This window comes from Achromobacter sp. 413638 (genome assembly GCF_043119405.1).
Lineage (GTDB): Bacteria > Pseudomonadota > Gammaproteobacteria > Burkholderiales > Burkholderiaceae_B > Achromobacter.
On record NZ_JBICCO010000060.1, the window covers coordinates 1 to 42,000 of the forward strand.

40 protein-coding genes are annotated in these 42,000 nt (G+C 66.5%); 4 read left to right on the forward strand and 36 right to left on the reverse strand.

Going from position 1 to position 42,000, the window contains the following annotated elements:
* Window positions 1-66: 66 nt before the first annotated feature.
* The 15 genes from ACEU5R_RS21525 to ndk form a co-directional block, all read right to left on the reverse strand.
* A complete protein-coding gene (locus ACEU5R_RS21525) occupies window positions 67-1,362 on the reverse strand; it encodes an adenylosuccinate synthase (protein WP_199770891.1) in 1,296 nt (431 codons plus the stop codon).
* Window positions 1,363-1,438: 76 nt separating this feature from the next.
* Entirely contained in the window at window positions 1,439-2,596 is a 1,158-nt protein-coding gene (locus ACEU5R_RS21530; protein WP_103275323.1) for an ATP phosphoribosyltransferase regulatory subunit, read from the reverse strand.
* 255 nt (window positions 2,597-2,851) lie between these two features.
* Complete coding sequence (gene hflC, locus ACEU5R_RS21535; RefSeq protein WP_103275324.1) at window positions 2,852-3,751, reverse strand: protease modulator HflC; 900 nt, start codon at window positions 3,749-3,751, stop codon at window positions 2,852-2,854.
* An 18-nt stretch (window positions 3,752-3,769) separates the two neighbouring features.
* Entirely contained in the window at window positions 3,770-5,074 is a 1,305-nt protein-coding gene (gene hflK, locus ACEU5R_RS21540; protein ID WP_103275325.1) for an FtsH protease activity modulator HflK, read from the reverse strand.
* Complete coding sequence (hflX, locus tag ACEU5R_RS21545; protein WP_103275326.1) at window positions 5,040-6,146, reverse strand: GTPase HflX; 1,107 nt, start codon at window positions 6,144-6,146, stop codon at window positions 5,040-5,042. The genes hflK and hflX overlap by 35 nt, the downstream gene beginning before the upstream one ends.
* A 150-nt stretch (window positions 6,147-6,296) precedes the next feature.
* Window positions 6,297-6,533 carry an RNA chaperone Hfq gene (gene hfq, locus ACEU5R_RS21550; protein ID WP_006218585.1) on the reverse strand — a complete coding sequence of 79 codons (237 nt, stop codon included), beginning with the start codon at window positions 6,531-6,533 and terminating at the stop codon, window positions 6,297-6,299.
* A gap of 165 nt (window positions 6,534-6,698) precedes the next feature.
* Window positions 6,699-7,775 (reverse strand): histidinol-phosphate transaminase, encoded by a 1,077-nt coding sequence (gene hisC / locus ACEU5R_RS21555; RefSeq protein ID WP_392411542.1) that lies wholly within the window; start codon window positions 7,773-7,775, stop codon window positions 6,699-6,701.
* 4 nt (window positions 7,776-7,779) lie between these two features.
* The gene (der, locus tag ACEU5R_RS21560; RefSeq protein WP_103275328.1) at window positions 7,780-9,129 is read right to left on the reverse strand and encodes a ribosome biogenesis GTPase Der; all 1,350 of its coding nucleotides are present in this window, start codon (window positions 9,127-9,129) and stop codon (window positions 7,780-7,782) included.
* 25 nt (window positions 9,130-9,154) lie between these two features.
* On the reverse strand, window positions 9,155-10,315 hold the full coding sequence (gene bamB / locus ACEU5R_RS21565) for an outer membrane protein assembly factor BamB (RefSeq protein ID WP_103275329.1): 1,161 nt from the start codon (window positions 10,313-10,315) through the stop codon (window positions 9,155-9,157).
* Between the two features lie 5 nt (window positions 10,316-10,320).
* Complete coding sequence (locus ACEU5R_RS21570) at window positions 10,321-10,959, reverse strand: tetratricopeptide repeat protein (RefSeq protein ID WP_103275330.1); 639 nt, start codon at window positions 10,957-10,959, stop codon at window positions 10,321-10,323.
* A 3-nt stretch (window positions 10,960-10,962) separates the two neighbouring features.
* The gene (gene hisS / locus ACEU5R_RS21575; protein ID WP_392411543.1) at window positions 10,963-12,249 is read right to left on the reverse strand and encodes a histidine--tRNA ligase; all 1,287 of its coding nucleotides are present in this window, start codon (window positions 12,247-12,249) and stop codon (window positions 10,963-10,965) included.
* A gap of 56 nt (window positions 12,250-12,305) precedes the next feature.
* Window positions 12,306-13,592, reverse strand: a complete 1,287-nt coding sequence (ispG, locus tag ACEU5R_RS21580) for a flavodoxin-dependent (E)-4-hydroxy-3-methylbut-2-enyl-diphosphate synthase (protein ID WP_103275331.1) — start codon at window positions 13,590-13,592, stop codon at window positions 12,306-12,308.
* Window positions 13,593-13,606: 14 nt separating this feature from the next.
* Entirely contained in the window at window positions 13,607-14,104 is a 498-nt protein-coding gene (locus ACEU5R_RS21585; RefSeq protein WP_103275332.1) for a RodZ family helix-turn-helix domain-containing protein, read from the reverse strand.
* Entirely contained in the window at window positions 14,101-15,255 is a 1,155-nt protein-coding gene (rlmN, locus tag ACEU5R_RS21590; protein ID WP_212312488.1) for a 23S rRNA (adenine(2503)-C(2))-methyltransferase RlmN, read from the reverse strand. The genes ACEU5R_RS21585 and rlmN overlap by 4 nt, the downstream gene beginning before the upstream one ends.
* Window positions 15,256-15,298: 43 nt before the next feature.
* Window positions 15,299-15,724: a nucleoside-diphosphate kinase gene (ndk, locus tag ACEU5R_RS21595; protein WP_103275334.1), complete on the reverse strand. Its 426-nt coding sequence runs from the start codon at window positions 15,722-15,724 to the stop codon at window positions 15,299-15,301.
* A gap of 508 nt (window positions 15,725-16,232) precedes the next feature.
* Here ndk and ACEU5R_RS21600 point away from each other — a divergent pair.
* Entirely contained in the window at window positions 16,233-19,130 is a 2,898-nt protein-coding gene (locus ACEU5R_RS21600) for a valine--tRNA ligase (RefSeq protein WP_392411545.1), read from the forward strand.
* Between the two features lie 211 nt (window positions 19,131-19,341).
* Here the strand turns inward: ACEU5R_RS21600 and ACEU5R_RS21605 are convergent, their stop codons facing one another.
* From ACEU5R_RS21605 to panD, 15 genes are all read right to left on the reverse strand, one after another.
* The gene (locus tag ACEU5R_RS21605) at window positions 19,342-20,631 is read right to left on the reverse strand and encodes an NAD(P)/FAD-dependent oxidoreductase (protein WP_392411546.1); all 1,290 of its coding nucleotides are present in this window, start codon (window positions 20,629-20,631) and stop codon (window positions 19,342-19,344) included.
* A 9-nt stretch (window positions 20,632-20,640) separates the two neighbouring features.
* Window positions 20,641-21,372, reverse strand: a complete 732-nt coding sequence (locus ACEU5R_RS21610; RefSeq protein ID WP_392411547.1) for an amino acid ABC transporter ATP-binding protein — start codon at window positions 21,370-21,372, stop codon at window positions 20,641-20,643.
* Window positions 21,369-22,022 carry an amino acid ABC transporter permease gene (locus ACEU5R_RS21615; protein WP_392411549.1) on the reverse strand — a complete coding sequence of 218 codons (654 nt, stop codon included), beginning with the start codon at window positions 22,020-22,022 and terminating at the stop codon, window positions 21,369-21,371. Before ACEU5R_RS21615 ends, ACEU5R_RS21610 begins: the two co-directional genes overlap by 4 nt.
* A gap of 123 nt (window positions 22,023-22,145) precedes the next feature.
* Window positions 22,146-22,898: an ABC transporter substrate-binding protein gene (locus ACEU5R_RS21620; RefSeq protein ID WP_392411550.1), complete on the reverse strand. Its 753-nt coding sequence runs from the start codon at window positions 22,896-22,898 to the stop codon at window positions 22,146-22,148.
* Between the two features lie 90 nt (window positions 22,899-22,988).
* A complete protein-coding gene (locus ACEU5R_RS21625) occupies window positions 22,989-23,672 on the reverse strand; it encodes a helix-turn-helix domain-containing protein (RefSeq protein ID WP_392411552.1) in 684 nt (227 codons plus the stop codon).
* A gap of 258 nt (window positions 23,673-23,930) precedes the next feature.
* Window positions 23,931-24,749: a tRNA (guanosine(37)-N1)-methyltransferase TrmD gene (gene trmD, locus ACEU5R_RS21630; protein ID WP_392411553.1), complete on the reverse strand. Its 819-nt coding sequence runs from the start codon at window positions 24,747-24,749 to the stop codon at window positions 23,931-23,933.
* The gene (gene rimM, locus ACEU5R_RS21635) at window positions 24,749-25,366 is read right to left on the reverse strand and encodes a ribosome maturation factor RimM (protein WP_103275337.1); all 618 of its coding nucleotides are present in this window, start codon (window positions 25,364-25,366) and stop codon (window positions 24,749-24,751) included. The genes trmD and rimM overlap by 1 nt, the downstream gene beginning before the upstream one ends.
* 80 nt (window positions 25,367-25,446) lie before the next feature.
* Window positions 25,447-25,707 (reverse strand): 30S ribosomal protein S16, encoded by a 261-nt coding sequence (rpsP, locus tag ACEU5R_RS21640; RefSeq protein ID WP_103275338.1) that lies wholly within the window; start codon window positions 25,705-25,707, stop codon window positions 25,447-25,449.
* Between the two features lie 171 nt (window positions 25,708-25,878).
* The gene (locus ACEU5R_RS21645; protein WP_392411554.1) at window positions 25,879-26,148 is read right to left on the reverse strand and encodes a sulfurtransferase TusA family protein; all 270 of its coding nucleotides are present in this window, start codon (window positions 26,146-26,148) and stop codon (window positions 25,879-25,881) included.
* Complete coding sequence (gene alaS / locus ACEU5R_RS21650; protein WP_392411555.1) at window positions 26,148-28,769, reverse strand: alanine--tRNA ligase; 2,622 nt, start codon at window positions 28,767-28,769, stop codon at window positions 26,148-26,150. Before alaS ends, ACEU5R_RS21645 begins: the two co-directional genes overlap by 1 nt.
* 33 nt (window positions 28,770-28,802) lie before the next feature.
* A complete protein-coding gene (locus ACEU5R_RS21655; protein WP_392411556.1) occupies window positions 28,803-29,213 on the reverse strand; it encodes a TrbG/VirB9 family P-type conjugative transfer protein in 411 nt (136 codons plus the stop codon).
* Window positions 29,214-29,466: 253 nt separating this feature from the next.
* A complete protein-coding gene (locus ACEU5R_RS21660; protein ID WP_103275342.1) occupies window positions 29,467-30,807 on the reverse strand; it encodes an extracellular solute-binding protein in 1,341 nt (446 codons plus the stop codon).
* Window positions 30,808-30,811: 4 nt separating this feature from the next.
* Window positions 30,812-32,068, reverse strand: coding sequence for a D-amino acid dehydrogenase (locus tag ACEU5R_RS21665; protein WP_103275343.1), 1,257 nt, complete (start codon window positions 32,066-32,068; stop codon window positions 30,812-30,814).
* A gap of 207 nt (window positions 32,069-32,275) precedes the next feature.
* A complete protein-coding gene (locus ACEU5R_RS21670) occupies window positions 32,276-33,322 on the reverse strand; it encodes a CDP-6-deoxy-delta-3,4-glucoseen reductase (RefSeq protein WP_103276574.1) in 1,047 nt (348 codons plus the stop codon).
* Between the two features lie 61 nt (window positions 33,323-33,383).
* Entirely contained in the window at window positions 33,384-33,752 is a 369-nt protein-coding gene (panD, locus tag ACEU5R_RS21675) for an aspartate 1-decarboxylase (protein ID WP_103275344.1), read from the reverse strand.
* A gap of 286 nt (window positions 33,753-34,038) precedes the next feature.
* On the opposite strand from panD, the gene sugE reads away from it, so the two are divergent.
* Complete coding sequence (gene sugE, locus ACEU5R_RS21680) at window positions 34,039-34,356, forward strand: quaternary ammonium compound efflux SMR transporter SugE (RefSeq protein ID WP_212312470.1); 318 nt, start codon at window positions 34,039-34,041, stop codon at window positions 34,354-34,356.
* Window positions 34,357-34,402: 46 nt separating this feature from the next.
* On the opposite strand, the gene ACEU5R_RS21685 is transcribed toward sugE, so the two are convergent.
* The 6 genes from ACEU5R_RS21685 to ACEU5R_RS21710 form a co-directional block, all read right to left on the reverse strand.
* Entirely contained in the window at window positions 34,403-35,275 is an 873-nt protein-coding gene (locus tag ACEU5R_RS21685; protein WP_392411557.1) for an MOSC domain-containing protein, read from the reverse strand.
* 135 nt (window positions 35,276-35,410) lie between these two features.
* Window positions 35,411-36,337 carry an ectoine hydroxylase gene (gene thpD, locus ACEU5R_RS21690; RefSeq protein ID WP_103275347.1) on the reverse strand — a complete coding sequence of 309 codons (927 nt, stop codon included), beginning with the start codon at window positions 36,335-36,337 and terminating at the stop codon, window positions 35,411-35,413.
* 14 nt (window positions 36,338-36,351) lie between these two features.
* The gene (locus ACEU5R_RS21695; protein ID WP_103275348.1) at window positions 36,352-36,762 is read right to left on the reverse strand and encodes an ectoine synthase; all 411 of its coding nucleotides are present in this window, start codon (window positions 36,760-36,762) and stop codon (window positions 36,352-36,354) included.
* The gene (gene ectB, locus ACEU5R_RS21700; protein WP_392411558.1) at window positions 36,759-38,069 is read right to left on the reverse strand and encodes a diaminobutyrate--2-oxoglutarate transaminase; all 1,311 of its coding nucleotides are present in this window, start codon (window positions 38,067-38,069) and stop codon (window positions 36,759-36,761) included. Before ectB ends, ACEU5R_RS21695 begins: the two co-directional genes overlap by 4 nt.
* 121 nt (window positions 38,070-38,190) lie before the next feature.
* Complete coding sequence (ectA, locus tag ACEU5R_RS21705) at window positions 38,191-38,751, reverse strand: diaminobutyrate acetyltransferase (RefSeq protein ID WP_103275350.1); 561 nt, start codon at window positions 38,749-38,751, stop codon at window positions 38,191-38,193.
* A complete protein-coding gene (locus tag ACEU5R_RS21710; protein WP_103275351.1) occupies window positions 38,748-39,299 on the reverse strand; it encodes a MarR family winged helix-turn-helix transcriptional regulator in 552 nt (183 codons plus the stop codon). The genes ectA and ACEU5R_RS21710 overlap by 4 nt, the downstream gene beginning before the upstream one ends.
* Window positions 39,300-39,568: 269 nt before the next feature.
* Between ACEU5R_RS21710 and ACEU5R_RS21715 the strand changes: the two genes are divergently transcribed.
* Together ACEU5R_RS21715 and ACEU5R_RS21720 are read left to right on the forward strand one after the other, a co-directional pair.
* Entirely contained in the window at window positions 39,569-40,501 is a 933-nt protein-coding gene (locus tag ACEU5R_RS21715; protein WP_103275352.1) for a MurR/RpiR family transcriptional regulator, read from the forward strand.
* A 37-nt stretch (window positions 40,502-40,538) separates the two neighbouring features.
* Window positions 40,539-41,879, forward strand: a complete 1,341-nt coding sequence (locus tag ACEU5R_RS21720) for an aspartate aminotransferase family protein (protein ID WP_392411559.1) — start codon at window positions 40,539-40,541, stop codon at window positions 41,877-41,879.
* Window positions 41,880-42,000 lie beyond the last annotated feature (121 nt).

The window sequence follows — 42,000 nt, forward strand, 5'->3', positions numbered from 1 at the left end:
GATGAACGGGGGCTTTTCACATCAAGACCGGCGCGAAGCCGAGCCGCAGCGCGGCCCAGCCGGCGTTCAGCCCTTCAGCGGGTGACGCAGGACGATGGTCTCGTTGCGGTCCGGGCCGGTCGACACCAGGTCGATGGGCACGCCGCAGACTTCGGCCACGCGTTCCAGGTAGCGGCGGGCGGCGGCCGGCAGCTTGTCGTACTCGGTGATGCCGACGGTGGATTCGCTCCAGCCCGGCAGCTCTTCCAGCACCGGTTGCGCCTGGGCCACGGCATGCGCGCCGTAGGGCAGCACGTCGCGGAATTCGCCGTTGACGCGGTAGCCGACGCCCAGCTGGATGGTTTCCAGGCCGTCGAGCACGTCCAGCTTGGTGATGCACAGGCCGGAAATGCCGTTCAGGCGCACCGAGCGCTTGAGCGCGGCGCCGTCGAACCAGCCGCAGCGACGCGGACGGCCCGTGACGGAACCGAATTCCTTGCCGATGGTGGCCAGGCGGGTGCCGATCTCGTCGACCAGCTCGGTCGGGAACGGACCCGAGCCCACGCGGGTCGTGTAGGCCTTGGTGATGCCCAGCACGTAGTCGAGCGACTGCGGACCGACGCCGGCGCCGGCCGAGGCCGCGCCCGCCAGGCAGTTGCTGCTGGTGACGTAGGGGTAGGTGCCGTGGTCCACGTCCAACAGCGCGCCCTGCGCGCCTTCGAACAGCAGGCGCTTGCCTTCCTGTTGCATGGCGTACAGGTTGCTGGACACGTCCTTGACCATGGGGGCGATGGCCGGAGCCAGCGCCATGGCCTGATCGCGCACTTCGTTGGCCGAGACGGCTTCGGCGCCCAGGTACTTGGTCAGCACGAAGTTGTGGTAATCCAGCACCTCGGCGAGCTTCTCGTCGAACAGCGAGGGATTGAACAGGTCCTGCACGCGGATGGCGCGGCGGGCGACCTTGTCTTCGTAGGCTGGACCGATGCCGCGGCCGGTGGTGCCGATCTTGCCGTCACCCTTGCGCGCTTCGCGCGCCTTGTCCACGGCCACGTGGTACGGCAGGATCAGCGGGCAGACCTCGGAGATCTGCAGGCGCGAACGCACGTCCAGGCCGGCGGCCTCGAGCTCTTCGATTTCCTTGAGCAGGGCCTCGGGCGACAGCACCACGCCATTGCCGATGAAGCAGGTCACGCCGGGATGCATGATGCCCGACGGGATCAGGCGCAGAATCGTCTTCTGGCCGTTGATCCACAGCGTATGGCCGGCGTTGTGGCCGCCCTGGAAGCGGACCACGCCCTGGACGGACTCCGCCAGCCAATCGACGATCTTGCCCTTGCCCTCGTCACCCCACTGGGTGCCGATCACGACTACGTTCTTGCTCATGTTACGAATCAATATCGAGTTTCTCGGGAAATCCGGAAATCTCCCCGCGGCCCTCTTGTCGCCAAGAGGGGGTTAGTCACAGCGTTCTGACCGTCCAGGCGCCATCCTGCAGCGCCAGCTCGCGATCGCAAACGAATTCGTCCTGATCCTGCTCGTGACCGGGCAATACCTGAACGACGATTTCCCCCGACCGGCGCAGGCGGCGCACCGCCTCGGTCAGGGCGGGCTCCTGGCCCCAGGGCGCGCGCACCGCGCGAGCCCGTTCCGCCGGCGGCAGACCGGCCGCCAGCTTGCGTAAATCGAGGCTGAAGCCGGTGGCCGGACGCGCGCGGCCGAAAGCCCGGCTGACGTCGTCGTAACGGCCGCCGGAAACCAGCGCATCGCGCCAGCCTTCAGCGTAGAGCGCGAACTTCACGCCCGAGTGATAGCCATAGCCGCCAACATCGGCCAGGTCGATGCTGAATGCCGTGTCGGGCATCGCATCGGTCAGCGCCTGCAGCGCGTCCAGCGCCGCCGCCACGCCGGGCAACAGCGGCAGTTCGCGGCGCGCCTGCTTCAGCACCTCGGGCCCGCCGTACAGGTTGGGCAGCAGGCGCAGCGCGTTGAGCGTCTCGTCGCGCAGGCCGGGCGCCCGCCTGGCCAGTTCGACCAGGCCGGGCACGTCCTTCTCGCGCAGCAGCGGGAACAGCGCTTCCGACAGGCTCTCGGCCACCGGATCCGATTCCAGGATGGCCCGCAGCACGCCGGGATGACAGAGGTCCAGGCGCGGATTGCGCACGCCGGCGATGGCGACGGTCTCCAGGACCAGCTGGATGATTTCCAGGTCAGCCTCGAAGCCGGCATGGCCGTAGATCTCGGCGCCGATCTGCAGCAGCTCGCGGCTGGACAGCAGGTCCGCCGGGCGAGCGTGCAGCACGTTGCCGCAATAACACAGGCGGGTCACGCCGGCGCGGTTCAGCAGGTGGGCGTCGATGCGCGTCACTTGCGGGGTCATGTCCGCCCGCACGCCCAGCGTGCGGCCCGAAAGCTGGTCGATCAGCTTGCAGGTGCGCAGATCCAGATCGCTGCCGGTGCCCGACAGCAATGAATCGATGTATTCGACCAGGGGCGGCGCGACCAGCTCGAAACCGTAAGTGCGATACAGATCGAGAAGTTCGCGGCGCAGTTCCTCGATGCGCCGGGCCTCGGCCGGAAGTACGTCGGCGAGGCTCTCGGGCAGCAACCAGTTACCCATGAGTGTTTACCTGAAGAACGCCTAGTGATGCGTGGGCGTCGCCCAAACGAAAAGCGGCTGAGGGGCGTAAGCCCGCTCAGCCGCTGCGGAATGTTTTCTAGCTTACGCGGTATTGTACATGGTTCAGCGACGCGCGCCAGCCGCCCCGCACCGAGGCTCAAGCCGTCCCCTATTCCCGACCCGATCTGCGCGGGCCGCAAAGCAAAAGCCCCTTAGCGAGCCAAGGGGCTTTTGCCGGCCGGGGGCCGTGCGGGCTTACTTGGCCGGCACGGTCACCGGCGCCAGGGCCGCGCCCGGATCCTTCATGAACTGGAAGAAGCTGGAGCTGGGGTCGACCACCAGCACGTCGCCCGGCTTCGAGAACGAAGCGCGGTAGGCTTCCAGGCTCTTGTAGTACGTGTAGAACTGCGGGTTCTTGCCATAGGCCTGTGCATAGATCGATGCCGCCGCGGCATCGCCCTCGCCCATGACGCCCTGCGCCTTGGCATAGGCTTGGGCCACGATGACCTCGCGCTGGCGGTCGGCTTCGGCGCGGATCTTCTCGCCCTCGGCCGCGCCGATCGAGCGCAGCTCGTTGGCCACGCGGGTACGCTCGGCTTCCATGCGGCGGTACACCGACTCGGAGATCTCGGGGGCGAACTCGATGCGGCGCAGGCGCACGTCGACGACCTGCACGCCCAGCGGCTCGGCGCGCTTGGCCACGTTGGTCAGGATTTCGGCCATGACCTTGTCGCGCTCGGACGAAACGACGTCACGCACGGTGCGCACGTTGACCGAAGCGTTCAGCGCGTCGCGGATCTGCGCCTGCAGGCGTTCCTGCGCGGCGCGTTCGTTGCCGCCGAAGGTCACGTAGTACAGGCGGGGATCCGCGATGCGCCACTTGACGTAGGAGTCGATCAGCAGGTTCTTCTTTTCGGAAGTCTGGATGCGCTCGGCGTCGTTGGTTTCGATGGTCAGGATGCGCTTGTCCAGCGTCACCACGTTCTGGAACGGCGGCGGCGCCTTGAAGTACAGGCCCGGTTCGCTGATGACCTTGCGCACTTCGCCCAGCGAGAACACCAGGGCGTAGTCACGCTCGCGCACCACGAAGACGCAGGAAGAAAGGGCGGCCAGCACGATGAGCAGGCCGACCAGGATAGGCATGAGACGTTGCATGATCAGTGGTCCTCCGGATTAACGCGACGCACGGTCGCGAGGCAGCGTGTTGCTATTGCTGCTGCCGGAAGATGGCGCGGCCGGCACGGCGCCGCTGCGCAGCGGCGGCTGGGACGGCGGATTGACCAGCGAGGACGAAGCCGAGCCGGCGGCAGCGGCGGACTTGGCGGCGTCCTGGGCGGCCAGGTGCATGATCTTGTCCAGGGGCAGATACAACATGTTGTTGTTGCTCTTGGTATCGACCATGACCTTGCTGGCGCGCGTGAAGATCTCCTGCATGCTCTCCAGGTACATGCGCTGGCGCATGACCGCCGGCGCCTTCTCGTATTCGCCCAGGATGCTGGTGAAGCGCGCGGTATTACCCTGCGCATCGCCGATCACCTTGGCCTTGTAGCCCTCGGCCTGCTCCTGCATGCGCGAGGCCTGACCGCTGGCCAGCGGCACGACCTGGTTGGCGTAGGCCTGGCCTTCGTTGATCTGGCGCTCGCGGTCCTGGCCAGCCTTGACGGCGTCGTCGAACGCGGCCTGCACCTGCTCGGGCGGCTGCACGTTCTGGATGGCCACGGTGCTGACCTGGATGCCGGTCTGGTAGCGATCCAGGATCTGCTGCATCAGCGCCTGAACCTGACTGGCCACGGTGGTCCGGCCTTCGTACAGCACGAAGTCCATGGTCTGCTTGCCGACGATCTCGCGCATCGCGGTCTCGGAGGCCTGGCGCACGGACTCGTCCGGGTCGCGGGTCATGAACAGATAATCGGGCGCGCCGTCGGCGCGCAGGCGGTACTGAACGACGAACTGCATATCGACGATGTTCTCGTCCGTCGTGAGCATCAGCGCCTCGGGCAGCACCTTGTTGCGCGCGCCGCCGCGGAAACCGACTTCGAACGTGCGCAGCTGCGACACGTTGACGGTTTCATGGCTCTGGATGGGATACGGCAGGCGCCACTGGAAGCCGGCTTGCGATGTGCTCTTGTATTTGCCGAACTGGGTCACTACCGCGACCTGGCCTTCCTGCACGATGTAGAAGCCGCTGGCCGCCCAGACGCCGATCGCGACCAGGGCAATGACGCCCAGGCCGATGCGGGCGCCGCGCGGCGAAGGCGGCTGCATGCCGCCACGGTTGCCAGGACGGTTGTTTCCCCCGCCGCCCTTGCGCCCGAACAGCGAGCCGATGCGATTATTGAAATCGCGCCAAACCTCGTCCAGGTCGGGCGGACCATCGCCTCCGTTTTGCGGCCGCTTGGGCGGCGGCTCGGAGCCGTTGTTGTTGCCACGACCCCAGCCGGGGTCATTCAGATTGAATAGTTTGGAAATTCGAGGCATTGTTTCCCACAATCTGTCCGATCTCTGCAATTGCCCCGCGCAACGCATCCAGACCGGCGCGCTCGGTGGCGCTTACAAATACTCGCGCAATCGTACCATGGGCGTCGCGCTCCACTCGCGGCTCCAGTCCGGCCCTGTCGATCTTGTTATATACAAGAATGGTCGGGATGGCGGCGGCGCCGATTTCTGCCAGCACCTTGTTCACTTCGAATATCTGCTCATCGCGCTGGGGACTGGCCGCGTCCACCACGTGCAGCAGCAGGTCCGCGTGCACGGTTTCCTCCAGCGTGGCGCGGAACGCGGCGATCAGGCCGTGCGGCAGGTCGCGGATGAAGCCCACCGTGTCGGACACCACGACCGAGCCTGCGCCTTCGATCCAGATCCGCCGCGTGGTGGTGTCCAGCGTGGCGAACAGCTGGTCGGCCGCGTAGCTGTCGGCGCGGGTCAGTGCGTTGAACAGCGTGGACTTGCCGGCGTTGGTATAGCCCACCAGCGACACCGACAGCGCGCCGCCCCGGGCCCGGGCGCGGCGCTGCGTGACGCGCTGGCGCTCGACCTTGTCCAGGCGCTCGCGCAGCACCTTGACCTTGGCGCCGATCATGCGGCGGTCCATTTCCAGCTGCGATTCGCCAGGACCGCGCATGCCGATGCCGCCGCGCTGACGCTCCAGGTGGCTCCACATGCGCGTCAGGCGCGTGGCCAGATGCTGCAGCTGGGCCAGCTCGACCTGCAGCTTGCCTTCGTGGCTCTTGGCGCGCAGCGCGAAGATATCCAGGATCAACGCGACCCGGTCGACCACGCGCAGGTTGAACAGCCGTTCCAGGTTGCGCTGCTGGGCCGGCGACAGGGGCTGGTCGAACAGCACGATGTCGGCCAGCAGGGCCTGGGCCATGCCCACGCCCTCGTCCGCCTTGCCCGAGCCGATGAAGAACTTGGCGTCGGGGCGGTCGCGCCGCGCCGTCAGCGTGCCGACGATTTCGGCGCCGGCGCCCTTGGCCAGCATGGCGAATTCCTCGGCATGGGCAAGGAAATCCGGGTCCCCGAGGTCGACGCTGATGATCAGTGCGCGCATACATGCACCATTTTGAAGCCCGAAATCAAACCAGGGCGCGACAGCGGGCGCCTGTATTCCCCTGAAACGGGAATTTCGTCCTGGCGACGAAAATGCCCGCCGACGTGGACCGTCAGGCGGGCAATAAAAGGTAAAGCGGCCGGAGCAGGTTTATTCAGCGGGGACTTCCACCTGGAAATTCACGGCGCGGGCCGGGACCACGGTGGAAATGGCGTGCTTGTAAACCATTTGGGTGACCGTATTGCGCAGCAGCACCACATACTGGTCGAAGGATTCGATTTGCCCTTGAAGCTTGATGCCGTTCACCAGGTAGATCGACACGGGCACATGGTCCTTGCGCAGCGTGTTCAGGAACGGATCTTGCAGAGTTTGCCCTTTATTGCTCATTGGCCAGGCTCCATTTGTTTGTTATTTAAGTGGCGGCGCGCTGAAAATGTTGGTGGCGCGCACCGAAATACGTACTCTACAGGGTTTTCCCGGCCCGTGCTACTTGCGCCACGCACAAAGTGGCACAAGAGATTTCCGGCCGGAAAAACATCCTTGGCGAGGCCATCAGCGGGCGTTCAGGATGTCCGCCAGCGCGGCCAGCAACAGCCCCGTCTGCTCGTCCGTGCCGACGGTGATGCGCAGGAATTGTTCGATGCGCGGCTGCCGGAAATGGCGCACGATGATGCCGCGCTCGCGCAGCGCGGCGGCCAGCGCCGCCGCGTCGTGGCCCGGGTGGCGGGCGAAGACGAAGTTCGCCGCCGAAGGCAGCACGTCGAATCCCAGCGCGCCGAGCCCCCGCGCCATGTCCTGGCGGGTCTTGATCACCGCCTGGCGCGTGCGCTCGAAGTATTCGCGGTCCTGCAGCGCGGCGATCGCGCCGGCCGAGGCCAGCCGGTCGATGGGGTAGGAATTGAAACTATTCTTGACCCGCTCCAGCCCGTCGATCAGCTCGCGACTGCCGACGGCGAAACCCACCCGCAACCCCGCCAGCGAACGCGACTTGGACAGGGTCTGGACCACCAGCACATTGTCGTGCCGCGCGATCAACGGAATGGCCGATTCGCCGCCGAAATCGACATAGGCCTCGTCCACCACCACAACCGCGTCGGGATTGCCGGCCGCGATGCGTTCGATGTCGCCCACGGCCAGCGCCCGGCCCGTGGGCGCGTTCGGATTGGGGAAGATGATGGCGCCCGCTGGCCCATTGCGGCCCGGCAGGTAGTCTTCCGGATCGATGCGGAAATCGTCGGTCAGCGGCACCGTTTCATGGTCGATGCCGTACAAGCCGCAGTAGACCGGATAGAAGCTGTAGCTGATGTCGGGAAAGCGCAGCGGACGCGGATGCTTGAGCAGCGCCAGGAACACGTGCGCCAGCACCTCGTCGGAGCCATTGCCCACGAAGACCTGCTCCGGGCGCACGCCGCAGTTGTCGGCGATGGCCTGGCGCAGGCTGTCGGAAGACGGATCCGGGTAGAGCTTGAGCGTATCGTCGCAGGCGCCGCGTATGGCCTCGAGCACCCTGGGCGACGGCCCGTAGGGATGCTCGTTGGTATTGAGCTTGACCAGATTCCGAAGCTTGGGCTGCTCGCCCGGCACGTAGGGGCTCAACGTCCCCACCACGGGGCTCCAGAATCTGCTCATGGGGTCAATCTTCCTGCGCGTAAGGATTGTGCGATGACTTGAATTCGATCCGCAGCGGCGTGCCGGCCAGGTCGAAGGCGTTGCGGAAACGCGTTTCCAGGTAGCGCCGGTAGGAATCCGGCACCGCATCCAGCGCGTTGCCGTGGATGACGACCAGCGGCGGGTTCTGGCCGCCCTGGTGCGCGTAGCGCATCTTGGGGCGGAAGATGCCCTTGCGGGGCGGCGGCTGCTGCTCGACCGCGGCCTGCAGCTCGCGGGTGAGCTTGGGCGTGGACAGCTTGGCGAAGGCGGCGCTGTGGGCGGCGTTGATGGACTTGAGCAGCGGCCGCATGCCCTGTGCACGCAACGCCGAAATCGTGTGCATGCGGGCGAAGGACAGGAAGCGCAGCTTGCGCTGGAACTCGCGCTCGATGCGTTCCTTCTGGTCGGCGTCCAGGCCATCCCATTTGTTGATGGCGACCACCACCGCGCGGCCCGTCTCCAGCACGAAGCCCGCGATGTGGGCGTCCTGCTCGGAGATTTCGGTCTGCGCGTCCAGCATCAGCAGGACCACGTTGCTGGCCTCGATGGCCTGCAGGGTCTTGATGACCGAGAACTTCTCGACCGCCTCGAACACCTTGCCGCGCTTGCGCAGGCCGGCCGTGTCGATCAGCGTGTAGCGGCGGCCGTCGCGCTCGAAGTCGATTTCGATGGCGTCGCGCGTGGTGCCCGGCATGTCGAACGCGATGACGCGCTCTTCGCCCATCAGCGTGTTGATGAGCGTGGACTTGCCGACGTTGGGACGGCCGACGATGGCCAGCTTGATGCGGTGATCGTGCGGGCCTTCCTCGACGGGCTCTTCCTCGACCGGCGGCGCCAGGTCCTTCAGCGCCAGCTCGATCAGGTCGACGATGCCATCGCCGTGCGCGGCCGAAATCGCATACGGCTGGCCCAGGCCCAGTTCGTGGAACTCGGCCACGGCGGCGCCGGATCCCATGCCCTCGGCCTTGTTGACCGCCAGCAGCACGCGCTGCTGGCCGGATTTGCGCAGCAGCTGGGCGATCTCGTGGTCATGGGCGTTGAGGCCGGCTCGCGCGTCCACCAGGAACACGACCACGTCGGCCTCGGCGATGGCCTGCCGGGTCTGGCGCGCCATTTCCAGCAGGATGCCGTCCTTGGCCACCGGCTCGAAGCCGCCCGTGTCGATCGCGATGAACGGGATCTCGCCCACCCTGCCCTCGCCATAGTGGCGATCGCGGGTCAGGCCGGAATAATCGGCCACCAGCGCGGCGCGCGATCGCGTCAGGCGGTTGAAAAGGGTCGACTTCCCCACATTGGGGCGGCCGACCAGGGCGACGACAGGCTTGAAAGACACGGTAAGGGCTTTTGTTCTATGGGTTTCAGTTGGAGCCGATCAGGGCAAGGTTGCCATTGCCCGTCTGGATCAGCACGCCTTGCGACGTGGTCTGCGGCGGCGAGACGATCGCTCCGCCGCCCACCGACAGGCGCGCCATCAGGCTGCCGTCGCTGCGCGACAGGAAGTGCACGTAACCATCCAGGTCGCCGACGGCGAGCGCGCCGCCGAGCAGGGCCGGCGCGGTCAGCTGGCGGTTCTTCAGCGCGGCCTGCTTCCAGACGTTGCCGCCATTGTCCAGCGCGAAGGCGCTGACCACGCTGTTCTGGTCGGACGCGTAGGCGAAGCGCTCATCCAGGCTCATGCCGCTGACGCTGGAGAAGTCCTTGGCCCAGATCGGACGGCCGCCGGCCGTCACGTCAAAGCATACGATACGCCCTTGGTAGGCAACCGCGCAAAGCAGGTTGCCGGCGATGCGGGGCGAGCCCACCACGTCGGTCAGGCGTTCCAGGTCGCTGGCGCCGCGCGGCGTGGCCACGGTGCCTTCCCACTGGACGTTGCCGCTGTCGGAGGCGATGGCCATGAGCTTGCCGCCGGGCAGGCCGGTGATGACCAGCCCCTCGGCCAGCACCATCTGGGCGGCGCTGCGCAGAGCCAGGGCCGGGCCGGGCCGCTGCACGCTCCAGAGGCGGTCGCCGCTGTTGGCGTCAAAGGCCTGGATGCGATAGTCGCCGCTGCGCACCACGACGATGCCGTAGCCCACCACGGGCGGAATCGTCACGTCGCTGGTGGCGCGGGCCTTCCACTTGACCTTGCCGGTATCGTCGAAGGCGATCACGTCGCCGTCGGGCGAAGCGACGGCCGTGGTCGTGCCGTCGCTGCCGACGCCGGCGGAGAGCTGCTTGGTCTCGGCGCGGACCTTCCAGATCTGGCGGCCGCTTTGCAGGTCGAACTTGCCGACCGAGCCGTCGGGCGTGGCGGCATAGACGGCGTCGTTGACGACGGCGGGCGCGAAGCCCAGGCCCGAGCCGCTGCCCACCGAAACGGACCAGACCTGACGCACCGACATGCCGGCCTTGTACTCGGTCAGGGGCGCCGGGTCGTAACGGCCGTCGTCCCGGGAAAACATGCCGCAACCGCCCAGGACCAGCAGGCCCGTCAGGCATACGGCGCCGCGCAGGGCACGGCCAGTGGCAAATTTACGCATTACAGTCAGGCTCCGCTCAGGGCATCCAGTTTCAATTGCACGACTTGGGTCAGCGGATTCGCGGTTCCCAGGCCATCGATGGCGCTTTGCCATGCGGCCCGCGCCTCGTCGCGCTTGCCCTGGGCAGCGAGGATATCGCCACGGCGGTCGGCGAACAAGGCCGCGAACGCGGGCGGCGGGCTGTTCAGCTGCGTCAGCGCGGCATCGTATTGCTTCTGGTCAAGCAGCAGACCCGCCAGGCGCAGGCGCGCGACGGACTGCATGGACGGGTTCTTGTTCTGGGCGGCCAGCCATTCGAGCTGCTCGCGCGCGCCGTCCGTATCCTTCTGGATCAGCAGGGCCTGGGCCGCCACCAGCGCGCCGCGGGCGGCGTAGCCGGTGGAGCCGTACTGCTCGCGCAGCGTGGCGGCGGCGGTCTTGATGCGCACGACCGAATCGGCGGTGCCCAGGCGCGCCGCGTCCTCAAGCGCCTCGAAGTAGCTCATGGCCTGGTTCGCGCGATGCGACTCATAGGCCTTCCAGCTCCACCAGCCGCCCCAGGCCAGGGCCACGGCGGCCACCAGCGAGATGACCACCGTGCCGTAGCGGGCCCACCAGGCCTTGATTGCGTCGAGTTTTTCCTGTTCTTCGAGATCGTATGCCATGCCTTAACCCTTGTTCTTCAATACGCTGGCCAACTCCGCCAGGGCAACCTGCCGCTGCTCGGCCTCGCCTTGCGCGTCGGCCCGCAGGAACTTGACGCTGGCGGTCCGCGCGGCCACTTCGTCGGCGCCAAGAATAACCGCAACCCGCGCGCCGCTGCCGTCGGCGCGCTTGAATTGGGATTTGAAGCTGGCCGCGCCAGCGTGCACGATCACCGACAGACCGGCGTCGCGCAGGTCCTCGCCGACCTGCGCGGCCAGCCGCTGGGCCTCTTCGCCCTGGTGCACCACGTACACCTCGCACTCGGGCTCGGCCTGGACCTCGACGCTCTGCTCCCACAGGTCCAGCAGGCGCTCCATGCCGATGGCGAAGCCCACGGCCGGCGCCGGCTTGCCGCCCAGCAGCTCGATCAGGCCATCGTAGCGGCCGCCGCCGCACACCGTGCCCTGAGAGCCCAGGCGATCGGTCACCCACTCGAACACGGTCAGGTTGTAGTAGTCCAGCCCGCGCACCAGGCGCGGGTTCAGGCGGTATTCGATGCCGGCATCGGCCAGGCGCTGGCACACGCCGTCGAAGTGCGCGCGCGATTCCTCGCCCAGGAAATCGAACAGGCGCGGCGCGCTGTCGGCCATTTCCTGCATGGCGGGATTCTTGGTGTCCAGCACGCGCAGCGGATTGGTGTACATGCGGCGCTGGCCATCCTCGTCGAGGATGTCGCGGTGCTTTTCCAGGTGCTCGATCAACGCGGCGCGGTGCGCGGCGCGCTCGGCCGGCTGGCCCAGCGAATTCAATTCGAGCCGCACGTCGGTCAGGCCCAGCAGCTTCCACAGGCGGGCCAGCATGACGATGAGTTCAGCGTCCACGTCGGGACCGGCGAAGCCCAGCGCCTCGACGTCGATCTGGTGGAACTGGCGGTAGCGGCCGCGCTGCGGGCGCTCGTGGCGGAACACGGGGCCGATGGAATAGACGCGCTGCGGGCGATCGTAGAGCAGGTTGTGCTCGATGGATGCGCGCACGATGCCGGCCGTCATTTCCGGACGCATGGTCAGCGATTCGCCGTTGAGCGCGTCGGTGAAGGTGTACATCTCCTTCTCGACGATGTCGGTGACCTCGCCGATGCCGCGCGCGAACAGGCGCGTATGCTCAAGCACCGGCGTGCGCACGTTGCGATAGCCATAGCCGCGCAGCCAGCCGCGCACGATTTCCTCGAATTGTTCCCAGCGGGCGCTGGCCCCCGGCAACAGGTCATTCATGCCGCGTATCGCGGCCACTTTCTGGAAAGCTTGAGTCATCTTGATCATGCCGTCCCGCGCGCCTGCCGGCGCACGCAACGACCCTACCCTTACTTTTAGTGAGAGGCGTGCGCGCCGTAACGGCGCGCGACGTAGTCTTCGACAATGGCCTGGAACTCTTCGGCGATGTGATCACCCTTGAGCGTGACCGTGCGCTCGCCGTCCACGAACACCGGCGCTGCGGGCACTTCACCCGTGCCCGGCAGGCTGATGCCGATGTCCGCGTGCCGGCTTTCGCCCGGCCCGTTGACCACACAGCCCATGACCGCGACGTTCATGTTCTCGACGCCCGGATACTGCGTGCGCCACAGAGGCATCTGCCGTCGCAGATAGGACTGGATGCTGTCGGCCAGCTCCTGGAAGAACGTGCTGCTGGTGCGGCCGCAACCCGGGCAGGCCACCACCAGCGGCGTGAACGCGCGCAGGCCCATGGTCTGCAGGATTTCCTGCGCCACCACGGCCTCGCGGCTGCGGTCGCCGCCCGGCTCGGGCGTCAGCGAAATGCGGATGGTGTCGCCGATGCCCTGCTGCAACAGCACGGCCAGCGCCGCCGTCGAGGCCACGATGCCCTTGCTGCCCATGCCGGCCTCGGTCAGGCCCAGGTGCAGCGGATAGTCGCAACGGGCGGACAGATCACGATAGACGGCGATCAGGTCCTGCACATGGCTGACCTTGCAAGACAGGATGATGGCATCGCGGCGCAGGCCCAGCTCTTCCGCGCGCTGCGCATTGCTGATGGCGGACACGACCAGCGCGTCGCGCATCACCGCCTGAGCCTCCCAGGGCACCGCGCGCTGGTTGTTCTCGTCCATCTTGCGGGCCATCAGCTCGTGGTCCAGGCTGCCCCAGTTCACGCCGATGCGCACCGGCTTGTCGTAGCGGCAGGCAACCTCGATCATCTGCGCGAAATTGTCGTCGCGGCGCTTGCCGCCACCCATGTTGCCCGGATTGATCCGGTACTTGGACAGGGCCTGCGCGCATTCCGGGAACTGCGTCAGCAGCTTGTGGCCGTTGTAGTGGAAGTCGCCCACCAGCGGCACGTCCACGCCCATGCGGTCGAGCTGCTCTCGGATGGCCGCGACTTCACGGGCGGCTTCCGGCGTGTTGACCGTGATCCGCACCATTTCGGAACCGGCCAGCGCCAGTTCCTTGACCTGGATCGCGGTGGCGATGGCGTCGGCGGTGTCGGTATTGGTCATGGACTGGACCACCACCGGCGCACTGCCGCCGATCGTCACCACGCGCTCGCCCCACTTCACGTCCACTGAACGCGTGGCGCGGCGCGGCGCGGCTCCCACATCGGGAGGCGGCGCATCCTGGCAAGGCAGAGAGGATTCTTGCATCGGGGAAACCGGGTTTACTTGGACAGCTTGGGGAGCCAGTCGAACGCCAGCCAATGCTGGGGCAGCCAGCCCTGCCAGAACGCATAGGCCACGCCGGCGGCCAGCACCAGCACGATGGCGATCAGCCAGCCCCAGGACGCCGACGAGGAACGCTCGTCGTCGGCCCCGGACTGGGGAATGGAATGCGCGGAATGCAGCGCGCCCGGGCTGAGCTTGACCGGCCCGGTGACGCGTTCCTTGGGATCGAGCGACTCGACGATGGCCTGCGAGTCCGCGCCAAGCAGACGCGCATAGTTGCGGATCAGGCCGCGCAGCGACACGCCCGAGGGCAGGTCGGCCCATTGCTCGTTTTCAAGGGCTTCGATCTGACGGGCGGAGAACTTGATCCGGCTGGACACTTCGTCCACCGACCAGCCCTTGGATTCGCGCAGCGCGCGCAGCGCCGAGCCGATCTTTCCAGTACCGGCCGCGGACGTCTCGGACACCGCTGCGGAAGCCAATTCCTGCGTCATGCATGCACCTGTTTAATTGGTATGGTCTGGCGCTGTGCGGCGTTGCGCTCGGTGATCCGGGTGCGGTCGCGCACTTCCCCGGCCAGTTGGCCGCAAGCGGCATCAATGTCGTCTCCCCGTGTCTTGCGCACCGTCGTGACGATGCCCGCGTCCATCAGGCGCTGCGCGAAGACTTTCACACGCGCCGAAGGCGAGCGCTTCAGGCCCGACTCGGGGAAAGGGTTGAACGGGATCAGGTTGAGCTTGCAGCGCACCAGTCGTGCAAGCTGGATCAATTCCTTGGCGTGCTGGTCGGTGTCATTGATGCCGTCCAGCATGCAGTATTCAAAAGTGATGAAGTCGCGCGGCGCATGCGCCAGATAGCGCTCGCAAGCGGCCAGCAGCTCCTTCAACGGGTATTTCTTGTTCAGCGGCACGAGTTCGTCGCGCAGCGCGTCGTTGGGCGCGTGCAGCGACACGGCCAGCGCCACCGGACAGTCCTGCGACAGGCGGTCCATCATGGGAACCACGCCCGAGGTCGACACGGTGACGCGGCGGCGCGACAGGCCGTAGGCGTTGTCGTCCAACATGAGGCGCAGCGCCGGCAGGACCTGGTCGTAGTTGAGCAGAGGCTCGCCCATGCCCATCATGACGACGTTGCTGACCACGCGGGTGTCTTCGGATGCCTTGGCGCTTTCCAGGCGCGCCGTGCCGATATCGGCCTCGAGCACACGCTTGGCCCACCACAGCTGGCCGATGATCTCGCTGGTCTTCAGGTTGCGGTTGAAGCCCTGGTGTCCGGTCGAGCAGAAACGGCAGTTCACCACACAGCCGGCCTGGCTGGAGATGCACAGCGTGCCGCGATCGTCTTCGGGGATGAAGACCGTCTCGATGGCGTTGCCCTGCCCCACGTCGAACAACCACTTGCGCGTGCCGTCGGACGAACGCTGCTCGGTATTGACCGGCAGGGCCTCGATGCGGCAGCGCTCGGCCAACTGGCCCCGGAACTCGCGGGCTAGGTCGGTCATGGCGTCGAACGAATCGGCGCCGCGCTGGTGCATCCAGCGCTGCAGCTGGCGGGCGCGAAACGGCTTGCCCCCCCATTGCCCGACGAGTTCGGACAGGGCGGCGCCATCAAGCCCCAGCAGATTGATTCGTTCGACGGATTCCATGACCTGGCAAAGCTAAAAAACGATTACGGCGTTTCCGCGAGAATCAACGGCTGTGGATGTTGATTTCGGGGAAGAAGAAGGCGACTTCGACAGCGGCCGTTTCCGGAGCGTCGGAGCCGTGCACGGCGTTGGCGTCGATGCTGTCGGCGAAATCGGCGCGGATGGTGCCCGGGGCGGCCTTCTTGGGGTCGGTGGCGCCCATCAGGTCACGGTTCTTCTGGATGGCTTCTTCGCCTTCCAGCACTTGCACGAACACGGGGCCCGAGACCATGAAGTCGACCAGGTCCTTGAAGAAGGGGCGTTCTTTGTGCACGGCGTAGAAGCGCTCGGCATCGGCGCGCGACAGCTGTTGCAGGCGGGCGGCGATGACCTTCAGGCCGGCTTGCTCGAAGCGGGCGACGATCTGGCCGATGACGTTCTTGGCGACGGCGTCGGGCTTGATGATCGAGAGGGTGCGTTGGATGGACATGGAGAACTCCGAAAACTGGTTTCTGACTGGTTTCTGATTAATTGCCCGGCGTGGTTCCGCGCCTGTCGGTTTCACCCTTCAGGCGCCGTCGCGCTGCCTGCGCGCAAGCGGTCCGGAACGCATCACCGTTCCAGGCCGGCCCGTACCACACGGCCGAGGCAGGATTCGACACTGCCCACCTATGTCCATCCCATGCCGGCCTGCGCCGATATCCCGCCAGGCCGCCGGCATTCCGTCTGAGGGAATCCGCCGGCCCGCGGCCCTGCCGAAGTAATGGTCCGGCAATGCCCAACGGACGCGCTGGACGGCATGTTCTGAAATCTCACCGCGTTTTCATTGAAGTTTCAATATGAACTTTTTCAATGAATCCTCAATGAATTCAGGGACTTCCAAAAGGTTTACAGTAACCCGGTATTCTAACACGGCGAGAAGACCGCATTACATCTTAAAATGATCGGTTTGCTGCCCGCCTCCATCGACCGGGCTACCTGTCTGCCGGAACCCTGCAATGACCCAAGCCGCAACCCCGAACGCCGCCGCTGGCGCCACCGAATCCCCGGAGCTTTCCAAGAGCTTCGAACCCGCCGAACTCGAATCCCGCTGGTATGCGGAATGGGAGAAGCGCGGATATTTCACGGCCGGCCAGCACGTAAAAACGGGGTCGGAAGCCACGCCCTATGTGATCCAGTTCCCGCCGCCCAACGTGACGGGCACACTGCACATGGGCCATGCCTTCAACCAGACCATCATGGACGGCCTGGTGCGCTACCACCGCATGTCGGGCAACGACACCGTGTTCATTCCCGGCACCGACCACGCCGGCATCGCCACGCAGATCGTCGTTGAAAGACAGCTCGACGCCCAAAAGGTTTCGCGCCACGACCTGGGCCGCGAGAAGTTCGTCGAAAAAGTCTGGGAATGGAAGGAAAAGTCCGGCAGCACGATCACCGGACAGGTCCGCCGCCTGGGCGCATCCGCCGACTGGCCGCGCGAGTACTTCACCATGGACGAGCGCATGTCGCGCGGCGTGGTCGAGACCTTCGTGCGCCTGCATAAACAGGGCCTGATCTACCGCGGCAAGCGCCTGGTCAACTGGGATCCCAAGCTGCTGACGGCCGTGTCCGACCTGGAAGTGGTGTCCGAGGAAACCGACGGCCACATGTGGCACATCCTCTACCCCTTCGTCGACGGCCCGCAGACCATCACCGACAAGGACGGCCAGAGCGTCACGCTGCGCGGCCTGACCATCGCCACCACGCGCCCCGAGACCATGCTGGCCGACGGCGCGCTCTGCGTGCATCCGGAAGACCCGCGCTACAAGCACCTGGTCGGCAAGCTGGTCGAGCTGCCGCTGTGCGACCGCAACATCCCCATCATCGCCGACGATTTCGTCGACCCCGAATTCGGCACCGGCTGCGTCAAGATCACTGGCGCGCACGACTTCAACGACTACGCCTGCGCGCTGCGCCACGATCTGCCCATGATCGTGATCTTCACGCTGGACGCCCACATCAACGAGAACGGCCCCAAGCAATTCCAGGGCATGGAGCGCTACGAGGCCCGCAAGGCAGTGGTCGCCCAGTTGGAAGCCGAGCAGTTCCTGGTCAAGGTCGAGCCGCACAAGATGATGCAGCCCAAGGGCGACCGCACCGGCGTGGTGCTGGAACCCATGCTGACCGACCAGTGGTTCGTAGCCATGAGCAAGCCGGCGCCCGAAGGCACGCTGAACCCGGGCAAGAGCATCACCCAGGTGGCGCTGGAAGTCGTGGCCGACGGCCGCATCCAGTTCTACCCCGACAACTGGACCACCATCTACAACCAGTGGCTCAACAACATCCAGGACTGGTGCATCTCGCGCCAGCTGTGGTGGGGCCACCAGATCCCCGCCTGGTACGCGGAAGACGGCCAGGTGTTCGTCGCCCACAACGAGGCCGAAGCCATCGAACAGGCCCGCGCCGCCGGCGTGACGGGACCGCTGACGCGCGACCCCGACGTGCTCGACACCTGGTTCTCGTCCGGCCTGGTGCCCTTCACCACGCTGGGCTGGCCCGAGAACACGCCGGACCTGCAGCGCTACCTGCCATCCAGCGTGCTGGTCACGGGCTTCGACATCATCTTCTTCTGGGTCGCGCGCATGGTCATGCTGACCACGCACATGACCGGCCAGATTCCGTTCAAGCACGTCTACGTGCACGGCCTGATCCGCGACGCGGACGGCCAGAAGATGAGCAAATCCAAGGGCAACACGCTGGACCCCGTGGACCTGATCGACGGCATCGACCTGGATGGGCTGGTGGCCAAGCGCACCTACGGCCTGATGAACCCCAAGCAGGCCGGCTCCATCGAGAAGACCACGCGCCGCCAGTACCCGGACGGCATCCCCGCCTTCGGCACCGACGCGCTGCGCTTCACCATGGCCGCCTATGCCACGCTGGGCCGCAACATCAACTTCGACCTGAAGCGCTGCGAGGGCTACCGTAACTTCTGCAACAAGCTCTGGAACGCCACCCGCTTCGTGCTGATGAACACCGAGGGGCATGACCTGACGGGTTCGGACGCCGGCGAGACCTCGTTCGTCGACCGCTGGATCGTCAGCCAGTTGCAGACGCTGGAAGCCGATGTGGCGCGCGGCTTCGCCGACTACCGCTTCGACAACGTCGCCAACGCGCTGTACCGCTACGTGTGGGACGAATACTGCGACTGGTACCTGGAGCTGGCCAAGGTCCAGATCCAGACCGGCACGCCCGCTCAGCAGCTCGGCACGCGCCGCACGCTGATCCGCGTGCTGGAAGCGGTGCTGCGTCTGGCGCACCCCATCATCCCCTTCATCACCGAGGAACTGTGGCAGACGGTCTCGGTGGTGGCCGGCAAGCGTCAGGCCTGCGTGCCCGGCAGCGTCAGCGTGCAGCCCTTCCCGGTCGCCAACCCCGCCGCCCAGGACGCGGCGGCGGAAGCCGACGTGGCCGAACTCAAGGCCCAGGTCGAGGCCGTGCGCGCGCTGCGCGGCGAGATGAGCCTGTCGCCAGCCCAGAAGGTGCCGCTGTGCGCCCAGGGCGAAGACCGGAACATGCTCAAGCGCAACGCGCCCTACCTGGCCGCGCTGGCCAAGCTGAGCCGGGTCGACGTGCTGGATGCCCTGCCCGATGCCGGCGCGCCGGTGCAGGTGGTCGGCGCCAGCCGCCTGATGCTGCACGTGGAGATCGACGTCGCCGCCGAGCGCGTGCGCCTGGACAAGGAAATCGCCCGCCTCGAAGGCGAGATCGCCAAGGCCAACGGCAAGCTGTCCAACGCCAGTTTCGTCGAACGCGCGCCCGCCGCCGTCGTCGAGCAGGAAAAGGCCCGCGTCGCGCAATTCGGCGAAACGCTGCGCAAGGTGCAGGAACAGCGCGCCAAGCTGGGCAACTAACCGCCCTCGCCCAAGACGCGTACCTGCGAAAAACTCCGCCGCGAAAACAGCCCCAAACCAGTCCCCAAGCGGCTGAGCGGCGCTGGAAAGCGCAGGATCCGGCATGGAACCGGATCCTGCGCTTTCAACTTGGGCTTCACGCATTGGATCGGCGCCCGCCGTCCTCGGCGCTCAAGGGCGTCCCTCCCATTTTGCTGTGCAACCGCGCCGCCTACACCCCGCCGTCGATCATGCGGAACCACGTGACGGCTGCGCCGACGTAAAGGCGGCGCAAGCCGTACAGCGGGAAGGACTTCACGGGCGACAAGGGCACAGGCAATGCCCCGGGGTCGCCGCTGAGCAGATATCGCGCCATGGCATGACCCATGCTCGTCTGCAAACCCACGCCACGACCCTGGCAGCCGACGTTCACCAACAGCCCCGGCTGCGGCTCGTGCAGATGCGGCAGGTAGTCGCGCGTGATGGCCACGCGACCGCACCAGCGGTATTCAAACGGCACGCCCGCCACCTGCGGAAACAACTTCACCATCACCCGTTCCAAGTGAGACCAATCCTGCACCCCTGTGGGCTCGCGGAATGGTCCGCGACCGCCCATCAGCAGTCGTCCCTGGTGATCGAGCCGAAAGTACAGCAGCAAGTTGCGGGTATCGGACGTAACGTGACCTTCCGGGAATATGCCCGCGCGCAAGCGCTCCGGCAAAGGCGAGGTGGCCACCTGGAACGTATTGGCATCGATGATCGAGGCTCTCAGTCCTGGCAGCAGGTCGCCGCCGTAGGCATTGGCGCACATCACCACGCGATCGGCCATGACCACGGGGCCGCCAGCTGTGCGGGCGACCCATCTGCCGCCATCACGCTTGAAGCCCGTGACAGGAGTATCGGTGTGAAGCACGGCGCCAGCCCCCAGCGCGGCCCGGGCCAGCTCGCGCGCATAGCTCAATGGCTGCACCGCGCCCGCGCGCCGGTCAACCCAGCCGCCCAGATACCGATCAGAGCCAATCAGGCGCGCCGCCTCGCCCTTGTCCAACGGTTGGGCGTCGGCGCCCCAGCGCGCCCATTGCGCGGCGCGCGCGTGCGCCAGCTTCAGGGCGGCGGCATTGTGCGCCCCCTGGATCCAGCCATGGCGCACACGCGGCACGTTCATCCCATGCCGCTCGATCAGGTTGAAGACGGAATCAGCCGTTGCGCCAGCGAAACGTATCAGCCGTTCGCCGCCCTCGGCGCCGAACATGGAGAGCAGCGCGTCAGGATCGTATTTCAAGCCCGGGATGACCTGTCCGCCATTGCGCCCGGAACCGCCGAAACCGATCTCGCGCGCTTCCAGCAACACCGCGCGCGCTCCCTGTTCAGCCAGATGCAGCGCCGCGCTCAGGCCGGCATAACCGCCGCCCACCACCAGCACGTCAGCCTGGGTCGACTGGGTCAATGGATGCGTGTCCGGCGGCGGCACGGCGGTGGCGGCCCAGAGCGAAGGAGAAAGAGGAAAAGGCGTTTGCGACATGATGGCCTCTCACATGGGATGCAGCACGCGGCGCAGAAAGTCCTGCGTGCGTGGATGCTGCGGATGATTCAGCACTTCCCGAGCGACACCCTGTTCCACCATCACGCCGCCGTCAAAAAACATGACGCGATCGGCCACTTCGCGCGCGAAGCTCATCTCATGCGTCACGACGACCATGGTCATGCCGGCCTCGGCCAGCTTGCGCATCACGCCCAGCACCTCGCCCACCAGCTCTGGATCCAGGGCCGATGTCGGCTCGTCGAACAGGATGGCCTTGGGGCGCATCGCAAGCGCCCGCGCGATCGCCACACGCTGCTGCTGGCCGCCGGAGAGCTGCGGCGGATGCGCGCCAGCCTTGTCGGCCAGGCCGACGCTGGCCAGCAGCTCGCGGCCGCGCTCCAAGGCCTGCGCGCGCGGCTCGCCCTTCACGTAGATCGGCCCTTCCACCACATTCTCCAGCGCGGTGCGGTGGGGGAACAGGTTGAAGCGCTGAAACACCATCGCCACCTGCGTGCGAATGGAAACAATGGACGGCGCATCGCAGTCCACCAATTCCCCATCCACGGTGATGCGGCCGGCGTTGTAGCGCTCCAGGCCGTTGATGCAGCGCAGGATGGTGGACTTGCCGGAACCTGAGGGCCCGATCACGCACACCACCTCGCCCTTGCCCACGTCGGCATCGATGCCCTTGAGCACCTCCAGCGCCCCAAAGTTCTTGCGCACTCCCTTGAGTTCGATCATTTGGCGCCACTCCTTTTTTCCAGATGGCGAACCAGCAGGATCAACGGCACGCACATCAACAGGTACATCAGCGCCACCAGCGAGAATACCGTCGCGTTCTTGAAGGTGGAGACCGCAATCAGCTTGCCCTGCAGCGCAAGCTCAGCCACGGTGATGGTGGACGCCTGCGAAGAATCCTTGAGCATCATGATCATGATGTTGCCGTAGGGCGGCAGCACGATCTTGACGGCCTGTGGCAACACGACCCGGCGCATCGTCATGCTCCAGCTCATGCCCATCGCCATGGCGGCCTCGATCTGACCGCGATCAATGGCTTCGATGCCGGCGCGGAAATTCTCCGCCTGATAGGCCGAATAGGCGATGCCCAATCCGATGATGGCAGCCTGCAGCGCCGTCAACGCGATACCCATGTCCGGCATCACAAAATAGATGTAGAACAGCAGCACGATGATCGGAATGCCGCGCAGCAGGTTGATCACGCCCGCGCTGAATTTCGAAAGGTATTTGTTGCCCGACACGCGCATCAGCGCCCACGCCAGGCCCAGCAATGTAGACAACACCAATGAGCCGAGCGTCACCAGAACGGTGAGCTTGGCGCCCTCCAACAATATCGGCAGGTATTCCGCCGCGTCCCTGAAGAATTCCATCATGGCTCGGTCCCCCCCCCCAACAAAACCTCGGCCCAGCACATTGGCCGCGGCAGATCCGCGCGCACAGGCGCGCGGCCCGGACGAGGCATCAACCGCGACGCCCCGCCCGCGGTCGCACAGGCGTCAGCCGCCCAGCCCCCACTTTTTCAGGATTCCATCAATGACCCCATCGGCCTTCAGCTTGGCCAGCGCCTTGTTGATGCGATCGAGCAAGGCCGTGTCGTCCTTGCGCGTGGCCAGACCCAGGCTGCCCACGACAGTAGGCTGGTACGAGCGAGCCATTTTCAGATTGGGATAATTGCCCTGGCTCAGGATGTAGGCGGCGATCGGATAGTCCATGAAGCCGCCCTGAATGCGGCCGGCATTGGCGTCGCGCATCATGTCCGGGGGACTGTCATATAGCTTCACTTCCTTAAAGACGCCGCTCTTCTGGATGGGCTCGACGAAGGCCGTTCCAACCTGTACGCCGACGCTCATGCCCTTCATGTCGGCGAACGACTTGTATTCCTTGTCGTCGCTCTTGAGTACCATCACGCCTTCGCCATACTGGTACACCGGCACGGAAAAACTGACCACTTGCTGGCGCTGCGGCGTGATGAACATGGCCGCCGAGACGATATCGATGCGCTTGGACGTCAATGAGCCGATCAGCGCCGAGAACGCCATGGGCTCGATCTGCACCTCGAAACCTGCTTCCTTGCCAACCGCCCTGACGATATCCACCATCACCCCCTCGATCGAGTTGGTCTTGGTATCGAGGAATGTAAACGGGCTGCCGGTCGGCGTGGACCCGACCTTCAACACCGTCTGGGCTTGCGCGGCCGCCGCCGCTGACAACGCTGCGAATGCAACAACAACCAGGATTTTGAATTTCATGACATGTCTCCAACTTGGCAAGGAGTCCCGGGCGCTGCCCGGAAGGCGGATGATCCCCAACGTCATCGCGCCGCTTTGCTGCCCACGCGCTCAAGGCGCCGGTTGTGTCGTGTCCCCCGCAGCTTGGTTGATGTTCGAAATCGCCCAGATGACCTCAGTCGTCTGGGCTCCGGGATTGCGCCAGCGGCGTGGCGTGCTGCTGGCATAGCAAAAGCTGTCGCCCTCCTGGAGCAACACAACACGATCGCCCACCCAAAGTTCAAGCACGCCCCTGACCACCACGCCGATCTGCTCGCCTTGCCCGGTCACGAACAGCTCGTTGCCCGTGGAACCGCCTGGCTCGATCGTTGCGCGGCATAGATCCATGCTGCGGCAGGCTGGCGGCGTGTACATCTCCTTGACGATGCCCTTCTCCCGCAAGTCGATATACCGATGCGTTCCCGCGCGGGCCACACGACCGCCATCTTCGATTTCTGTATGTTCGGCATTGCGCAGCAAGGTATTGACCGACACGCTGAACTCCCGTGCCAGCAGATGCAGGATCTTGACCGACGCCGAACTCAGGCCTCGCTCGATCTGACTGAGCAGCCCCACGGACATGCCGCAGGCCCGTGCCACATCCGCCAGCGATCTACCGTGCTGCTTGCGCAGTTGGCGCAGTTGCTGGCCCAGCCACATATCCACTGCGGACTCGGGACGGCCCGCCGCCAGCAGCGGCTCGGCCAAGGGTGTGTCAGCGCGTGGCGCGGACGCAGGAGGAGAGGATCGGCGCATATGAAAATTTCATTTTTATATAATTTTCAATGCTAGGGAGATGCGCGAAAAGCGACAACCTAGGAGCATCCCTAGGCCAACTCAGAGCGGTTGCGCCGCGGAAATCCATGGACCGCAATATTGCGATGCGGAAAGCCGGCAAGGCGCGAAAGCGCCGACAGCCGGCCGAGCGAGATCCCCCCGATCCGCGCGGGGCACACATCTCACCAATAAAATTGTGGAATCAATGCAGCGCGGCCGCGCCATGCGGCCAGCGGCTCAGGAAGCCCCGGATTTGGCGCCGCGACGACGCCGGGCAGGCAGGGGGGGCAAGGATTCGCCCGCCAGCTCAGCGAGAAATCGTTCATCGGCCAAGGTCAGCGCCCCGCGGACGCGGGCCGATTCAACCAATTCGGGACGGCGCGTGAGGGTCAGCTCCAGCGACCGCTCCCTGCGCCAGCGGGCGATATTGGCATGATGCCCGGTCAACAAGGGCGGCGGCACCGGCACCCCTTCATAGACTTCCGGGCGCGTGTAATGCGGACTGTCCAGCAAGCCGGACAGCGTATCGTTGAACGAGTCCTGCAAGGCCGAGTCGCCATCGTTGAGCACGCCGGGCAGCAGGCGCACGGCGGCATCGATTACCGCCAGCGCGGCGATCTCGCCGCCGGACAGGACGAAGTCGCCCAGCGAGATTTCCTGGGTGACGCAACGTTCGATGAAACGCTGGTCCACGCCCTCGTAGCGGCCGCAGATCAGAATCAGCCCGTCGCTAGCGGCCAGGGCCTCGGCTCCGGCCTGGTCGTAGCGGCGCCCCACCGGCGCCAGCAAGGCGACCGGCGCAGGCCCCAGCCCCTGGGCAGCCCGCGCCTGCTGGGCGGCGCTGACAGCCGCCTCCAGCGGAGCGGCCATCATCACCATGCCCGGACCGCCCCCATAGGGACGGTCGTCCACGGTGCGATGGACATCGTGCGTGAAGTCGCGGGGATTCCAGGCATGCAGGGACCACCGACCCTGGGCGTGCGCCCGGCCGGTGACGCCGAGGTCGCGCACTACCCCGAACATTTCGGGAAAGAGCGTAACGACGTCGATACGCATCAGAGGTCCAGCGGCCAGTCGCTGTCAATGCGGCGAGCGGCGAGGTCCACGGAAAGAATGTGCGCGCGTACGAACGGAACGAGCATATCGGCAGGCTTGCCCTTGGCATTGAGGATGGCTTCGGGACCGTCGGCCCCTTCCCTCTGGCACAGGACCTTCAGCACGGCGTGGGCGCCGTTGTCGAAGACCTCGTCCACCACGCCGATCAGCGCGGGTTCGCCATTGGCGTTGGTATACAACGCGCAGCCTATCAGGTCGACCCAGTAGTATTCGTCTTCTTCGGGCGCGGGGAAGGACCCGCGCGAGGCCTGCACGGAAAATCCGCGCAAGGCTTCGGCCAGATCGCGATCGGCAATGCCCGCCAACTGCGCCACGACCGTGGCGCCCTGGGAACGGGATTGCAGGACCTTGTATGCGACCGGCCCAGACGCGACAACGCCCCGCGCCGATTCGGGCACAGGGCGAGTCAACCACCATTCAGAAGCCGTGAGCAGCACTTCGGCTTGCGCCGAGTGTGGCTGCACCTTGACCCAGCCTTTGATGCCGTAGGCCGCAGTGATGCGGCCCAGCTCGATCAGATCCGCAGGCGCCGCGTTGGAGGGTGCGGCAGCAGACATGTCGTGAGTATGGGTTGCGTAATGGCAGCTATTGAAGCTGTAGCAGGCAGGAAAAACCGGCAGGGCTACCGCGCAGGCACTTAGGCCGCGGCGGAAACCTTGGCCGAGTAATCCTTGACCAGACGCTCGACAGCGGGCGACAGTTGGGCGCCGTTGCTGGTCCAGTGTTGCACGCGATCCAGCGCAATGCGCAGGTTCTCGGCACCATCATTGCCCACCGGGTTGTAGAAACCCACGCGTTCAATGAAACGGCCATCGCGACGGTTGCGCGAATCAGCAGCCACCAGGTTGTAGAACGGACGCTTCTTGGACCCACCGCGGGCCAGGCGAATCACCACCATAGGTAATCCCTTGAATTAGTTGTGAAAAACGGGAAATTCTAGCACCTAAAGAAGCCGGCTGGCAAATCCAGGCTCCAAATTTCATCGGGAAGCGCGTTTTATACGACAAACAGCACGCCAAAACGCCACATCCCTGCATTGTACAAATCCGGGCCGGAACCCGCTCGCCGCCTAGCGTCTGCGCAGGAAATGCGTGCAGCCGCCGTCCGACTCCTGCTGCGCGAGCAGCGCGTTGCCGGTCTGGCGCGAGAACGCCTGGAAGTCGCGGACAGCATTGCGGTCGGTCGTGACCACTCGCAACACCTGCCCGCTTTCCATCTGCGCCAGGGCTTTCTTGGCGCGCAGGATGGGCAAGGGGCAGGTCAGGCCGCTGGCGTCGACTTCCATATCGAAAGCCGGCGCCTCGCCGCCCAGCCCTGCCTGTACGTCCGACGAATCCATCAGAGACGCTCTTCCACCCACTTCTGCACGCTGGCGATCGCCGCCGGCAGGGCCGCGGCGTCGGTGCCGCCGCCCATGGCCATGTCCGGACGTCCGCCGCCCTTGCCGCCCACCTGGCCGGCCACGAAGCCCACCAGGTCGCCGGCCTTGACGCGGCCGGTCAGGTCGGCCGTGACGCCGCCCACCACGCTGATCTTGCCTTCGGCGCCGGTCGCCAGCAGCACGACTGCGGGCTTCAGGCGGTCCTTGAGGTTGTCGACCATGCCGCGCAGGGCCTTGGGATCGACGTCGGCGATGCTGGCGGCCAGGACCTTGATGCCCTTGACCTCGACCGCGGCGCTGGACGCCAGGTCGTTGCCGGCGCTGGCGGCCAGCTTGCTGCGCGACTGCTCCAGGTCTTTTTCCAGGGCCTTGACCTGATCCTGCACCTGCGCGATGCGCGCGGGCAGGTCGGCCGGCGTGCTGCGCAGCATGCCCGCGACCTGCGTCAGCAGCGCGTTCTGGTTCTGCACCCAGGCCAGCGCGTTGTCGCCGGTGATGGCTTCGACGCGACGCACGCCCGCGGCCACGCCGCCTTCGGACACGATCTTGAACAGGCCGATGTCGCCGGTGCGGGACACGTGGGTGCCGCCGCAGAGTTCGCGCGAGAAACCGATATCCAGCACGCGCACGGTGTCGCCGTACTTCTCGCCGAACAGCGCCATGGCGCCGCCCTTGACCGCGTCGTCATAGGGCATGACCTGCGCCACGGTGGGCTGGTTGGCCAGGATCTCAGCATTGACGATGGCTTCCACGCGGGCGATCTGCTCGGCGGACAGCGGCGCGTCCTGCGCGAAGTCGAAACGGGTCTTGTCGGGATCGACCAGCGAGCCGCGCTGCTGGACGTGAGCGCCCAGCACCTGGCGCAGCGCCTTGTGCATCAGGTGGGTGGCGGAGTGGTTGCGCACGGTGCGCGCGCGGCGCACGGCGTCGACGCGGGCCAGCAGGCTGTCGCCCACCGACAGCGTGCCCGATTCCAGCACGCCATGATGGCCGAACACGCCGGCCTGGATCTTGAGCGTATCGGCCACGGCGAAGCGCAGGCCGTCGGCTTCCAGCAGGCCGGTGTCGCCGACCTGGCCGCCCGATTCGGCGTAGAACGGCGTGGCATCGAGCACCACGACCGCGCTCTGGCCGGCCTGCACCTGCTGCACCTGGGTGCCGTCCACGTACAGGGCGGTGACCTTGGCGCCGCTCAGCTCGAGCTGCTCGTAGCCTTCGAAGCGCGTGTCGGCGCCTTCGTAACTCAGGCCCTCGGCCATCTTGAACTTGCCCGCGGCGCGGGCCTGGTCGCGCTGGCGCTCCATGGCGGCCTCGAAGCCTGCCATGTCCACGTCGACATCGCGCTCGCGGCAGATGTCGGCGGTCAGGTCCACCGGGAAGCCGTAGGTGTCGTACAGCGTGAACAGCGTGGTGCCGTCCAGCTGCCCGCCCTTGGCCACGCCGGCCAGCGCGCCGTCCAGGATGCGCATGCCGTGCTCCAGCGTTTCGCCGAAGCGTTCTTCTTCCTGCTTGAGCACCTGGGCCACGCGCTCGGCGATCGCGGCCAGCTCGGGATAGGCTTCGCCCATTTCGGCGACCAGGTCCGGCACCAGGCGGTGGAAGAAGGGCTTGGTCTGGCCCAGCTTGTAGCCATGGCGCAGCGCGCGGCGCACGATGCGGCGCAGCACGTAGCCGCGGCCTTCGTTGCTGGGGATCACGCCGTCGACGATGAGGAACGAGCAGGCGCGGATATGGTCGGCGATGACCTTGAGGGAGTTGTCTTCCAGGTTCTTGACGCCGGTCTCGCGCGCGGCGGCGGCGATCAGGCGCTGGAACAGGTCGATTTCATAGTTGGAGTGCACGCCCTGCAGCACGGCGGCGATGCGTTCCAGGCCCATGCCGGTATCGACACAGGGACGCGGCAGGCGCGGCATGTTGCCGGCGGCGTCGCGCTCGAACTGCATGAACACCAGGTTCCAGATCTCGATGTAGCGGTCGCCGTCCTCCTCGGGCGATCCAGGGGGGCCGCCCCATACGTCCGGGCCGTGGTCGTAGAAGATTTCCGAGCACGGGCCGCAGGGGCCAGTGTCGGCCATCTGCCAGAAGTTGTCGGAGGCGTAGCGCGCGCCCTTGTTGTCGCCGATGCGGATGATCCGCTCGGCCGGCACGCCGACTTCCTTGGCCCAGATGTCGTAGGCCTCGTCGTCTTCCTGGTATACCGTGACCCACAGTTTCTCGGCGGGCAGCTTGTAGACCTGGGTCAGCAGCTCCCAGGCGTACGAGATGGCGTCGCGCTTGAAGTAGTCGCCGAAGCTGAAGTTGCCCAGCATCTCGAAGAACGTGTGGTGGCGCGCGGTGTAGCCCACGTTTTCCAGGTCATTGTGCTTGCCGCCGGCCCGCACGCTGCGCTGCGACGACGTCGCGCGCGAATACGAGCGCGTCTCCTTGCCCGTGAACACATCCTTGAACTGGACCATGCCCGAGTTGGTGAAGAGCAGGGTCGGGTCGTTGCCCGGCACGAGCGACGACGAAGGAACGATGGTGTGTCCCTTGGACTTGAAGAATTGCAGGAACTGCTGGCGAATCTCGGAGGATTTCATCGTGGACGACGCGGAATTTAGGCGAATCTTTGATTATATAGAGGGTTGGCGGCAATGGAGTCCCTCCCGGACGCTGCCGCCCGGCTCCTGATTGCGCAGCGCCGTGGCCCTCAGGCCGCCGCCCTGGAAGCGCAGTTCGGGCCAGACGCCGGGCAGCACCACGTAGGGCGCGCGGCGCGTATGGGGCAGCGGGCGCTCGCCCTCTTCGTCCACGCCCAGGATGGCCGGCAGCCGGGCCTCTGGAGCGAAATGCAGCCAGATTTCGCGGCCGTCGTCGAATACCTGCATCGGCGCGACAGCCTGATCGCCGGACAGGCGCCAGCCAAAATCGAACGGGCACGCCGACGGCGCCGGCACCGGCCAGGCCGCCCCGTCCATGCCCGGCGGGCTTGCGCACGCCCCAAGCCCGCCCAAGCCGGCCGCGATGATGATCCGCCAAGACATGCCTTCTCCTCCGTCACCGGCGCGCCGGACGGCGCACGCTTGCAGGCATGATCGCGGGCGGCGAAATCCGGCGCCAGACTGGCATGTACGGAGGGACGGATTTATCCCCGTGCCGTCGCGCCGGGTGACGGCACAGGCCGGAAAGACGCGGCCCGGCGATGACTGGCAACCAGGTCCGGCGCGTCGGCAGGGCGAAAAAAAGCCCGGTCCGAGGACCGGGCCTTGCCTTAGGCGACCGCCGACGGCGTCGCGCTCAGCGTTGCGTGGCGATGGTGCGCGCCTGGTTGGCGGCGTTGTTCAGCGCGGCCATCGGCGGGGTCTTGCCTTCGAACGCGTCGGTCAGCTGCTGGTTCAGCACCGGTTCAATACGCGTGTAGTTCGCCATGCGGAAGCCGCGGCTGCTGGCGGACGGACGGGCGCTCATGGAAGCGATCACGGCTTGCGCGCCGGGAATGCTCTTGTAGAACGACACATCGGACGCGCGGAAAGCGGCCTCGGTCAGCGGCAGATAGCCGGTGCGCTGGTGCCATTCGGCGGCGACCACGGGCTTGGACAGCCAGGCCAGGAACTGGGCCGTGGCCTTTTCCTGGTCCTTCGGATGGCCTTCCATCGCCCACAGGGCCGAGCCGCTGACGAAGGGCTGGCCGCCATTGCTGGTGGCCTGGTCGTAGTACGGCAGCGGCGCGACGCCGAAGGACAGCGACTTGGTCGCCAGGAACTGACCGAACGAACCGGAATTGGACGTCAGCACCGCGCACTCGCCCTTGGCGAACAATTTGTCGGCGCCGTTGTCGGCCGTGTGCGCCATGAACAGCAGCGAACGCTTCCAGCTCACCATCAGCGAGATGTGGCGCATGTAGAGCGTGTCGAACTGCATGGTCGGCGCCGGCGTCTTCTTGGTGACGGCGTCCAGGCCATTGTTGTTGCTGGTGAACAGCTGGCCGTTCACGGGCGCCAGGTTCTCAAGGTGCACCGCGACCTGGTCGCTGGAGGCATAGGGACAGTCGATGTCGGCCACGTCGCGCAGCTTGAGCAGCTCGCCTTGCAGGGTGGACCAGGTGCGGGCGGGCTTCTGCGGATCCAGCCCGGCCTTCTTGTAGGCGGCGGTGTTGTAGAACATCACCGGTATCTCGGCCATCCAGGGGAAGGCCAGCAAGCGGCCCTTGCCGTCGCGCACGAAGCTGCTGGTGGCGGGCACGTACCAGTTCAGGTCCTTGATCGGATACTTGGCCAGCAGTTCGTACATCGGCATCACGGCCTTGTGCTCGGCCACGACTTCGGGCGAACGGTTGTCGGCCAGTTGCAGCAGATTGGGGGCCTTCTTGGCCTTGACCGCGGCAGTGGTTTCCTGCTGCAGCTGCGCCTGCGAGGCAAAGGCGCGCAGCGTGACGCTGACCTGATCCTGCTCCTTGTTGTATTGCTTGGCCAGCTTTTCGAACTCGGCCTTGTTCGCGTCGGTCAGCGTATGCCAGACCTGGATTTCCACGGGGGCGGCATGCGCCACGCCCGCGGCCGCCATGGCGGCGCCAAAGACCCATGCCCGCCGGCTGGCGAACATCGCGCGGGCAACACCCGCCAATTGCAGTTTCTTCATAGGTTCACAGACCAAGGAAAGGAAATTCCGGTTCAGGCTGGCGCCCGCTGACCACGTCAGCCAGGGCCCGGCCCGAGCCAACACCCATCGTCCAGCCGAGCGTACCGTGTCCCGTGTTGACATACAAATTGGGGATACGACTGCGGCCGATGATGGGCACGTTGGAAGGCGTGGACGGGCGCAGGCCCGACCAATAGCCGACGCGCTCGAAATCGAGCGCGTCGGGAAAAAGTTGGCGGGCGAGGCGGGTAAGCGCCTCGCAACGCGCGGTGTTCAGGCCACGGGAATAGCCCGACAGCTCTGCCGTGCCGGCCATGCGCAGCCGGTCTCCCAGCCGCGAAAAGACGATCTTGTGGCTGCTGTCCGTCAGGCTGACCACGGGCGCAGCATCGGGCCTGACGATCGGGAAGGTCGCCGAATAACCCTTGGCCGGATAGACGTTGCAGGGGATGCCCAGTGGACGCAGCATGGCGGGACTGAAGCTGCCCATCGCCACCACGTAGGCGTCGGCCGACAGCGTGCCGTAGCGGCCGTCCGGATCGATCAGCTCGACGCCCTGCACGTTGCCGCCGGCCGTGAGCAGCCGGGTGGCCTGGGTGTTGTAGCGAAACTCGACGCCGGCCCGCGCGCAATGCTCGGCCAGCGCGACCGTGAACAGGTGCACGTCACCGCTTTCGTCTTCCGGCGTGTAGTCGCCGCCGACGATGGTATTGCGATGCGGCGCCAGCGCGGGCTCGATGGCGATGACCTCGTCGGCCGACACCACGCGGCGCTCGACGCCGAAGTCGCGCATCAGCCCGGCGGCGCGCTGGGAATTTTCGAATTCCTGCGGATCGCGATAGAAATTCAGGATGCCGCGCTCCAGATGGTCGTACTGGATGCCCAGGTCGGCGCGCATGGCGCGCAACGTGGCGCGGCTGTATTCGGCCATGCGGACCATGGCGCGGATGTTGGGCGCCAGCCTGCCGGGCAAGCACTCGCGCAGGAACGCCAGGCCCCACATCCATTGGCGCCAGTCGAGCTGCGGGCGGAACAGCAGCGGCGCGTCTTCCTGGAACATCCACTTCAGCAGCTTGAACGGCGCCTGGGGATTGGCCCAGGGTTCGGCGTAGGACACCGAGATCTGCGCGCCGTTGGCCAGGCTGGTTTCCTGGGCGGGGCCGGTGCAGCGGTCGATCACCACGACGTCGTGGCCCGCCTGGCTCAGCCACCAGGCGCTGGAAATTCCGATGATGCCGCTACCCAATACCGCTACTTTCATGCCCGCATTGCTCCATGCGCGGAGTCTGGCGTCGGACCCGATGTCCGCGCGCCGCTCCAGGCCGCTGCCGAAATGACACTGCAGTTTACTCCGGCGGCCTGCCGCCGCCTACGATGCCCGCAGGCAAAAATTGGGGCGGAATCCGACGGCCCGGCTCCAGCCTGCCCGATCCGCCCCTTGCACCCAGCCGGCCAGGCCAGGCCCGGCTCAGCCAGCGGCCTTGGCCAGGTCGGCCTCCGACGTGAAGGCGTCGGCGTAGAACTCTTCCGCCGGCAGGCCGCACTGGACGCTGAATTCGCGCCGCGCCGCGTCCACCATCAAGGGCGTGCCGCAGGCATAGACCTGGTGGCCCGACATGTCGGCGATGTCCTGCATCACGGCCTCGTGCACGAAGCCGGTGCGGCCCGTCCAGCCGTCTTCCTGCAACGCGTTGGAGACCACGGGCACGTAACGGAATCCGGGCAGCGCCTCGGTCCACGACTGCGCCAGCGCGTCCATGTACAGGTCCTGCGGACGGCGACCGCCCCAGTACAGCGATACCGGACGCTGGATGTTCTTGTGGATCATGTGCTCGACGATGGCCTTGACCGGCGCGAAGCCGGTGCCGCTGGCCAGCAGCACCACCGGCTTGTCGCTGTCCTCGCGCAGGAAGAACGAGCCGAACGGTCCTTCCAGGCGCAGGATCTCGCGCTCTTTCATCTGCGTGGCGCCAGCCCCGAACACGTGGTCGGTGAACAGGCCGCCAGGCATGTGGCGGATGTGCAATTCCAGCGGGCTGCCAGTGTGCGGCGCGCCGGCCATGGAATAGCTGCGGCGGCGGCCGTCCTTCAGGATGACCTCGACGTACTGGCCCGCGTAATAGCGGAACTGCTCGGAGGCCGGCAACTGCAGCTTGAGCACGGCGACGTCGGGCGCGGCGCGCTCCATCGTCTGCACGCGCGAGGGCAGCTTGCGGATCTGGATATCGCTGGCGAGGCGAACCTCGGTGGATTCCACCACCAGATCCGACTCGGGCCGCGCCTGGCAGAACAGCGTATAGCCGTCGGCCAGTTCTTCGGGCGACAGGATCTGCGCGGGGTACTGGCCGGCGTCGAACTCCCCGGACACCACCTTGCCTTTGCAGGTGGAGCAGGCGCCGTTGCGGCAGCTGTAGGGCAGCACGATGCCCGCGGCCAGGGCCGCGTCGAGCACGGTCTGGCCGGGCTCGACCGGGAACTGGTGCTTGCTGGGTTGGATGATGACCTGGAAGCTCATGGCATGAAACAGTATGGGGTTGACGGGGCGCGCCATCGCGCGCGTCCCGCCCGGCCCGGCCTCAGGCCGGGAACTTGCGGATTTCCTTGACGCGGTTGGCGTCGTCCACCAGCACGACCTTCGGCTTGTGCGTGGCCGAGTCTTCCTCGGACATGGGGCCGTAGGTGCAGATGATCATCAGATCGCCCACCTGGGCGCGGCGGGCGGCGGCGCCGTTCAGCGAGATCGCGCCGCTGCCGCGGGCGGCCTTGATGATGTAGGTGTCGAAGCGCTCGCCGTTGGTGACGTTGTAGAGCTCGATGCGCTCGAACTCGCGCATGCCGGCAGCGTCCAGCAGGTCCTCGTCGATGCCGCAGGACCCCTCGTAATGCAGGTCGGCTTCGGTGACGGTGACGCGGTGCAGCTTGGCCCGCAGCATGATGCGTTGCATGGTAGAAAATATCCTGGTTTCGCGACCCGGAGCGCGAAGTGATGCAAGAATCCCGTCCTGGCGGCCAGCCTCGGCCGGCGACGCCCGGAACGGGACGGAAGGACGACGGCGCCCGGTTTTGCCGTCGAAAGCCGGTATTCTATAATTTTTGCCGCTGCGGGACGGCCTGCGGCTGCGCGCGATCAAACAAGCCGCGCATCCTGTCCCGGGGACGACCCCATCGCGCCGGCGGCGCGCCGGCAATCGGCGCATCGGTCATGCCGGCGCGGCTTTTGTAGGAGTCGTCATGACTTGGATCATTCTGGTGCTCGCGGGCCTGTTTGAAGTCGTCTGGGCCGTGGGCCTGAAATACACGCACGGATTCACCCGCCTCGTCCCCTCGCTCGTCACCGTGGCCGGCATGGCCATCAGCTTCTGGCTGCTGGCCCTGGCCATGAAAACGCTGCCGCTGGGCACCGCCTATGCCATCTGGGTGGGCATCGGCACCATCGGCGCCTTCATCGCCGGCATCGTGCTGTTCGGGGAATCCACCAGCTGGATGCGCATCGTCAGCGTGGGACTGATCGTGCTGGGGCTGGTCGGCCTGAAGCTGTCGTCGGCCTGACGCCAATCCGGCCCTGCCCCCCACCCGGCGGCCATGTCCGCCGGGCCTAGAAATCCAGTTCGATCCGCACCGCGTCGCCAACCTTCAGGCGCGCCTGCGCCGGCGCGTCCAGGATGGCGTTCTGGCCGAACACCACGCCGATCTCCAGGTTGCGGTAGGACGCCAGCGTGCGGCCCGGCTCGTCGAACTGCTGCGCGCTGCGCTGGTCGATGTCCGGAATCGAGCAGCGGGTGCAGGGCTTGACGAAAGCCATGCGCACGTCCGCCGCCTCGATCAGCGCGGTATGGTCCTCTTCGAACGCCTCCCAGTCCCCCTGCACCACGATATTGGGCCGGAACCGGTCCATCGGCACCTCGGCCGCGCCCTTCGCGAGCAGCCGGGCGTTCAGGTCGTCCAGCGAGGCCTGGTTGGCCACCAGCAGCGGAAAGCCGTCGGCGAAACCGAAATGATGGGTACCGGAGAAACGCTCGGACTCGTCCGGATGCGCATCCAGCCAGCGCGACACCCAATCGGTCTTGGCCGGTCGGCGCGCGGCGGGATCGACCTTGTACAGGCGACAGGGCGTGCCCAGGAAATCCGAGAACCAGCGGCCGGCGGCGGCGCTTTCGCGCAGCGCGGGCAGGCTGTCCTTCCAGACGGTGACGGTTTCGCTGCCCGCTTCCAGGCCGGAGCCGTCCAGCGCGATCAGCAGGTCGGCCATGTCGGGCGCCGACACGCGCAGCGCGCCGTCGTCGATCGCGGTGCGGATCAGCGCCATGCGCGGCCACTGGCGCTGCGTCATGAACTGCCCGCTGCCGTCGATCAACATCCAGCGCCGGTCGTGCGCCAGCCCCGCGCGGTCGATAGGCGATTCGCTCAGATCGATGCCGGCGCAGGATTTGATGGGATAGATATGCAGGCTGAGGATACGGGCGGACATGGCGCGGATGGCGAGATGTGAAAGTCGCCAGAGCATAGCGGAAGGTCGAAAAAAAGCCCAGGCCGCGGCCTGGGCTGCGCGCGCCGGCGCTCCACGTAGGGGATGCCGGCGCGCCGATCGCGGTGCAATCCTGCCTCAAGCGCCGACCAGCTTGAGTGCGTCCAGCGGCGTGACCGCCTTGAAGGCCTTGCGCGTGGCGATGTGCTCGGGCCTTGGCGTCAGGCCGTACTTCGGCGGACCCAGCGTGTTCTCCATGCTGTTGTAGACCATGAATACGTTGGCGCGCGGCCAGGGCGAGATGTTGCTGTTGGAGCCATGCATGGTGTTGCAATCGAAGAACACCACCGATCCGGCCTTGGCCGTCATGGCCTGGATGCCGCCCTGCTCCACCAGCAGCTGCAGGCTGACCGGATCCGGCACGCCGTACTCCTGCTTCTTGAGCGACTGCTTGTAGTGCTCGTTGGGCGTCTGGCCGACGCAGGAAATGAACTGCCGGTGCGAACCCGGCACCAGCATCAACGGGCCGTTGTTGGCGTTGTTGTCGGTCAGCAGCACCGAGCAGCTCAGCGCCCGCATGGCGGGCATGCCGTCCTCGACGTGCCAGGTCTCGAAGTCCGAATGCCAATAGAACTCCTTGCCCTTGAAGCCCGGCTTCATGTTGGCGCGCGACTGGTGCACGTACACCTCGGACCCGAGGATCTGGCGCGCCACGTTGACCAGGCGCGGATCGCGCGTCAGGCGGGCCAGCACGGGGTTGAGCACATGCACCATGAAGATCGAGCGCACGGCGTTGCTGCCCGGCTCGGTGATGGCCTCTTCGCGCCGCATGATGGACGGGTCGCGCGTCATGCGCTCGACCTCGGCCGCCAGGGCGCGGACCTCGCCGGGCGACAGCAGATCTTCCAGCAGCAGGAAGCCGTCGCGTTCGTACCGTTCCAGTTGCGCGGCATCCAGGGCATCGGCGTAAAGGCCGTCGCCGTGGACCACCGGATCCTGGCGGGAAATGATGGCGGAACCGCGATCCGTACGCGAGGCGTACGGATCTTGCGCAGGTGAAATCATGTTCGCCTCCTTGTTCAGGCCGCGACCGCGTCGGCGCCCGCCTCGGGCAACGCATAGACGCCGTCCTTGTCGTGCACCTCCTGACCGGTCAGCGGCGGATTGAATACGCAGATGACGCGCAGCGGCTCCTTGCCGCCGCACAGCCAGTGCTCGTCATGCTCGTTCAGGGCATAGACCACGCCCGGTTCGAGCGCGTAGGTCTTGCCGTCGGCGATGGTCTGGATCGAGCCGTCGCCCTCGACGCACCAGACCGCTTCCAGGTGGTTCTTGTAGTGGATGTGCGTGCGGCCGCCCGGGAAGATCGTGGTTTCATGGAAGGAAAATCCCATGCCGTCCTTTTTCAGCAGCACGCGCCGGCTGACCCAGGTGTCCGTGCGGACTTCGTCCGCCGTTCCGATCACGTCCTTGACATTGCGTACGATCATCCGCGTTTACCTCCAAATTTCAGAATGCGGGCGGACTGCCCGTCTTCGTCGGCCAGCGCCTCGGACACGCTGGCCTCGATCACTTCCAAGCCGCGCCTCAGCAGGCCTTCCTCGATGGTGAGCGCGGGCAACAACTTGAGCACTTCGTCGTGCGCGCCCGAGGTCTCGATGACGACGCCCTTGCCGAAGGCGCGCTTGGCGATACGGTTGGCCAGCGCCGGCGAGGCGTTGGACACCAGCCCCTGGATCAGGCCGCGGCCGCGCACCGACAGGCCGGCATTGGGAAAGCTGTGCACCAGGTTTTCCAGCCAGTCGCGCACCAGGCTTTCCTTGCGCTGGATCTCGGCGCTGAAGGCAGCGTTGGTCCAATAGGTTTCCAGCGCCTGCGTGGCGGTGACGAAGGCCAGGTTGTTGCCTCGGAACGTGCCGCTGTGGGCGCCCGGTTTCCAGACGTCCAGCTCGGGTTTCATCAGCACCAGCGACATGGGCAGGCCGAAACCCGACAGCGACTTCGACAGCGTGATGATGTCCGGCCGGATGCCGGCGGCCTCGAAGCTGAAGAAGGTGCCGGTGCGGCCGCAGCCGACCTGGATGTCGTCCACGATCAGCAGCATGTCGTGCCGCTGGCAGAGCTTGGCCAGCTCTTTCAGCCAGCGCAGCGTGGCGACGTTCACGCCGCCCTCGCCCTGCACGGTCTCGACGATCACGGCGGCCGGCTTGTCCAGGCCGCTGCTGGGGTCATCCAGCATGCGCTCAAGATAGGCCATGGTGTCCACGTCGGGACCGAAGTAGCCGTCATACGGCATGAAGCTGGTGTTGGCCAGCGCGTAGCCCGCCGCGTCGCGGAACTTCATGTTCGCGGTCGCCGCCAGCGAACCACCGCTCACGCCGTGAAAGCCGTGCGTGAACGACACCACATTGGGGCGGCCCTTGACCTGGCGCGCGATCTTCAGCGCCGCCTCGACCGCGTTGGTGCCGGTGGGTCCGGTGAACTGCAAGGTGTATTGCCAGTTGCGCGGCTTGAGCAGCACGCGGTCCACGGTTTCCAGGAACGCCTTCTTGGCGCTGGTGGCCATGTCCAGGCCGTGCACCACGCCATCGGCGCGCACGTAGTCCAGCAGCTTTTCCTTGAGGACAGGATTGTTGTGGCCATAGTTCAGCGTGCCGGCGCCGCTGAAGAAGTCTATGTACTCGGTTCCCTCCTCGTCGATCAGCGTCGAGCCTCTGGCCTGGCTGAATATCACGGGGAACGACCGGATGTAGCCCCTTACTTCCGACTCCATCCGGTCAAAGATTTTCAAGTCCATGTGATCAATCCTCCCTTTCAGATCATGAGTTGACAGACGGCCTGCTCCCGCCCGGCCACGCCTCGCGGCGGCCGGACCGTCAGCACCATCCCGGTTATGGCAGGGCGCCCGCCCCACCCGCCTACGGGGCGGGCAAGGTGAACGGGCCTATCCTCAACAACATCTCGTCGTCATGGTCCGCGCCGCCGAACAGTTGCCGGTCGAAGAACGGCTGCTCGCTGACGTGGGCGCCCAGCTCCGCGGCGAGGCCGGCGAAGCTGCGGCGCGAAGCCTGGTTGTCAGGCCCCACCGTGGTTTCGAGATGACGAACATGCTCCAGCCCCTTGCGCCGCAAGAGTTCTCTGAGCATGGCGCGGCCTAACCGATGGCCGCGTGCGCGGGCGTGCACCGCGACCTGCCAGACGAACAGGACGTCGGGCCGGTCGGGCAGCACATAAGCGGAGATAAAACCGTCGATGCGTCCTCCGGCGCTTTCGGCCAGGACGCAGGTGTCGCTGAAATGCTCAGCCAGGAGCAAGTACGCGTAGAGGGAATTGAGGTCGAGCGGCGGACACTCGGAGATGAGGCGGTGCAGGGCGGCGCCGTCCTTGCGGCTGGGCGGGCGCATCTGCTGCGTCCCGCCGCAAGCCGCCGGCGCCACGGCACTTGAGAGGATGGGGGTTTCCTGTGCGGTATCGATCATACGACCAGCCCCGATTCGGGAGGCGCGCCGCCGGTGGGCACCTCGAGGATGGGAGAAGCAGGATCGGCGTGCGGCTCGGCGGCGGCCGCGTGCCCGTCCTGCTCCATCAAGGCCACGATGCGCTCCAGCGACAGCGTGATGGTGGCCTGCTCCAGTTCCGGCAACGCGTTCAGCGCGTCCGCCAGGTGTTTCTGCAGCGGCGACGGCGCATCCTTGGCCAGTGCGCGTCCGGCTTCGGTCGCGGTGACGAACACGATGCGGCGGTCTTCACGGCCGCGCTCGCGCCGGATCAGCCCCTTGTCCTCCAGGCGGTCCAGGATGCCGACCACGGTGCTGGGACTGACGTGGATCTCGCGGCTGATCGCCGTGGCCGTCAGCGGCCCGTTGGCGATGACGGTGCGCAGGCACATGAGCTGCGGCGCGGTGATGTGGCTCACCGCCGACAGCTGCCGCGAATGCAGGGCGATCGAGCGCGTGATGCGGCGCAAGGCCCGCAGGATGCGCAGGTCGTACTGCTGCGAGGGATCGGTTACGGTCTGTTTATTCATGACTGAATCAGTTCAGTTAAATTGATTTCTGTACAAATGATATGAGCGCAATTCTCCTCTGTCAAACCTGAGCCCGGCGGATTTTGTAATCAAATCCATGTACCCCGCCCGCCCTCTGCCCCGGCGTTTCCCGCGACGACAGCCGTTACATTCATTCAGAAAATCCGCCGTGACCGGCTCGCGCGCTCGTTCTTGCCCAGCCCATATAAAACAATTGTTTTTTCAATAAAGACAGAAGTATCATTTGTTTTATTTCGAGTCCCACGTCCATGACCTCCACGCTCCAGGACCGCCTGCGCGACATGCTGCCCGGCCTGCCCGCCGAACTCCAGCGGGCGGCACGCTGGGCGCTGGACAATCCGGCCGAGGTCGGCCTGTGGTCCATGCGGCGCCAGGCCCAGGCCGTGGGCGTGGCGCCCGCCACCATGCTGCGCATGGCGCGCGCCGCCGGCTGCGACACCTATGAGGCCTTCCGCGCGCCCTTCCAGCGCGCGCTGACCCAAGGCATGGAAGCGGGCTGGCGCGACCGCGCCGCGCGCCTGCAGGCCCGGCGCGCCGAAACGCCCGCTGTGGACGCGCGCGCCGCCCTCACCCGCTGGCAGACCGCCGCACTGGAATCCATCGGCGCCGTCAACGCCGACTCCGCCTTCGACGAAGCCGCCGCCACGCTGCTGGCCGCCCGCCAGGCCGGCTTCCTGGGCACGCGCTCGGCCTTCGGCATCGCCTTCCAGATGCGCTATGCCTACCAGATGCTGTGCCGCAACGGCATGCTGATCGGCGGCCTGGGCGGCGCCTCCTCCGACGAGGCCGATACCCTGGGCCAGGGCGACGCGCTGGTGGTGGTAACGCAGGCGCCCTACGCGGCGGCCACGCTCGAACTGGCGCGGTCGGCGGCCGAGCGCGGCGCGGCCGTGATCGCGCTGACCGACGCCCCCACCAGCCCGATCCTTCCGTTCGCCCGCCATGTCCTGCGCTTCGCGCGGCCCGAGGATGCGCCCGGCGACACGGGCGGACCCGCTTCGTTCTTCCACAGCACGGCGGGCCTGCTCGGCCTGGCCGAGCACCTGATCGCGCGCGTCGCCGTCCTGGGCGGCGACGGCGTATTGCAACGGCTGTCCGAAATCGAATCGCGCCAGCGCGCCGATGGCGTGTATTGGCCCGAAACGCCTGGCCGCCCAGCCCCCTCCCGCGCGCGGCGCTGAATCCGCCGCGCGCCTAACCTTGTCCGGAACCTGCGTCATGACCCGCTCCCGAGTTTTCCATCGCTCCCTGCGCGCCACGCCCCCCGTCGCCGTGCGCGGCCAGGGCGCCTGGCTGTACGACCAATCCGGCCGCGCCTACCTGGACGGCTCGGGCGGCGCGGCGGTGTCCTGCCTGGGACACAACCACCCCGACGTGTTGGCCGCCATGCACGCGCAGATCGACGCGCTGGCCTACGCGCACACCAGCTTCTTCACCACCGAGGCCGCCGAATCGCTCGCCGCCATGCTGGTCGAGGACGCCCCCGCCAGCACGTCACACGCCTATTTCGTCTCCGGCGGCTCCGAGGCCATCGAGGCCGCGCTGAAGATGGCGCGGCAGTACTACGTGGAAATCGGGCAGCCCGGCCGCCGCCACATCGTCGCGCGCCGCCAGAGCTATCACGGCAACACGCTGGGCGCGCTGGCCGTCGGCGGCAACGCCTGGCGGCGGGCGCAGTTCGCCCCGCTGCTGATCGAGGTCGAGCATGTCTCGCCCTGCTACGCCTACCGCGACCAGCGCGAGGGCGAAAGCGAGGAGCAATACGCGGCGCGGCTGGCCGACGAATTGGAACAGACCTTCCAGCGGCTGGGACCGGACAGCGTCATGGCCTTCGTGGCCGAGCCGGTGGTCGGCGCCACCTTGGGCGCGGTCACGGCCGTGTCCACGTATTTCCGCCGCGTCCGCGAAGTCTGCGACCGCCATGGCGTGCTGCTGATCGCCGATGAGGTCATGTGCGGCATGGGACGCAGCGGCACGCTGTACGCGGTGGAACAGGAAGGCGTCACGCCCGACCTCATCACCATCGCCAAGGGCCTGGGCGGCGGCTACCAGCCTATCGGCGCGGTCATGGCGCAGGAGCGCATCGTGCGCGCCATCGAACAGGGCTCGGGCTTCTTCCAGCATGGCCACACCTATCTGGGCCACGCCACCGCCTGCGCCGCCGCGCTGGCGGTGCAGCAGGTCATCCGCCGCGACGGCCTGCTCGAGCGCGTGCGCGCGCAAGGCGCCGGATTGCGCCAGCGCCTGGAACGCGCGTTCGGCGACCATCCGCATGTGGGCGATATCCGCGGCCGGGGCCTGTTCATGGGCCTGGAGCTGGTCACCGACCGCGCCAGCAAGCAGACCTTCGATCCCGCGCTGTCGCTGCATGCCCGCGTCAAGCGCGAGGCCATGGCGCGCGGCCTGATGGTCTATCCGATGGGCGGCACCATCGACGGACGCCATGGCGACCATGTATTGCTGGCCCCGCCCTTCATCGTCTCGGACGACGAGCTCGACCAGCTGACGGAGCGCCTGGCCGGGGCGATCCACGCCGCCATCGCACAGGCGCGCGGCTGAGCGCGAGCGTCCGCGGCGAATCCAGCCACGGGCACGCCTGGCCGGCAGGCCCGGCGGCAGCGGCAAAGAAGCGGGGGGGGCGCGCCGCGCCCCCCCCCCCCCCCCCGGTTAGTGCCCCCCG

Coding starts and splice junctions, on each gene's coding strand:
- ispG (WP_103275331.1), bottom strand. CDS start 13,592: ATGCAAGAATCCTCTCTGCCTTGCCAGGATGCGCCGCCTCCCGATGTG.
- ACEU5R_RS21530 (WP_103275323.1), bottom strand. CDS start 2,596: ATGGGTAACTGGTTGCTGCCCGAGAGCCTCGCCGACGTACTTCCGGCC.
- hisS (WP_392411543.1), bottom strand. CDS start 12,249: ATGACTCAAGCTTTCCAGAAAGTGGCCGCGATACGCGGCATGAATGAC.
- trmD (WP_392411553.1), bottom strand. CDS start 24,749: ATGCGTATCGACGTCGTTACGCTCTTTCCCGAAATGTTCGGGGTAGTG.
- ACEU5R_RS21720 (WP_392411559.1), top strand. CDS start 40,539: ATGACCCGCTCCCGAGTTTTCCATCGCTCCCTGCGCGCCACGCCCCCC.
- ectA (WP_103275350.1), bottom strand. CDS start 38,751: ATGATCGATACCGCACAGGAAACCCCCATCCTCTCAAGTGCCGTGGCG.
- ACEU5R_RS21655 (WP_392411556.1), bottom strand. CDS start 29,213: ATGTCTTGGCGGATCATCATCGCGGCCGGCTTGGGCGGGCTTGGGGCG.
- rimM (WP_103275337.1), bottom strand. CDS start 25,366: ATGTCTGCTGCCGCACCCTCCAACGCGGCGCCTGCGGATCTGATCGAG.
- ACEU5R_RS21585 (WP_103275332.1), bottom strand. CDS start 14,104: ATGACGCAGGAATTGGCTTCCGCAGCGGTGTCCGAGACGTCCGCGGCC.
- panD (WP_103275344.1), bottom strand. CDS start 33,752: ATGCAACGCATCATGCTGCGGGCCAAGCTGCACCGCGTCACCGTCACC.
- ectB (WP_392411558.1), bottom strand. CDS start 38,069: ATGGACTTGAAAATCTTTGACCGGATGGAGTCGGAAGTAAGGGGCTAC.
- hisC (WP_392411542.1), bottom strand. CDS start 7,775: ATGAGCAGATTCTGGAGCCCCGTGGTGGGGACGTTGAGCCCCTACGTG.
- hflC (WP_103275324.1), bottom strand. CDS start 3,751: ATGCAACGTCTCATGCCTATCCTGGTCGGCCTGCTCATCGTGCTGGCC.
- hfq (WP_006218585.1), bottom strand. CDS start 6,533: ATGAGCAATAAAGGGCAAACTCTGCAAGATCCGTTCCTGAACACGCTG.
- ACEU5R_RS21670 (WP_103276574.1), bottom strand. CDS start 33,322: ATGAGCTTCCAGGTCATCATCCAACCCAGCAAGCACCAGTTCCCGGTC.
- bamB (WP_103275329.1), bottom strand. CDS start 10,315: ATGCGTAAATTTGCCACTGGCCGTGCCCTGCGCGGCGCCGTATGCCTG.
- ACEU5R_RS21645 (WP_392411554.1), bottom strand. CDS start 26,148: ATGGATTCGTCGGACGTACAGGCAGGGCTGGGCGGCGAGGCGCCGGCT.
- ACEU5R_RS21570 (WP_103275330.1), bottom strand. CDS start 10,959: ATGGCATACGATCTCGAAGAACAGGAAAAACTCGACGCAATCAAGGCC.
- ACEU5R_RS21685 (WP_392411557.1), bottom strand. CDS start 35,275: ATGTCCGCCCGTATCCTCAGCCTGCATATCTATCCCATCAAATCCTGC.
- ndk (WP_103275334.1), bottom strand. CDS start 15,724: ATGTCCATCCAACGCACCCTCTCGATCATCAAGCCCGACGCCGTCGCC.
- ACEU5R_RS21525 (WP_199770891.1), bottom strand. CDS start 1,362: ATGAGCAAGAACGTAGTCGTGATCGGCACCCAGTGGGGTGACGAGGGC.
- ACEU5R_RS21715 (WP_103275352.1), top strand. CDS start 39,569: ATGACCTCCACGCTCCAGGACCGCCTGCGCGACATGCTGCCCGGCCTG.
- ACEU5R_RS21660 (WP_103275342.1), bottom strand. CDS start 30,807: ATGAAGAAACTGCAATTGGCGGGTGTTGCCCGCGCGATGTTCGCCAGC.
- ACEU5R_RS21610 (WP_392411547.1), bottom strand. CDS start 21,372: ATGATCGAACTCAAGGGAGTGCGCAAGAACTTTGGGGCGCTGGAGGTG.
- ACEU5R_RS21665 (WP_103275343.1), bottom strand. CDS start 32,068: ATGAAAGTAGCGGTATTGGGTAGCGGCATCATCGGAATTTCCAGCGCC.
- ACEU5R_RS21695 (WP_103275348.1), bottom strand. CDS start 36,762: ATGATCGTACGCAATGTCAAGGACGTGATCGGAACGGCGGACGAAGTC.
- sugE (WP_212312470.1), top strand. CDS start 34,039: ATGACTTGGATCATTCTGGTGCTCGCGGGCCTGTTTGAAGTCGTCTGG.
- rlmN (WP_212312488.1), bottom strand. CDS start 15,255: ATGGAATCCGTCGAACGAATCAATCTGCTGGGGCTTGATGGCGCCGCC.
- rpsP (WP_103275338.1), bottom strand. CDS start 25,707: ATGGTGGTGATTCGCCTGGCCCGCGGTGGGTCCAAGAAGCGTCCGTTC.
- ACEU5R_RS21600 (WP_392411545.1), top strand. CDS start 16,233: ATGACCCAAGCCGCAACCCCGAACGCCGCCGCTGGCGCCACCGAATCC.
- hflK (WP_103275325.1), bottom strand. CDS start 5,074: ATGCCTCGAATTTCCAAACTATTCAATCTGAATGACCCCGGCTGGGGT.
- ACEU5R_RS21710 (WP_103275351.1), bottom strand. CDS start 39,299: ATGAATAAACAGACCGTAACCGATCCCTCGCAGCAGTACGACCTGCGC.
- hflX (WP_103275326.1), bottom strand. CDS start 6,146: ATGCGCGCACTGATCATCAGCGTCGACCTCGGGGACCCGGATTTCCTT.
- ACEU5R_RS21605 (WP_392411546.1), bottom strand. CDS start 20,631: ATGTCGCAAACGCCTTTTCCTCTTTCTCCTTCGCTCTGGGCCGCCACC.
- ACEU5R_RS21625 (WP_392411552.1), bottom strand. CDS start 23,672: ATGCGCCGATCCTCTCCTCCTGCGTCCGCGCCACGCGCTGACACACCC.
- ACEU5R_RS21620 (WP_392411550.1), bottom strand. CDS start 22,898: ATGAAATTCAAAATCCTGGTTGTTGTTGCATTCGCAGCGTTGTCAGCG.
- thpD (WP_103275347.1), bottom strand. CDS start 36,337: ATGATTTCACCTGCGCAAGATCCGTACGCCTCGCGTACGGATCGCGGT.
- alaS (WP_392411555.1), bottom strand. CDS start 28,769: ATGAAATCCTCCGAGATTCGCCAGCAGTTCCTGCAATTCTTCAAGTCC.
- ACEU5R_RS21615 (WP_392411549.1), bottom strand. CDS start 22,022: ATGATGGAATTCTTCAGGGACGCGGCGGAATACCTGCCGATATTGTTG.